Annotated in this window: 49 protein-coding genes and 1 tRNA gene (2 of these 50 cut by a window edge); 34 read left to right on the top strand and 16 right to left on the bottom strand. The window is 61.6% G+C overall.

What is annotated here, in order from left to right; all coding sequences use genetic code 11:
• From AC1DLV_RS14925 to AC1DLV_RS14955, 7 genes are all read left to right on the top strand, one after another.
• On the top strand, positions 1–961 hold the 3' portion of the coding sequence (locus AC1DLV_RS14925; protein WP_476800698.1) for an alpha-D-glucose phosphate-specific phosphoglucomutase. 668 nt of this gene lie to the left of the window's left edge; 961 of the gene's 1,629 nt are visible here — the last part of the coding sequence; the start codon falls outside the window, past its left edge; its stop codon occupies positions 959–961.
• Complete coding sequence (gene glgX, locus AC1DLV_RS14930; RefSeq protein WP_476800699.1) at positions 961–2,970, top strand: glycogen debranching protein GlgX; 2,010 nt, start codon at positions 961–963, stop codon at positions 2,968–2,970. Before AC1DLV_RS14925 ends, glgX begins: the two co-directional genes overlap by 1 nt.
• Positions 2,971–2,988: 18 nt before the next feature.
• Complete coding sequence (bglA, locus tag AC1DLV_RS14935; protein WP_476800700.1) at positions 2,989–4,632, top strand: beta-galactosidase BglA; 1,644 nt, start codon at positions 2,989–2,991, stop codon at positions 4,630–4,632.
• Between the two features lie 189 nt (positions 4,633–4,821).
• Positions 4,822–6,414, top strand: coding sequence for a peptide ABC transporter substrate-binding protein (locus AC1DLV_RS14940; RefSeq protein WP_476800701.1), 1,593 nt, complete (start codon positions 4,822–4,824; stop codon positions 6,412–6,414).
• A 70-nt stretch (positions 6,415–6,484) separates the two neighbouring features.
• Positions 6,485–7,408, top strand: coding sequence for an ABC transporter permease subunit (locus AC1DLV_RS14945; RefSeq protein WP_476800702.1), 924 nt, complete (start codon positions 6,485–6,487; stop codon positions 7,406–7,408).
• A complete protein-coding gene (locus AC1DLV_RS14950) occupies positions 7,401–8,519 on the top strand; it encodes an ABC transporter permease (RefSeq protein WP_476800703.1) in 1,119 nt (372 codons plus the stop codon). Before AC1DLV_RS14945 ends, AC1DLV_RS14950 begins: the two co-directional genes overlap by 8 nt.
• 1 nt (position 8,520) lies before the next feature.
• Entirely contained in the window at positions 8,521–10,137 is a 1,617-nt protein-coding gene (locus AC1DLV_RS14955; protein WP_476800704.1) for an ABC transporter ATP-binding protein, read from the top strand.
• A 142-nt stretch (positions 10,138–10,279) separates the two neighbouring features.
• Here the strand turns inward: AC1DLV_RS14955 and AC1DLV_RS14960 are convergent, their stop codons facing one another.
• The 3 genes from AC1DLV_RS14960 to AC1DLV_RS14970 all read right to left on the bottom strand — a co-directional run bounded on the left by AC1DLV_RS14960 (position 10,280) and on the right by AC1DLV_RS14970 (position 13,586).
• Positions 10,280–11,542 (bottom strand): O-antigen ligase family protein, encoded by a 1,263-nt coding sequence (locus AC1DLV_RS14960; RefSeq protein WP_476836178.1) that lies wholly within the window; start codon positions 11,540–11,542, stop codon positions 10,280–10,282.
• 20 nt (positions 11,543–11,562) lie between these two features.
• Positions 11,563–12,765 (bottom strand): polysaccharide biosynthesis/export family protein, encoded by a 1,203-nt coding sequence (locus tag AC1DLV_RS14965; RefSeq protein WP_476800706.1) that lies wholly within the window; start codon positions 12,763–12,765, stop codon positions 11,563–11,565.
• Positions 12,766–12,911: 146 nt separating this feature from the next.
• The gene (locus AC1DLV_RS14970) at positions 12,912–13,586 is read right to left on the bottom strand and encodes a sugar transferase (RefSeq protein WP_476800707.1); all 675 of its coding nucleotides are present in this window, start codon (positions 13,584–13,586) and stop codon (positions 12,912–12,914) included.
• A 323-nt stretch (positions 13,587–13,909) separates the two neighbouring features.
• On the opposite strand from AC1DLV_RS14970, the gene AC1DLV_RS14975 reads away from it, so the two are divergent.
• The 9 genes from AC1DLV_RS14975 (at position 13,910) to AC1DLV_RS15015 (ending at position 22,321) form a co-directional block, all read left to right on the top strand.
• Positions 13,910–14,104: a hypothetical protein gene (locus AC1DLV_RS14975; RefSeq protein ID WP_476800708.1), complete on the top strand. Its 195-nt coding sequence runs from the start codon at positions 13,910–13,912 to the stop codon at positions 14,102–14,104.
• A gap of 83 nt (positions 14,105–14,187) precedes the next feature.
• The gene (locus AC1DLV_RS14980) at positions 14,188–14,460 is read left to right on the top strand and encodes an exopolysaccharide production repressor protein (protein WP_476800709.1); all 273 of its coding nucleotides are present in this window, start codon (positions 14,188–14,190) and stop codon (positions 14,458–14,460) included.
• Between the two features lie 293 nt (positions 14,461–14,753).
• A complete protein-coding gene (locus AC1DLV_RS14985; protein WP_476800710.1) occupies positions 14,754–15,779 on the top strand; it encodes a glycosyltransferase family 2 protein in 1,026 nt (341 codons plus the stop codon).
• A gap of 35 nt (positions 15,780–15,814) precedes the next feature.
• Complete coding sequence (locus tag AC1DLV_RS14990) at positions 15,815–16,186, top strand: hypothetical protein (RefSeq protein ID WP_476800711.1); 372 nt, start codon at positions 15,815–15,817, stop codon at positions 16,184–16,186.
• 145 nt (positions 16,187–16,331) lie between these two features.
• The gene (gene exoK / locus AC1DLV_RS14995; protein ID WP_476800712.1) at positions 16,332–17,135 is read left to right on the top strand and encodes an endo-1,3-1,4-beta-glycanase ExoK; all 804 of its coding nucleotides are present in this window, start codon (positions 16,332–16,334) and stop codon (positions 17,133–17,135) included.
• 64 nt (positions 17,136–17,199) lie between these two features.
• The gene (locus AC1DLV_RS15000) at positions 17,200–18,567 is read left to right on the top strand and encodes a UDP-glucose dehydrogenase family protein (protein ID WP_476800713.1); all 1,368 of its coding nucleotides are present in this window, start codon (positions 17,200–17,202) and stop codon (positions 18,565–18,567) included.
• On the top strand, positions 18,564–19,643 hold the full coding sequence (locus AC1DLV_RS15005) for a glycosyltransferase (protein WP_476800714.1): 1,080 nt from the start codon (positions 18,564–18,566) through the stop codon (positions 19,641–19,643). Before AC1DLV_RS15000 ends, AC1DLV_RS15005 begins: the two co-directional genes overlap by 4 nt.
• Before the next feature lie 39 nt (positions 19,644–19,682).
• The gene (locus tag AC1DLV_RS15010) at positions 19,683–20,864 is read left to right on the top strand and encodes a glycosyltransferase (protein ID WP_476800715.1); all 1,182 of its coding nucleotides are present in this window, start codon (positions 19,683–19,685) and stop codon (positions 20,862–20,864) included.
• A complete protein-coding gene (locus AC1DLV_RS15015) occupies positions 20,861–22,321 on the top strand; it encodes a lipopolysaccharide biosynthesis protein (protein ID WP_476800716.1) in 1,461 nt (486 codons plus the stop codon). Before AC1DLV_RS15010 ends, AC1DLV_RS15015 begins: the two co-directional genes overlap by 4 nt.
• On the opposite strand, the gene AC1DLV_RS15020 is transcribed toward AC1DLV_RS15015, so the two are convergent.
• Positions 22,223–23,608, bottom strand: a complete 1,386-nt coding sequence (locus AC1DLV_RS15020) for a polysaccharide pyruvyl transferase family protein (protein ID WP_476800717.1) — start codon at positions 23,606–23,608, stop codon at positions 22,223–22,225. The genes AC1DLV_RS15015 and AC1DLV_RS15020 overlap by 99 nt on opposite strands.
• Before the next feature lie 170 nt (positions 23,609–23,778).
• Here AC1DLV_RS15020 and AC1DLV_RS15025 point away from each other — a divergent pair, with 170 nt between their 5' ends.
• The 6 genes from AC1DLV_RS15025 (at position 23,779) to AC1DLV_RS15050 (ending at position 31,341) form a co-directional block, all read left to right on the top strand.
• Complete coding sequence (locus AC1DLV_RS15025; protein ID WP_476800718.1) at positions 23,779–24,939, top strand: glycosyltransferase family protein; 1,161 nt, start codon at positions 23,779–23,781, stop codon at positions 24,937–24,939.
• Positions 24,940–24,964: 25 nt separating this feature from the next.
• The gene (locus AC1DLV_RS15030) at positions 24,965–25,951 is read left to right on the top strand and encodes a glycosyltransferase family 2 protein (RefSeq protein WP_476800719.1); all 987 of its coding nucleotides are present in this window, start codon (positions 24,965–24,967) and stop codon (positions 25,949–25,951) included.
• Positions 25,948–26,877 (top strand): glycosyltransferase family 2 protein, encoded by a 930-nt coding sequence (locus AC1DLV_RS15035; RefSeq protein WP_476800720.1) that lies wholly within the window; start codon positions 25,948–25,950, stop codon positions 26,875–26,877. The genes AC1DLV_RS15030 and AC1DLV_RS15035 overlap by 4 nt, the downstream gene beginning before the upstream one ends.
• Positions 26,867–27,817, top strand: a complete 951-nt coding sequence (locus AC1DLV_RS15040; RefSeq protein WP_476800819.1) for a glycosyltransferase family 2 protein — start codon at positions 26,867–26,869, stop codon at positions 27,815–27,817. Before AC1DLV_RS15035 ends, AC1DLV_RS15040 begins: the two co-directional genes overlap by 11 nt.
• 58 nt (positions 27,818–27,875) lie before the next feature.
• The gene (locus tag AC1DLV_RS15045) at positions 27,876–28,769 is read left to right on the top strand and encodes a UTP--glucose-1-phosphate uridylyltransferase (RefSeq protein ID WP_476800820.1); all 894 of its coding nucleotides are present in this window, start codon (positions 27,876–27,878) and stop codon (positions 28,767–28,769) included.
• Between the two features lie 175 nt (positions 28,770–28,944).
• A complete protein-coding gene (locus tag AC1DLV_RS15050; RefSeq protein WP_476800721.1) occupies positions 28,945–31,341 on the top strand; it encodes a polysaccharide biosynthesis tyrosine autokinase in 2,397 nt (798 codons plus the stop codon).
• Positions 31,342–31,344: 3 nt separating this feature from the next.
• Here AC1DLV_RS15050 and AC1DLV_RS15055 read toward each other — a convergent pair whose 3' ends face one another.
• Positions 31,345–32,109, bottom strand: coding sequence for a metallophosphoesterase family protein (locus AC1DLV_RS15055; protein ID WP_476800722.1), 765 nt, complete (start codon positions 32,107–32,109; stop codon positions 31,345–31,347).
• A 210-nt stretch (positions 32,110–32,319) separates the two neighbouring features.
• A tRNA-Pro gene (locus AC1DLV_RS15060) sits at positions 32,320–32,396 on the bottom strand.
• 172 nt (positions 32,397–32,568) lie between these two features.
• Between AC1DLV_RS15060 and AC1DLV_RS15065 the strand changes: the two genes are divergently transcribed.
• Together AC1DLV_RS15065 and AC1DLV_RS15070 are read left to right on the top strand one after the other, a co-directional pair.
• On the top strand, positions 32,569–34,119 hold the full coding sequence (locus AC1DLV_RS15065; protein ID WP_476800723.1) for a phosphomannomutase/phosphoglucomutase: 1,551 nt from the start codon (positions 32,569–32,571) through the stop codon (positions 34,117–34,119).
• A 9-nt stretch (positions 34,120–34,128) separates the two neighbouring features.
• Positions 34,129–36,369 (top strand): mannose-1-phosphate guanylyltransferase/mannose-6-phosphate isomerase, encoded by a 2,241-nt coding sequence (locus tag AC1DLV_RS15070; RefSeq protein WP_476800724.1) that lies wholly within the window; start codon positions 34,129–34,131, stop codon positions 36,367–36,369.
• Between the two features lie 30 nt (positions 36,370–36,399).
• Here the strand turns inward: AC1DLV_RS15070 and betB are convergent, their stop codons facing one another.
• The 5 genes from betB to betI are packed head-to-tail and all read right to left on the bottom strand — an operon-like array spanning position 36,400 to position 42,683.
• On the bottom strand, positions 36,400–37,863 hold the full coding sequence (gene betB / locus AC1DLV_RS15075) for a betaine-aldehyde dehydrogenase (RefSeq protein WP_476800725.1): 1,464 nt from the start codon (positions 37,861–37,863) through the stop codon (positions 36,400–36,402).
• 57 nt (positions 37,864–37,920) lie between these two features.
• Entirely contained in the window at positions 37,921–39,573 is a 1,653-nt protein-coding gene (gene betA, locus AC1DLV_RS15080) for a choline dehydrogenase (protein WP_476800726.1), read from the bottom strand.
• Positions 39,566–40,567, bottom strand: coding sequence for a threonine/serine dehydratase (locus tag AC1DLV_RS15085; protein ID WP_476800727.1), 1,002 nt, complete (start codon positions 40,565–40,567; stop codon positions 39,566–39,568). Before AC1DLV_RS15085 ends, betA begins: the two co-directional genes overlap by 8 nt.
• Positions 40,567–42,093: a choline-sulfatase gene (gene betC / locus AC1DLV_RS15090; RefSeq protein ID WP_476800728.1), complete on the bottom strand. Its 1,527-nt coding sequence runs from the start codon at positions 42,091–42,093 to the stop codon at positions 40,567–40,569. The genes AC1DLV_RS15085 and betC overlap by 1 nt, the downstream gene beginning before the upstream one ends.
• A complete protein-coding gene (gene betI / locus AC1DLV_RS15095) occupies positions 42,093–42,683 on the bottom strand; it encodes a transcriptional regulator BetI (protein WP_476800729.1) in 591 nt (196 codons plus the stop codon). Before betI ends, betC begins: the two co-directional genes overlap by 1 nt.
• Before the next feature lie 180 nt (positions 42,684–42,863).
• On the opposite strand from betI, the gene AC1DLV_RS15100 reads away from it, so the two are divergent.
• The 4 genes from AC1DLV_RS15100 to AC1DLV_RS15115 all read left to right on the top strand — a co-directional run bounded on the left by AC1DLV_RS15100 (position 42,864) and on the right by AC1DLV_RS15115 (position 46,365).
• Positions 42,864–44,027 carry an acetyl-CoA acetyltransferase gene (locus tag AC1DLV_RS15100; protein ID WP_476800730.1) on the top strand — a complete coding sequence of 388 codons (1,164 nt, stop codon included), beginning with the start codon at positions 42,864–42,866 and terminating at the stop codon, positions 44,025–44,027.
• Complete coding sequence (locus AC1DLV_RS15105) at positions 44,024–44,752, top strand: SDR family NAD(P)-dependent oxidoreductase (RefSeq protein ID WP_476800731.1); 729 nt, start codon at positions 44,024–44,026, stop codon at positions 44,750–44,752. Before AC1DLV_RS15100 ends, AC1DLV_RS15105 begins: the two co-directional genes overlap by 4 nt.
• A 71-nt stretch (positions 44,753–44,823) precedes the next feature.
• Positions 44,824–45,837 carry an asparaginase gene (locus AC1DLV_RS15110; protein ID WP_476800732.1) on the top strand — a complete coding sequence of 338 codons (1,014 nt, stop codon included), beginning with the start codon at positions 44,824–44,826 and terminating at the stop codon, positions 45,835–45,837.
• 57 nt (positions 45,838–45,894) lie between these two features.
• Positions 45,895–46,365, top strand: a complete 471-nt coding sequence (locus tag AC1DLV_RS15115; RefSeq protein WP_476800733.1) for a GreA/GreB family elongation factor — start codon at positions 45,895–45,897, stop codon at positions 46,363–46,365.
• On the opposite strand, the gene AC1DLV_RS15120 is transcribed toward AC1DLV_RS15115, so the two are convergent.
• Both AC1DLV_RS15120 and AC1DLV_RS15125 read right to left on the bottom strand, forming a co-directional pair.
• Complete coding sequence (locus tag AC1DLV_RS15120; RefSeq protein ID WP_476800734.1) at positions 46,362–46,748, bottom strand: type II toxin-antitoxin system death-on-curing family toxin; 387 nt, start codon at positions 46,746–46,748, stop codon at positions 46,362–46,364. The genes AC1DLV_RS15115 and AC1DLV_RS15120 overlap by 4 nt on opposite strands.
• The gene (locus AC1DLV_RS15125; protein ID WP_476800735.1) at positions 46,745–46,975 is read right to left on the bottom strand and encodes an AbrB/MazE/SpoVT family DNA-binding domain-containing protein; all 231 of its coding nucleotides are present in this window, start codon (positions 46,973–46,975) and stop codon (positions 46,745–46,747) included. The genes AC1DLV_RS15120 and AC1DLV_RS15125 overlap by 4 nt, the downstream gene beginning before the upstream one ends.
• A gap of 221 nt (positions 46,976–47,196) precedes the next feature.
• On the opposite strand from AC1DLV_RS15125, the gene AC1DLV_RS15130 reads away from it, so the two are divergent.
• A complete protein-coding gene (locus tag AC1DLV_RS15130) occupies positions 47,197–48,756 on the top strand; it encodes a helicase HerA-like C-terminal domain-containing protein (protein ID WP_476800736.1) in 1,560 nt (519 codons plus the stop codon).
• Positions 48,757–48,826: 70 nt separating this feature from the next.
• Here AC1DLV_RS15130 and AC1DLV_RS15135 read toward each other — a convergent pair whose 3' ends face one another.
• Together AC1DLV_RS15135 and AC1DLV_RS15140 are read right to left on the bottom strand one after the other, a co-directional pair.
• Positions 48,827–49,576: a L,D-transpeptidase gene (locus tag AC1DLV_RS15135; RefSeq protein WP_476800737.1), complete on the bottom strand. Its 750-nt coding sequence runs from the start codon at positions 49,574–49,576 to the stop codon at positions 48,827–48,829.
• Between the two features lie 181 nt (positions 49,577–49,757).
• Positions 49,758–50,420, bottom strand: coding sequence for a haloacid dehalogenase type II (locus AC1DLV_RS15140; protein ID WP_476800738.1), 663 nt, complete (start codon positions 50,418–50,420; stop codon positions 49,758–49,760).
• Between the two features lie 141 nt (positions 50,421–50,561).
• Here AC1DLV_RS15140 and AC1DLV_RS15145 point away from each other — a divergent pair, with 141 nt between their 5' ends.
• The 4 genes from AC1DLV_RS15145 to AC1DLV_RS15160 all read left to right on the top strand — a co-directional run bounded on the left by AC1DLV_RS15145 (position 50,562) and on the right by AC1DLV_RS15160 (position 53,718).
• Positions 50,562–51,440, top strand: a complete 879-nt coding sequence (locus AC1DLV_RS15145; RefSeq protein WP_476800739.1) for a branched-chain amino acid aminotransferase — start codon at positions 50,562–50,564, stop codon at positions 51,438–51,440.
• Positions 51,441–51,549: 109 nt separating this feature from the next.
• Positions 51,550–52,146: a superoxide dismutase gene (locus AC1DLV_RS15150; RefSeq protein ID WP_476782983.1), complete on the top strand. Its 597-nt coding sequence runs from the start codon at positions 51,550–51,552 to the stop codon at positions 52,144–52,146.
• 170 nt (positions 52,147–52,316) lie between these two features.
• Complete coding sequence (locus AC1DLV_RS15155; RefSeq protein ID WP_476800740.1) at positions 52,317–52,754, top strand: c-type cytochrome; 438 nt, start codon at positions 52,317–52,319, stop codon at positions 52,752–52,754.
• A 10-nt stretch (positions 52,755–52,764) separates the two neighbouring features.
• Positions 52,765–53,718: a cytochrome c gene (locus AC1DLV_RS15160; protein ID WP_476800741.1), complete on the top strand. Its 954-nt coding sequence runs from the start codon at positions 52,765–52,767 to the stop codon at positions 53,716–53,718.
• 45 nt (positions 53,719–53,763) lie between these two features.
• On the opposite strand, the gene AC1DLV_RS15165 is transcribed toward AC1DLV_RS15160, so the two are convergent.
• The gene (locus AC1DLV_RS15165) at positions 53,764–55,863 is read right to left on the bottom strand and encodes a S9 family peptidase (protein WP_476836179.1); all 2,100 of its coding nucleotides are present in this window, start codon (positions 55,861–55,863) and stop codon (positions 53,764–53,766) included.
• Between the two features lie 192 nt (positions 55,864–56,055).
• Here AC1DLV_RS15165 and AC1DLV_RS15170 point away from each other — a divergent pair, with 192 nt between their 5' ends.
• Positions 56,056–57,075: the beginning of a putative monovalent cation/H+ antiporter subunit A gene (locus AC1DLV_RS15170; protein WP_476800821.1), read on the top strand. The gene runs 1,311 nt beyond the window's last position; 1,020 of the gene's 2,331 nt are visible here — the first part of the coding sequence; the start codon lies at positions 56,056–56,058; the stop codon falls past the right edge of the window.

The following is a 57,075-nucleotide window of genomic DNA, read 5'->3' on the forward strand; positions in this document are numbered from 1 at the left end:
CCTGGAAAAGCGGCTTGGCGCGGCCAACGGAACCGCGCGCAATTTCGTGCCGCTCGAAGACTTCGGCGGCCATCATCCCGACCCCAATCTGGTGCACGCCAAGCACCTCTATGACGAGATGATGGGGCCGAACGCGCCGGATTTTGGCGCGGCCTCCGATGGTGACGGCGACCGCAACCTGATCATCGGGCGCGGCATCTTCATCACGCCTTCGGACTCGCTGGCGATGCTGGCGGCAAACGCGCATCTCGCGCCGGGCTACAAGTCGGGCCTCAAGGGCATTGCCCGTTCGATGCCGACAAGTGGCGCCGCCGACCGGGTCGCGGAAAAGCTCGGCGTCGGCATGTATGAGACGCCCACCGGCTGGAAGTTCTTCGGCAATCTGCTCGACGCCGGCATGGCGACGATCTGCGGCGAGGAAAGTGCGGGCACCGGTTCAGACCACGTCCGCGAGAAGGACGGGCTCTGGGCGGTGCTGCTGTGGCTCAACATCCTTGCCGTGCGCGGCGAAAGCGCCAAGGACATCGTCGCCAAGCATTGGGCGACCTATGGCCAGAACTACTATTCGCGCCATGACTATGAAGAGGTCGAGACCGATCGCGCCAACGCGCTGGTCGATGAGCTGAGGGCGAAGCTTGGCTCGCTGCCGGGCACCAGCGTTCGCGGCATGAAGATCGCCAGCGCCGACGACTTCGCTTACCACGATCCGGTCGACGGATCGGTGAGCAAGAACCAGGGCATCCGCGTGCTGTTCGAGGGCGGCTCGCGGGTCGTCTTCCGTCTGTCGGGCACAGGCACGTCGGGTGCGACGTTGCGCGTCTATATCGAGCGCTACGAGGCCGATCCCGCACGGCATGGCCTCGACACGCAGGCAGCGCTTGCCGACCTGATCCAGGCGGCCGAGGACATTGCCGGCATCCGCAGCCACACCGGTCGCGACAAGCCGAGTGTCATCACCTGATGCCAATGGACCGGGCGGCTGAATATCGGCCGCGGTTCGGCGCGACCGTTGCCGATAGCGGCATCCGCTTCGCCGCCTGGTCGAGTTCTGCCGAACGCATGTGGGTGTCGGTCTTCGATGCCCAGGGCAAGGCCGAGATCGAGCGGCTGGAATTGCAGCGCGAAGGCGAGGGTGTCTTCGCGCTGTCGGTTGCGGGGCTCGGAGAAGGAAGCCGCTACGGTTTTCGCGCCGATGGACGATATGCGCCAGACGAAGGCCTTTGGTTCGATCCCGACAAGCTGCTGGTCGATCCATATGCTGTCTGCATCGACCGTGCCTATCGCTATGACAGTCGCCTGGCTGCTTCGCGCGGGCAGGGCGGCGACACGGCCCAGTTGATGCCGAAAGCGGTGGCGACCGCTCTTCGAAGCGTGCCGCCAGCGCCGCCGGTCTTCCGGCAAGGTGGACTGATCTACGAGGTTCCGGTGCGAGCCTTTTCGATGGACCATCCGGGTGTTCCGAAAAAACTTCGCGGAACGATCCGTGCGCTCGCCGAGCCTGTTGTCGTCGAGCATCTTTTGAAGCTCGGCGTGTCGGCGGTCGAACTCATGCCGGTGACGGCAACGATGGACGAGCGCCATCTGTCCCGCCTCGGTCTCACCAACGCATGGGGCTATAATCCCGTTACCTTCATGGCGCTTGACCCGCGACTGGCGCCTGAGGGGATCAACGACCTGCGCGAGACCACGGCGGCTCTCCACGCCGCCGGCATTGGCGTCATCCTCGATCTCGTCTTCAACCACACGGCGGAGAGCGACGAACTTGGCCCGACCTTGTCGCTGCGCGGCCTCGACAATCCAGCCTATTATCGCGAAGCGGTGGACGATCCGGGCCGCTATGCCAACGATACCGGAACCGGAAACACGCTCGCCTGCGATCACCCGGCAGCACAGGCGCTGGTCCTCGATAGTCTCAGGCACTTCGTCGTCCATGCCGGCGTCGATGGTTTCCGCTTCGATCTGGCGCCGGTATTGGGCCGGGTCGGTGGCGAATTCACCGCCGATGCCCCGCTGCTTCAGGCGATGCGCAGCGATCCGATCATCGGCGACCGCATCCTGATCGCCGAGCCCTGGGACATCGGCCACAATGGCTATCGGCTTGGCGGGTTTCCGCAGGAATTCCTTGAATGGAACGACCGCTACCGCGACGACGTCAGACGGTTCTGGCGCGGAGACCGTGGAATGGTTGGGGCGCTGGCGACACGGCTGGCTGGGTCATCTGACATTTTCGGCGGTGGCGCGAGGACGCGAACCGTCAACTTCGTGGCTGCTCATGACGGCATGACTGTCGCCGACATCGTTCGCTACGAGCGCAAGCACAACGAGGCCAATGGCGAGCAGAACCACGACGGCCACAATGAGAATTTTTCCTGGAACAACGGTGTCGAGGGCGAAAGCCGCGATCCAGACATTGTGGCCGACCGCGACCGCGATGTACGCGCCATGCTGGCTACGCTGTTTGCCTCGCGTGGCACGATCATGCTGACGGCGGGCGACGAATTCGGCCGTAGCCAGCGCGGCAACAACAACGCCTATGCGCAAGACAACGCGCTGACCTGGTTCGACTGGGCCGACCGCGATACTGCCCTCGAAGGCTTCGTCGCTAGTCTGTCCAAACTCAGGCGCGAGGTTCCGGCCTTGGCGGAACTGGAGTTTTTTAGGGGCACACCCCGCGATGGCTCGATGGTATCAGATGTCGAATGGCTGACCGAAGCTGGCCGACCGATGTCTGATACCAACTGGCATGAGCCCGACCGGCATCGCCTCACGATGCTCGTCGCAAACGGCGACGCTTCAGGCGGGCGGCTGGCGGTGATGATCAACGGCGCACGACGCGACGTGGGCTTCGACTTGCCGTCGCGTACCGGTTTTCTATGGCAGCCGGCAATCGATGGGCCGGAGCCGGCGCATGACCGCTTCGCCGTGCCAGCGCGCAGCGTCTTGTTTGCGGTCGAACGCCCCCGCGAATAACAGCCAAGGAGAGTCGTCATGACGCCGAAAGACGGAGCAACGCCGGCAACCGACTGGTGGCGCGGCTGTGTCATCTACCAAGTCTATCCGCGCTCGTTTCAGGACACGACTGGCGATGGCAGTGGTGACCTTGCCGGGATAACGCAACGCCTGTCGTACATCGCTTCGCTGGGTGTCGATGCCGTCTGGCTGTCGCCTTTCTTCAAGTCGCCGATGGCCGATATGGGCTACGACGTCTCGGATTATTGCGATGTCGATCCGATGTTCGGCACGCTTGCCGACTTCGATGGCCTGATCGCCGAAGCCCATCGTCTCGGGCTCAAGATCATCATCGACCAGGTGCTGTCACATTCTTCCGACAAGCACCCCTGGTTCCTGGAAAGCCGCGCCAGCCGCGACAATCCCAAGGCCGACTGGTATGTCTGGGCGCAGCCAAAACCCGACGGCACCGCCCCCAACAACTGGATGTCTATCTTCGGCGGGCCGGGCTGGGAGTGGGATTCGACACGCCGGCAATATTACCAGCACAACTTCCTCGCCTCGCAGCCCGACCTCAACTTCCACAATCCCGAAGTGCAGGACGCGCTGCTGGAAACGGTACGCTTCTGGCTCGACCGCGGCGTCGACGGTTTTCGGCTCGATACGGTCAATTTCTACGTCCACGACAAGTGGCTGCGCGACAACCCGCCCTTGCCGAAGAGTATTGCCGGCGAAAACGAAGACCCCAATCCTTACGAATATCAGGACCATCTCTTCGACAAGACGCAGCCGGAAAATCTTGAATTTCTCAAGCGCTTCCGCTCGTTGCTCGATGAATATGGAGCGCGCGCTTCGGTAGGCGAAGTAGGCGATGGTGCGTGCTCGCTGCAGACGGTCGCAGCCTACACGTCGGGCGGCGACAAGCTCGATATGTGCTACACATTCGACCTGCTCGGCCCGAAATTCTCGGCCGAACATGTCGGCACATGCATTGCCGATTTCGAGGCGGCGGTGACCGATGGCTGGGTCTGCTGGGCCTTTTCCAACCACGATGTGATCCGCCATGTGACGCGCTGGACGAGGCCCGGCGGCGACCCCGGGGCGGTGGCGAAGTTCTCGATTGCCCTGCTTGCATGCCTGCGCGGCTCGATCTGTATCTATCAAGGCGAAGAGCTTGGTTTTGGCGAAGCCGAGTTGGCCTTTGAGGACTTGCGCGATCCCTACGGCATTCGCTTCTGGCCGGGCTACAAGGGCCGCGACGGCTGCCGCACGCCGATGGTGTGGGAAGCCCAGGCAGAACAGGGCGGCTTCACGGACGGCAAGCCGTGGCTGCCAATTCCATCGGAACATCGTGCCCTCGCGGCCGATCGGCAACAACAAGACGCGGAATCCGTGCTGGCTCGCTACCGTGCCATGCTCGCGATCAGGAAGACGCTTCCGGTACTCATCCATGGCTCGATTGCGCTGCTGGAGGCAAAGGGCGACGTGCTCGCTTTCGTGAGGGAGTCGGAGGATGAGCGGCTGCTCTGCGTTTTCAATTTTGCCGAAAAACCTGCTTCCTGGCCTGTGCCGGAAGGGCTTGGCGGCCTGAGCCCAACGGCGTTTCCTGGAGCGTTACGCGACCTCGAAAAAGACCGTATCACCTTGGCCCCGCTCGATTACTTTATCGGGAGCTTAGTTTGAACTCGCTCAAGTTGACTTTAGGTGAGCACGAGTCGTGTTGAAAATAAAAAAAGTCGTGTCTAGTCTCAGCCACCGCTGGCGGTAGGGAGCTGCCGGCTCGCTCAACGAAACCGGAAAAATCCGGCATTCGGGCGCTAACCAGGCGAGGCCGTGTTTACGGGGAACACGCCTATTTGGGAGAAGGAAAACATGCTGAAGAACATGCTGAAAGCGACAGTGTTCGCAACGACGCTTGCGCTGTCTGCTGGAGCGCTGTCCGCTCCGGCTTTTGCGGAGGTCGTCTTTAATCGCGGCAATTCGGCCGATCCGGAATCGCTGGATCCGCATAAGACCTCGACTGTTTATGAAGCTCACATCCTGCGCGACCTGTTCGAAGGTCTGGTGATGCAGGACAAGAATGCCGAAATCATTCCAGGCGCTGCCGAGAGCTGGACCGTTTCCGACGATGGCACCGTCTACACCTTCAAGCTGCGTCAGGGCGGCACCTGGTCGGATGGCAGCCCGGTTACGGCTGACGATTTCGTCTACTCCTTCCGCCGCCTCGAGGATCCGGCAACGGCCGCAGAATATGCCTCGATGCTCTACGTCGTGAAGAACGCCGAAGAAGTGAACACCGGCAAGGCCAAGCCCGAGGAACTCGGCGTCAAGGCTGTCGACGCGAACACTTTTGAAGTGACGCTCAAGTCGCCCACCCCTTATTTCCTTGAGATGCTGACCCACCAATCCACCTATCCGGTGAACAAGGCAGCAATCGACAAGCTCGGCGCCGACTGGATCAAGCCGGGAAACCTGGTTTCCAACGGCGCATTCACGCTGGCTGAGTTCGTGCCGAACGATCACATCAAGCTCGTCAAGAACCCGAAGTTCCATGACGCCGCCAATGTGAAGCTGGACGCGGTCAACTACTTCCCGACCGAAGATCGCTCGACCGCTATCAAGCGCTTCGAAGCCGGCGAACTGGATTCCAACGACGACATTCCAACCGAACAGATGGCTGATTTGAAAGCCAAGTTCGGCGATCAGCTGCGTATCGGCGCCTATCTCGGCACCTACTATTACGCGATCAAGACGGACAAGGCGCCGTGGGACAATGTCGAGCTGCGCAATGCGGTTTCGATGGCGATCGACCGCGACTTCCTGGCCGAGAAGGTCTGGCAGAATTCTATGCTGCCGGGCTATTCGATGGTGCCTCCTGGCATCGAAGGCTACAAGTCGTCGATCGCCAAGTTCGCCGAGATGTCGCAGATAGACCGTGAAGATGAAGCCAAGAAGGTTCTCGAAAAGCTCGGCTATGGTCCTGACAAGCCGCTGAAGATGGAAATCCGCTACAATACGTCGGAGAACCACAAGAACACGGCAGTCGCCATCCAGGAACAGCTCAAGCCGCTCGGCATTGAAGTGTCGCTTCTCAATACCGACACCAAGACGCACTACGGCCACCTGGAACAGAAGGGTGACTTCGACGTTGCCCGCGCCGGCTGGATCGCAGACTACAAGGATCCGGAAAGCTTCCTCGGCATCTCGCGCAAGGCTTCGGGCAACAACTATTCGAACTACAACAGCCCGAAGTTCGAAGAGGCGATGAACAAGGCAGCCGCCGATGGTGGCAAGCCGGAACTCCGCCTGAAGGACCTTGAAGAGGCAGAGCGCATCCTGATCGACGACGTCGGCCAGATCCCGCTGCTCTATTATAGCTACAAGAACCTCGTCTCGCCCAAGATCAAGGGCTTCGATGAGAACGTCATGGACGTTCATCCTTCGCGCTTCGTCAGCAAGGACTAGTCCCGGCATTTCCGCCGCCTCCTGAGAATGGGGGCGGCGGTCCCGGCTAACCTGCGAAGGCGTGGTAGCTATGTTTATCTATGTATTCCGGCGGCTTTTGACCGCCATACCGACGATGTTTGTCATCGTCACGATGGCCTTTTTCCTGATCCGCGTCGCTCCTGGCGGCCCATTCAATCAGGAGCGTGGTCTCAGCCCCGAGATCAAGGCCAATCTTGAAGCTCAATTCGGTCTCAACGACGCGATCTGGCTTCAGTATTTCAACTATCTCAAGAACCTCCTGCACGGCAATTTCGGCCCCAGCTACAACCTGCCCGATTTCACCGTTACGGAGCTGTTCGCCAACGGCCTGCCGATCTCGATCCAGCTCGGCCTGTCTGCTCTTGTTCTGGCGCTTGCCGTCGGCACCGTGCTCGGTGTCACCGCAGCGCTCAACCAGAACAAGCTCGGCGACTATGCGGTCATTGCAACGGCGACGGCCGGCAGCACGATCCCGACCTTCGTGATCGCCCCGGTGATCCAGCTGCTGTTTGGCCTAACCTGGAAGCTGCTGCCCATCGGCGGCTGGGGAGACGGTGCATTGATCAACAAGATCGGTCCGATCCTGACGCTGTCACTGCCGCAGATCGCGATTGTGGCCCGCCTGATGCGTGGATCGATGATCGAGTCGCTGCGTTCCAATCACATTCGCACGGCCCGCGCACTCGGCCTTTCCGACTGGTCGGTGGTGGTCAAGCATGCGCTCAGGGGCGCTGTCCTGCCCATCGTTTCCTATGCGGGCCCGGCGGCGGCGGCACTTCTGACTGGTTCGATCATCGTCGAGACCATTTTCGCCATTCCAGGCGTCGGTCGCTACTTCGTCGATGCCGCGCTCAACCGCGACTACACGCTGGTGATGGGCACCGTGGTGGTGATCGCCTTGTTTACGATCGCCTTCAATTTGATCGTCGACATCCTCTACGCCTTCTTTGATCCGAGGGTGCGCTATGACTGATACAGCCATCACTGCACCGGTCGTTGGTCGCTCGCTCTGGGGTGACGCTTGGGCGCGCCTCAAGGCCAACAAGGCTGCGATGCTGAGCCTTTTCTACCTCATCGGCATGGCGCTCGTTTGCATTGTCGGCCCGTTCTTCGTGCCGCATCAATATACGACGATCTATCCCGACTACGTCAGGACCCCACCAAGCATTTCGGCCTACCCCAAGCCCGAGATGATCGAAACCGCCATGAACGATGCCGTCAGGCGCATGCGCGTCGACGTCAAGGAATGGCGCCAGGAAGGCGAACGTGTCTTCATCACGGTCACATCGGCAAAGCCGCTCGATGCGCGCAACATCCGCTACCTAGACCGTTCCGACACGTTCGACGATGCAAAGCTCGAGAGCACGGCCGCTGACGGGCTGTCGGCTGTAATGAGCGCCTCGATCAAGCAGCAGTACTTCCTCTTCGGTACCGACAACACCGGCCGCGACCTGCTATCGCGAACGCTGATGGCGGGCCGGATCTCGCTGGCGATCGGCCTGTTGGCCGGTATCGTCGCCGTGGTCATCGGGGTCGTCTATGGAGCCACCGCAGGCTTCATGGGCGGCAAGACCGACGAGGTGATGATGCGCATCGTCGATGTGCTCTATTCACTGCCTTTCATCTTCTTCGTCATCATGCTGGTCGTCTTCTTCGGGCGAAACTTCGTGCTGATGTTTTTAGCTGTGGGAGCGGTGCTGTGGCTCGATATGGCGCGCATCGTGCGCGGCCAGGCATTGTCGATCCGCAGGCAGGAGTATGTCCAGGCGGCTGAAGCGCTTGGCGTCAGGTCGCGCGGCATCGTGCTGCGACACGTCATCCCCAACCTGCTCGGGCCAGTGGTCATCTACATGACGTTGCTGGTACCGCAGGTCATCATCCTGGAGAGCTTCCTGTCGTTCCTGGGGCTCGGCGTGCAGGAACCGATGACCAGCTGGGGCGTGCTCATTTCCGTCGGAGCCAAGAACATCGGTACCGCCAACTGGCTGCTTTTGTTCCCGGCCTTCTTCCTGGTCTCGACGCTGTTTGCGCTGAATTTCATCGGCGACGGACTGCGTGACGCACTCGATCCGAAGGACAGGTGAGATGGCTGGAGAAACAATCCTTTCGGTCAAGGACCTGCGCGTCCGCTTCCGCACGCTCGACGGCGTCGTCGAAGCGGTAAAGGGCATCAACATTCACGTCGATGCCGGCGAGACTGTTGCCGTGGTCGGTGAATCCGGCTCCGGCAAGAGCCAGACGATGATGGCGGCGATGAGCCTGCTTGCCTCCAACGGCGAGGCCACGGGCGTCGTCGACTATCGTGGCAAGAACCTGCTGACGCTCGGCAAGTCGGAACTCAACAAGGTCCGCGGCCGCAAGATCAGCATGATCTTCCAGGAGCCGATGACTTCGCTCGATCCGCTCTACACGATCGGCAACCAGTTGATGGAGCCGATCCGCAGGCATCGTGGGCTGAGCGGTGCGGAGGCCCGCGCCGAAGCACTCAGGCTGCTCGAACTGGTCAAGATTCCCGACCCCGAGCGCCGCCTGAAGTCTTATCCGCACGAAATGTCGGGCGGCCAGCGCCAGCGCGTGATGATCGCCATGGCGCTTGCCAACGACCCGGACATTCTGATCGCCGACGAACCGACGACCGCTCTCGACGTGACGATCCAGGCGCAGATCCTGATGCTGCTGGCCGAACTGCAGCGCAAGCTCGGCATGGCCATCGTCTTCATCACCCATGACCTTGGCATCGTCCGGCGCTTCGCCGACCGGGTCTACGTCATGCGCTACGGCGAGGTGGTGGAAGAGGGCAAAGCAGACGAGCTGTTTGCCAATCCGCATCATGACTACACCAAGATGCTGCTTGCCGCAGAACCGACCGGCCGCAAGGCGCCACCCGCCGACACCGCGCCGATCCTGCTTGAAGGACGCAATGTCGAGGTGGAGTTCAAGATCGGCGGCGGCTTTCTTGCCGGTCCGCCGATGCTGCTCAAGGCGGTCGATCGCATATCGATTTCGCTGAAGCGAGGCCAGACGATCGGCATCGTCGGCGAGTCAGGGTCGGGCAAGTCGACGCTCGGCCGGGCCTTGCTTAAGCTGCTGCCAAGCGAGGGCATGATCCGCTTTGCCGACAAGGATCTGTCAAAAGCCGATCGTGCCGAAATGCGCCCGCTGCGGCGGGAGTTGCAGCTGGTCTTCCAGGATCCGTTCGGTTCGCTCTCTCCACGCATGACGGTGGGGCAGATCATCACCGAAGGGCTGCTCGTGCATGAGCCGTCGCTGTCGTCCAAGGATCGTGACAAGCGGGCGGTAGAAGCGCTGCTCGAGGTCGGGCTCTCGCCTGACACGCGAAACCGCTATCCGCACGAATTCTCGGGCGGCCAGCGCCAGCGCATCGCGATCGCGCGTGCGATGATCCTCAAGCCGAAGGTCGTCGTGCTTGACGAGCCGACATCGGCGCTCGACCGCTCGGTGCAAAAGCAGATCGTCGAGCTGTTGCGCAAGCTCCAGGCCGATCACGACCTTTCCTACCTGTTCATCAGCCACGATCTGGCGGTGGTCAGGGCGATGGCCGACTACATCATCGTGATGAAGCAGGGAAAGATCGTCGAGGAGGGGCCGACCGAGGAAATCTTTGGGGAGCCGCGTGAAACTTACACCAAGACCCTGATGGCAGCGGCGATCGACGAGACGAAATTCCGCTTGTCGGCATGACACCGCTCGCGCGGGATTTTCCGCGCGAGCGCCTCTTTTAGAATGCTAGATCGGCCCGGATGTCACTTCGACGCCCGGGCCGATTGCTTCAGAGATCAGGATTGAGCTGCGCCAGGCTGGTGGTCCTGGTGGCGCAATACCGTCAAATGGCTCGATAAAACTCTGTCGGTGTGGGCGTCTGTGCAACCAAGCGCCTAGGTGCGGGCTCTTTGACGCGAGCCCAGCAGTAATAGAGCAGGAACGAGCCGATCGCGTAGGGCTGCAGGATGTCGACCTCGAAGAAGGAGCGGATGACGAGCAGCGCGAGCAGGCCCGTCTGCAACAGCGGCTCGGTCCAGTCCCTTTCATTGAGAAGCCGCCATATGCAAAGCCTGAGCACGGCAAGCAGCGGCAGGATGATGGCCACGGCGCCGACATAGCCAAGCTCCACCAGCGCCTCGATATAGGTGTTGTGGAAGTGGAAGCCGGTTCGCGAGGCGATGTAGAACTCGTTCCACAGGCGCTCGGCCTCGGAGAAGCCTTGCACCCAATAGGCCTGGTAGCCGACGCCTAGCCAGGGTGCGTAGGATGCCGCGTCCAGCCCTTGCTGCCAGAGATAGGTGCGTCCGGTCAAAGTCGTGTCCTTGCCGAAGGCGCCAAGCACCATGTCGACGGCACCGACATTGAGGGCTGCGAGCACTGTCGCAAAAGCGAGCACTGAGCCTGCGAGAAAGAAGATCTTGCGATGGGTGGGAGAGAATGCTTCGAGACCTGCAATCGCAATCACCAAGACAACAGTTGCGGGTGTCGCCAGCATCGAGGTCGCCGAGTGGGACATAACCAGAAGTGCTGCCGACAGGAGCACGACGCCGAGGGCAAGCAGACGCGCGATGCGGCTGCGGGTGAGGAACAGCCCGAAGTAGCAGCCGAGAAGCACGCCCAGCGATGCGTAGAAGCCAAGCTGGTTTTTCGAGCCGAAGGCGCCGACGAAACTGTAAGTGCCATCGAGCGCATCGTACACCGAGCTGCCGACAAGGATGGAATAGGTGAGCACGACGACGATGCCGGCCATGGCGCCGATGCTCAGCGTGCGGGCGTCGATCACGCGGGCAGCGATGACAGCACAAACGACATGCGACAGATATTGCAGGGCAGCGCGGCTGGTCGCATCAGGCGCGGCGGACCAGAAATAGGAGAGGCACGCGATCAACGCGAAAGCCAGGAGTTGCGGCGAGCGGGCGAGACGCCCGAGCGTGAAGCGATAGTCGACCAGGATCAGCGGCAGCCAGACCGCGTAGTACATCAGGATCGAAACCTGGCCGAGGCGGAACGAATAGGCGAAGACGAAAAACGACACAGCGACCGCGAAGGCGCCGTAGAGCGTGTTTTGGCCGGGATCGACCAGCAGTGCCTTTCTGATCCGCATTTTTTGTCAGCCTGCCGCCGTTACTGGATGAGCGGGCCGCTTGCTCGCTCGACCTTCAGGACGTCGCCGGGCAATACCGGCGTATCCTCGGCCGCCGTGATTTCCTTGGTCTTGCCGTTGCCTTTGCGGACCAGGACATAGGACAATGCCTGCTCGGCACCTCCGGCTGAGGGCGCAACGCCTCCCGCCTCCGAGATCAGGCCCTTTTGCATCCCAAGCTTGAGCGTCACGGCATTGAGTTCAGCCACCACTTTCTGGCGTTGGACGGCAAGTTCGGACTCGTTGTCGTTCTTGAGATCGATTGCTTCCTGCTCGGCCTTGCTGATGTCCTGCTTGGCCCGAAGCATTGCCGTGTCGAGGTCGAGGATCTTGCCCTCCATCTCGGCGATGGCGCGCTCGGTTGAAAGCAGGCGCGTGTTCACCACCAGGCCTTTTTGCGCCAACGTGTCGATGCCGCTGAGTTCCTTCCGGGCAAGCTCGACCTGGCGCTTCTGCGTTTCGGATTTCTGGCCCAGCGATTGGATCTCGCGTTCGAGCAGGCCCTTGAGGTCTTCCAGCGCCTGCAGCCTGAGCGTGATCTTCTTTTGGCGCGACACCATGATGGCGGTCTCGTCGGCGATCATTCCGGGCACCGCAGGCAGGGAGGCGATGTCCTCGGGTGCTTCGACCACGGTTTTGCCGGCAAGCTCGGCCTCGATGCGCGCGCGGGTCACCATCAGGCGGAGCTGTTCGTCGGAGAGGACGGCATGGCTACCTTCGGCGGTGATCAGGTCGCGCTCGGTGCGCGCGCCCTCGGTGCCGCGACGCATGCCTCCGGCGATGCTGATTGCCTTCAGCACGGTGAGGTCGGGAGCGTAGGGATATTGCCCCGGCGTCTTGATATCGCCCGAGATGTAGAACGGGCGGTATTGCGCGACCTCGACCGATGCCTCGGGTCGATCGGAAAGGCCGAATTTCTCCTGCAGCGTCTTGCCGATCGTCTCGGCTATCTCGGCTGTGGTTTTGCCCGATGCCGGCGTTTCACCGACGAAGGGCAGCGACAGCTTGCCAGAAGGCCCGATCGTGTAATCGCCGCTGACCGAGGACCAGTCGCGGAATGCGCCTTCGACCGTCTGCCATTCGACGACGCGGATGGTCAGCTTGTCCTGGGTGCCGAGCTGGTAATCGTCGGCGAACGCCACCGACGCCGAGCAGGCCAGCGTAAGACAAACGATACCGTTCAACAGCAGGCTTGCGCGGCTGCGGGAAAGGTGTGCGAGGTGCAATCTCAAATCTGTCGTCCGTTCCTGTGCCGCAGAAATCCAAGGGCGTCTGCGGGTGAGGGGAGACGCTGCGCTCCCATTCAAGCGCAGCCTCAATTGCGGCAATCTCAGTAGCTGCCGCGCGACATGCAGACGGCCGGAACCGTCTTGAGGATGATGCGGATGTCTCCGACGAGCGACCAGTTCTCGACATAGTGTCGGTCGAACGCCACCCGGCTGTCATAGGAGACGTCGTTGCGTCCGCTGACTTGCCACAGGCCCGTCAGGCCCGGCCGCGACTTGAAGTAGAAGACTACGGCCTTGCCGTAATATTCGAGTTCGTCGCGCACGACGGGGCGTGGACCGACGATGCTCATGTCACCCAGCAGGATGTTGACGATCTGCGGCAGCTCGTCGAGGCTGAGCCTGCGCAGCACGGCACCAACCCGTGTGACGCGTGGGTCGTCCTTGAGTTTCCGTGCTTCCTCCCATTCAGCCTTGGCTTCGGGGTTGTCGCGAAAATGCGCGGCAAGAACCGCATCGCCGTCCCGCACCATGGTTCGGAACTTGAGGCAATGGAAAATCCGGCCGGCGCGGCCGATCCTGCGATGGCCATAGAACACAGACCCGCCATCGGAAACCTTGACCAGCAAGGCGATCATCAGGAACAATGGGCTGAGAACGATGAGCCCGGCGCTGGCGCCAACGACGTCGAAACCGCGCTTGATTGCCCCACCCAGCGGCGGAAATTCCATGGCCGCGTGCGGAAATTCCAAGCTCGTCGACTTGGCAATATCCCTCATGCTGCTACTCCAGTTGGTCAATGACCCGCCCAGGGCAAAGATAGCCAGGGCATGCTGCACTGCAAAACACGATTTCTTGGCGTTTGAAACAATGATGCCAATTCCTGGGTGATTGGCGACCGTAGGTTGCACAAGAAAAAAACAATGTGACAGTTTCGAGGTCATTGCGTTCTGTATTTCAGAAGAAGCGCATATGCCGATACGCGTTGGTCTTGCCTAAGTAAATTCAGTATTTATTGGCACCGCGCCTTGCGTTTCGCGGCAGATGACGCCGATTGTTGAAATGCATGGCCGAATTTGGCCAATGCGCGGAGATAGTTCTATTGCAGGAAGCATGGGGCTGCGCGCCGTTTCGAATTTCCGTGCAGTGCAACATGTACCTGCACCTGCTCGGCAAGCTGCGACAGCGTGCTCGGCTTGCTGACTTCCAGGCCGACCAATATAATGGCACGACGTTCCTCGGATTGACCGGCCATCAATACGTCTGTGCCAAGGTAGATGTGGGAAATGGGCGCTAGCGGAAGCTTGCGAGGGCTAGGGGCATGGCAAGTAAACTCACGACGAATCTGACGCCGCTGCTCCCGGCAGGCGGTCAACTGCAATGACCTTACCCAAATTTATCCTCGGTCTGGCGATTGTGATCGTGATCGTTGCGCTGTGGTCTTATCTGGATGCTGCCAGCTGGAGCATGATCTTCCTGCGCATCGTCATCTGCGCCGTGATTCTGCAGGTCGGATACTTCCTGGCGATCCTTGCCATGGTGCTTCGCGGCGCGCCTAAACCTGTCGAAGGCCGGGATGGCGCGAAGGCTCCCGCAGATGCCGGCACGGTCGTGCCTGCTGACGATCTGACGCCCAAGGGCAGTGCTCACTGACCGCATTGGACCTTGGCGGAATCACGCGCCACCTACTCCACGACCATCGCTGTTAGCCGATCCTTGCCCGAGCTGACGCGGCGCTTTGCATTGCGCTTGTTTACGAAAATCGGGGCACCGGGATGTGATCGCCGGGATTTGGCTGCACGCCTTGGTGAGCTGGGGGTGACCTGACCCCCGGCGTTCTTCCGCGAGCCGGGACGTGAAACGCCGTAACAAAAGTTGGGGTTCCCATGTTCGCAGGTGCAATATAGCTCTGGCCGGGGCGGGACTATGGCGGAAAGGCAACCGACGTGAGCGGAACCGACGTCTGTGTCATCATTGCCGCGCACAACGCGGCGGAGACGATTGCGACTTCTATTGCCTCGGCGCTGCGTGAGCCCGAAGTGGCTGAGGTCGTGGTCGTGGACGATGCTTCAACCGATGCAACCGAAGCGGTGGCGCGCGCCGCCGAGGATGGCAGCAGGCGGCTCTTGGTGCTGCGGCTCGACGTCAACCGCGGCCCTTCATCCGCACGCAATCTGGCCATAAGGCAGTCGAAGGCGCCGTTGATAAGCATCCTCGACGCCGACGATTTTTTCCTGCCGGGCAGGTTCAACAAGCTGTTGCGCGGATCTGACTGGGACATGATCGCCGACAACATCGTCTTTGTTCAAACAGGCTCGGCCCGAGACGTTCTCTCGGGCAAGGTGCCGAGCTTCGTATCTGCTCCAGAGTTCCTGGACCCGGTGCAGTTCATCAAGGGCAACATCTCTCGGCGCGGCGCCCAGCGCGGCGAACTCGGCTTCCTCAAGCCGGTGATCCGGCGCGCGGCGCTTGAGGCGCATGGCCTCAGCTATGATGAATCGCTGCGCTTGGGCGAAGACTACGCGCTCTATGCCAGGGCGATGCTGTATGGCGCGCGCTTCAAGTTGATCCGGTCCTGTGGCTACGGCGCGGTCGTGCGGCCGGAATCGCTCAGCGGCCGGCATCGCACTGAAGATTTGCGACGGCTCGCCGACACGGATCTTTCGCTTCTGGGCAATCCAGAAATCGCGGCTGAGTTCAAACCGGCGCTGCGTAAGCATGAGCGCCATGTCAGGGACAAGTATCGCCTGCGTCGCTTCCTCGACATCAAGGCGGCCAGCGGGCTCGCTGACGCAGCAACGTTTGCTCTGCGCTCTCCGGCGAATTTTGCCGGTGTCGTGGGTGGTGTGGTCATGGACAAGATCGAACCGCTGCGCCGGGCGTTGTCCTCAGCACCTTCAGCAGGCGATGCGCGCTACCACTATTTGATGCCTGGCACTGCGGTTGTCGGCGAGCATGCTGGCGCTAGCTGAAATGACGTTCGATTCCCAAACGCGGAGTAGCATGCATGACATCGATCTTGGCATTCCGCACCCGTACCCCTGGCCGCGATCAGGGGACGGATCGCGTTCGTTTCGAACAGCTCGCGCGCTCGCTTGATCAACTCGCTTCCGAGATCGAGGCGGAGAGAACTGGCATCAGGAGCCGCTATGAGGCGGTCTCGGCCAATGCGGCTTTCCTGGTCGAAGCCATGGACAATGACGCGGTGTCGTCGCGGCGGGCGGCTGAAATGGACCAACTGACCGAAGCGCTCAAGAACTGCCTTCGTCGCATCGAGGAGCTGGGCAGGCAGACTGAGTTCGTCGCCGGGCTTCGTCATTCGGTCGACATGTTTGCTGCCGAAGGTCGCGAGACTGGGGGAGCCGACAGCGCAGGCTGACGCGGGAGCGATCTTGCCCCGGCGACCGTCGGCAACGGATTCAGGGAGGATGGAGAAACAAGTTTGCCGGCCAGGCGCAACCCTGGCCGGGTGTTGGGATGTGGTTCCCGGGCGGGAGGCATGCAGGCACAAGGATGACTTGGCTATGAACTTGAACAAAAATGTCGCCGGACGCTTCGGCGCCTTGCAACTGTCGGTCGCGCTCGTCGGTCTGCTTGGTGCAACAGGTGGTGCGCTCGCACAGGATGCAACCGGAAAGTCATTCGTCGACAATTTCGACAGCCTCAGCAGTTCGCGCTGGTTCGTCTCCGATGGATGGGACAACGGCAAGCATCAGAACTGCACCTGGTCGAAAAGCCAGCTCAAGCTCGCCGACGGCAAGCTGATACTGAGCTTCGAAAAGAAGCAGTTCAAAAACCGCGATTATTCCTGCGCCGAAGTGCAGACCAAGGCGCGCTTCGGCTACGGCACCTATGAGGCGCGCATGAAGACCGGCACCGGCTCCGGGCTCAACGCGGCCTTCTTCACCTATATCGGCCCGGTGCACAAACAGCCGCATGACGAGATCGATTTCGAGGTGCTGACCAAGGACCCCTCGAAGGTGCAGGTCAATGCCTATGTCGGCGGCAAGTCGAACGACGAAAAACTGGTAGGCGTCACAGGCGGCGCCGACAAGGGATTCAACGACTACGCCTTCGTTTGGGAGAAGCAGCGGCTGCGCTGGTACGTCAATGGCAAGCTCGTGCATGAGGTGACCGATGCCTCGCAACTGCCCAGCCATCCCCAGAAGATCTTCTTCAGCCTGTGGGGCACCGATACGCTGAAGGAGTGGATGGGACCGTTTACCGATCCTGGCAAGCCGGTGACGATGGCCGTCGACCGCGTGGCGTTCACGGCAATCGGCGAGCCTTGCCAGTTCAAGGAATCGGTCGCCTGCAAGCTGCAGTGACCCGCCAAACGACGAGCAGTCCGACGACGGACCTGCATCATCATAAACAACAGGATTTGACCGGATGAACTTGACGGTATTTGGAATTGGCTATGTCGGGCTTGTGCAGGCGGCGGTGCTGGCCGAGGTCGGCCATGATGTGGTCTGCGTCGATGTCGACGTGACCAAGGTCGAACGGCTGAACCAGGGGTTCATCCCGATCTTCGAGCCAGGGCTGGAAGCGCTGGTGCGCGACAACCATGCCGCCGGCCGCATCGTCTTCACCACCGATGCGGCGATGGCCGTCAAGCATGGCGAGATCCAGATGATCGCCGTCGGCACGCCGCAGGGCGAGGACGGCTCGGCCGATCTCAAATATGTGCTTTCGGTTGCCGAAGCGATCGGCCGTGAGATGGCCGGCCCCAAGATCGTCGTCACCAAGTCGACAGTGCCGGTCGGCACCGCCGACAAGGTCCGCCAGAAGATCGCCGAGGTGCTCAAGCAACGGGGTCGCCAGGATCTCACCTTCGACGTCGTCTCCAATCCGGAGTTTTTGAAAGAAGGCTCGGCGGTCGCCGACTGCATGAAGCCCGACCGCATCATCATCGGCACCGGCGACGAGAATTCCGAGATGGTGATGCGCGAGCTCTACGCGCCATTCAACCGCAACCACGAAAAGATGATCGTGATGGATGTGCGCTCCGCCGAGTTCACCAAATATGCCGCCAATTGCATGCTGGCGACCAAGATCAGCTTCATGAACGAGATGGCCAACCTCGCCGAGCTGCTCGGCGCCGACATCGAGGAGGTGCGCAAGGGCATCGGCTCGGACCCGCGCATCGGCTATCACTTCATCTATCCGGGGCTGGGTTATGGCGGCTCGTGTTTTCCCAAGGACGTGCGTGCGCTGATCCGCACCGCCGACGGCATCGGTTTCGAGGCAACGCTGTTGAAGTCGGTCGAAGAGCGCAACAATGCGCAAAAGGCGGTGCTGTTCGACAAGCTGTCGAGCTATTTCAACGGCGAACTCAAGGGAAAAACCTTCGCTTTGTGGGGGCTCGCCTTCAAGCCCAACACCGACGACATGCGCGAGGCACCCGCACGCGTGCTGATGGAGGCGCTTTGGGCCGCCGGGGCCAAGGTCCAGGCCTACGATCCCGAAGCGATGCAGGAGGCGCAAACCATCTACGGCCAGCGCGACGATCTGCTGCTGTGCGGCACCAAGGAGGCGGCCCTGCGCGGCGCCGATGCACTGTTGATCGCCACCGAGTGGAAGAATTTCCGCGCGCCGTCCTTCGAGGTGATCAAGCAGGCGCTGGCAACGCCTGTCATCTTCGATGGCCGCAACCTCTACGACCCACGCGTGCTCGCCCGCCACGGCATCGACTATATCTCCATCGGCCGGAAGGCTGGTGAGCGGGATGCGCGAGCGACAAAGGAGCTGGCCGCATGAGGGTCCTTTTTGCCGGTGGCAATGGCTATACGCCCGAATTCAGTGGTGGGGTGCAGTCGAGCACGCATCATCTGGTCGAGCAGCTGCGCGCCCATGGCCACGAGGCCTCCGTGCTTGCGGCCCTGTTTGGCGACGGCATGTTCGGCTTCAAGGCACGAGCCAAGATGAAGCTGCTCAGGCAGCCCGCCGTCATCGACACCTTTCCCGGCTATCCGGTGGTTCGCGCCTGGTTCCCGTGGGAGGCTGCCGACTTTGCCGTGCACAGACTGAAACCGGACGTCGCGGTGGTGCAGTGTCACAAGTCGGTGCCGATCGGAAAGGCGCTCGAGGCTCAGGGCATACCCCTGGTCGTCTATCTCAGGAACGTCGAGTTCCACGAGTTGGGCGGTGATCTCAGCGAGCTGCGGTCGGCGCAATACATCGCCAATTCGGAGTTCACCGCACACTCCTATGGGCAGCGGTTCGGCATTGAATCGACGGTCATTCCGCCAACGATCAACCCGGCGCACTACAACACGCCCACGACAGGCGAATTCGTTACGCTGATCAATCCCTATGAGGAAAAGGGTTTCGAACTCGCCGTGCGCATCGCCGGGCGCTGCCCCGACATTCCATTCCTGTTTGTCGAAAGCTGGAAACTTGCCGACGACCATCGCGCGCGCATCGAAGAGATCATCGCACCGCTTGGCAATGTCAGGCTCGAAAGCCGAACCAACGACATGAAGACGGTCTATGGCCGCACCAAGATCCTGCTCGCGCCAAGCAAATGGGAAGAAGCCTGGGGCCGTGTCGCTTCCGAGGCCCATTGCAGCGGCATCCCCGTCGTCGGTTCGCGCCGCGGCGGACTGCCCGAAGCGATCGGCAAGGGTGGCGTCGTCCTCGACTATGATGCCCCGCTCGACGTCTGGGTCGGCGCGGTACGCTGCCTTTGGGACGACAAGGCCGAATACAAGCGCTTGTCAGAGGCCGCGCGGACGTTTTCGGAACGGCCCCAGCTCGACCCCGACGCCCAGTTCGCCACCTTCATGGGCGTGCTCGACCGGGCGGCCGCAAGCAGTCTGCATCAGGCGGCCTGACTTGGTTTTACGCCTGCGGAGTTCCAGGAGCGTGGATCGATGAAAGTCTGTTTTGTCGTCGACAAGTTCCCCTCGCTTTCCGAGACCTTCGTTCTCGACCAGATCGCTGGATGTCTCGAACGTGGCATCGAGGTCGGGGTCGTCTGCAATCAGACGACTTTCGGCAAGGAACACAACATCGACGATCCGCGCTGGCGCAACCTGCCCGGCGGTGTCGAACAGTGGTGGGGGGCGCTTGGTGTGCTGCGCCCATCGCTGCGCAAATGGTCGGGCCGGCTGTGGGACAAGTCGTCGACGGCGCTCGACATCGCCTTTGCCGGCAAGCTCGAGAAATACGACGTCATCGTCGCCCATTTTGGCAACAACGGCCTGCGCGTCGCAAGAGCGATGAAGCGTCGGCAGATCGCGGCACCTTTGGTGACCATCTTCCATGGCCATGATGTCGGCGCGCCGATGCATGATGGTACGCTATCGCGCTATGAAGTCGTTTTCCGGCAAGGCGCCTTGCAGTTGCCGGTCAACGGCTTCTTCCGCGATGCGTTGATAGGGGCAGGTGCCGCACCCGGCAGCGTTGCCGTGCACCATATGGGCGTCAACACCGACGAGATCGACTTTCACGCAGGCAGGCAGGACAACACCTCGTTGGCGCTGATCTCGGTCTGCCGATTGACTGAGAAGAAGGGTATTGAATTCGCCTTGCGCGCGCTCGCCGAAGTGCGAGCCGTGCGCCCTGACATTGACTGGTCCTACACCGTCATCGGCGGCGGCGAATTGCTCGACGAGATGAAGCAATTTTCTGCATGGCTGGGCATATCCGAACGTGTCGCTTTCCTTGGGCCGCGCCCGCACAGCGAGGTCAAGCAGCGCTTGAGCCAGGCGGATGTCTTCGTGCTGCCCAGCGTCAAGGCCAGCGATGGCGACCTTGAGGGCATTCCTGTCGCGTTGATGGAAGCCATGGCTGCCGGCCTGACCGTGGTCAGTACCTATCATTCCGGCATCCCCGAACTGATCGAGGATGGCAGGACCGGGCTGCTCGCGCCCGAGAGGGATGCGGCTACGCTGGCACAGAAACTCATTTGGATCGCCGAAAACCCCGGCCCCTGCGAGACGCTCGCCAAAGCCGCGCGGCGCAAGGTCGAGGACGATTTCGATTCGACCAGGCTCAACGACGCTTTCGCTGACACGCTGTTCCGCTTGGCTGCGACAAGGGCCACAGCATGACGGCTCAAGCCCAGCAATTGGGCCGCATCGCGCTCAGGGGCGGAGCGCTGACCGCTGCGGCTCAGGCGATCAAGATTGCCATCCAGTTCGTCTCGGTGGTGGTCCTGGCGCGGATGCTCGCGCCCGAGGACTTTGGCCTTGTCGCTTCCGTCGGGCCGATCATCGCGTTTGTCGGGCTGTTCCAGAATCTTGGCCTGCAGCAGGCAGTGATCCAGCGGCAGGAGATCGACCAGTCGCAACTCAACCAGGTGTTCTGGATCAGCACGCTTGCCGGCCTATGCTGCACGGTGATCATTGCTGGGCTTTCGCCGGCAGTGTCGGCCTTCTACGGCGACGCCAGGATGACGGGCATCACGCTTGCCGCAGCGATGCCGCTGTTGTTTGGCAGCCTTGCCGCGCTGCCGCTGGCGCTGATGAACCGCAACCTGCAATTCGGCCAGCTCGCGATCAACGATGTGATGACAGCCTTGGCGGGTCTGGTGGCGGCGATCGCCGCCGCCTATGCCGGTCTCGGTTATTGGGCGCTGGTGATCGGACCGGCCGTAGGTGCAATCGTGACGCTGCTTGGCGCATGGCTCGCGACGCGCTGGAAGCCGGGCCGGCCGAACCTCAGGGTCGAGCGCGAGATCCTGTCTTTCGGCGCCAATCTCACCGGCTTCAACCTCGTCAATTTCTTCTCGCGCAACCTCGACAACATCCTGATCGGCAAGTTTTCGGGTGCGATCGAGCTCGGCTTCTACGACCGCGCCTACAAGCTGCTGTTGTTTCCGCTTCAAAACATCAACCAGCCGCTTTCGCGCCTGATGGTGCCGCTGCTCAGCCGCATTCAGGACGACAAGCCACGCTTCCGCGAGCTTTATCTTCGCACCAACTGGCTGCTTGCCTTCATCACCGTACCTGGCATCGCGGCATTGACCATCGCTGCCGAGCCGGTCGTTACGATCCTGTTTGGCGAGCGCTGGCTGGCGGTGGCGCCTATTTTCGCCTGGCTCGGAATTGCCGGGCTAATGCAGCCGGTGTCGAGCACGACAGGCTGGATCTTCATCTGCCAGGGCAAGACAGGAACGATGTTGCGGTGGGGCGTCTATTCGGCGCTGACCACGGTGCTGTCTTTCGTTGTCGGGCTGAAATGGGGCGCGGTCGGCGTCGCAGCGGCCTATGCCATCAGCGGCTATGCGCTGCGTCTGCCAGTGCTGGCGGTGATGCTGGGCCGGACAGGACCGGTCTCGGCTCTCGACTTCCTCTTGGTCCAGGGTCTGCTGATCGTGGCGGCAGCCGTCGCCTGGCTTGGCTACGGCTACCTGCCGGAATCGCTGACCGCACAGTCCAATATCGTCGCCGCAGCGACGGCAGCAGCCCTAAGCTACGCGGTGGCGCTCGCTTTCATGATCGCCGTTCCGCAGTCGCGCCGCGCCCTTGTCGAGGCCTGGAAAACCATCGCCCGCAACATCCGTTGAGGTGTCTTCGAGCAGAGGTCGGATCAACTCTGCCGCCGACATCGCCGAGGCATGTTCTTCGAGCACTGCAGCAAGCGTCGTTGCCCTCACACGGTTGAGATCACCCACGAAACGCGCCAGCTTCTGGCCTGCCTCTTCGGGCGTCACCGTATCGATGTCGAGCAGCAGGTCGGCGAGCCCGACGCGCTTGGCAAGTTCCCTGGTCTTGAACTCATAGGCGATGGGCAGCACCGGCACACCGACGCAGAGCGACATGATCATCATGTGCATGCGGGTGGCGACGACGAAATCGAAGCCCTTGACCAGTTCCATCAGCTGTTCGGGCGTGTGGAAATCGGCATCGACGCTGACTTGTGCGGCGATGTCAGGCGCCAGTTCGGCAACGATGGCGCGCGCGGTCTTGGAATCGTCATGGGCATATTCCGGCACGCCCTGGCAGGTCGACACGAACGTCACCTGCTTGCCGTGGTCGCGCACAAGCGAGGTGGCGATGTCGCGGATCGAATCCATGTAGCGGCGCATGCCGTTGGCGCCCTCGCTGACATAGTTCCAGTGTCGCACCGAAATGCCGACGCGTCCGGTTGGTTGCGGCGGCTGCTTTGCGGCGAGAGCCGACTCGATGCGTCCCTTGTCGGCCAGCGCGAACACCGAATCGGCCACGACATGGCACTTGGCGGGATTGTCGACGAGGCCGGCGAGATGGCCGCGCGAGCGTTCGTCGCGCAGCAGCATCAGCGGGCTACGGTCGAAGACCGGCTTCAGTTCGCGGCGATTGTAATCCTTGTCGAACGGTCCGAGCGACTGGGTGAAAAAGACCGGGTCCTTGCCGAAGATGGCGTCGATGCGGAACTGGTTGAGGCGCCGTTCGAGATTATAGTTTTCGACGAGGTAGGTGCCGCCGGTCGTGATGACGAGATCTGCCTGTCGGTACATGTCGAGGCTGCGACGGTCCTCTGTGCCGAACATCGTCTCGTCCAGTGCTGCGCTCTTGCCGTAGTGGCGCAGCGCGCTTAGCGCCAGGCGGTTGTAGATCGGCTTGGCAAGGTTTTTCAGCCGGTTGTCGTCATAGGGGTACTTGAAGATCGACTCGGCCAAAAGCTTGCGGATCTCGATGTCTGGATAGGCCTGTCTTGGATAGAGACGCGACGCGACCCCGGGCTGGCTGTCGAAGACCTGAAACTGGATATCGCCGGCATAGGCCGATTTGAGGATGTGTCGGATCGCCAGGAGGATCGCAGCGTCGCCGGTGTTCAGGCAGACGGTGTTTTCGACAATGACATTCTTCATGGAACCGCGTCTCCGTGCGCATAGGCCCGCCCACGCGCATCAATACAGATCAAACGGGCTATTTTGCGACGCAACAAAAGTTGAGGCCGAATGGGTCAGTAATTGTTGCGACGCAGCAAATGCTTCCCTAGCATTGTGGAGCGGTGGGCCAAAACAGCGAGAGTAATCTCATGCTGCATGTGCTGTACCTTGTGCATGACGTATCCGATCCAGCAGTTCGCCGGCGGGTCATCATGCTCAAGGCCGGTGGTGCACGTCTTGTGTTGGCCGGATTCCGGCGAACTGATGAGCCGGTAAAAGACATTGAGGGCCTTGAGCCAATCGACCTCGGCTACACGCGCGACGGTCGGTTCGCGCAACGAATCGGGGCGGTGGCGAAGGCTGCGGCGAGCATATCGGGCTCGCTCGGCACCTTGCCTGCGCCCGATCTGATCATTGCGCGCAATCTTGAAATGCTGGCGTTGGCGCAGCGGGCGCGTAGCGCGTTCGCGGGGTCGGTACCGATCGTCTATGAATGCCTCGACATCCACCGGCTGGTGCTGCGGGATGATCTCCTGGGCAAGGGCATGCGTGGTGCCGAACGGCTGCTTGGGCGCAACGTCAAGCTGCTGCTGACTAGCTCTCCGGCTTTCGTCAGGCACTATTTCGACAGATACGGCCAGATCGACGCGCCCATAGAACTGGTCGAAAACAAGCTGCTTGAATTGGCATCTAACCTGCCGCCGGCTTCATTGAAGGCGGCCGTTGGGCCACCCTGGAAGATTGGCTGGTTCGGGGCGCTGCGCTGCCGCAAGTCGCTCGAATTGCTGGCCGACTTCACCCGCAAAATGGAGGGGCAGTTCGAGGTCGTCATGCGCGGCCGGCCTGCACTGACCGAGTTCCCGGATTTCCACGGTTTAGTCACCGCCGAGCCCCATTTGACCTTTGAGGGTGCCTATCGAAACCCCGAGGACATGGCCGATATCTACCGGGAGGTCCATTTCTCCTGGGCGATCGACTTCTTCGAGGAAGGCCAGAATTCGAAGTGGCTGTTGCCCAACCGGCTCTATGAAGGATGCCGCTTCGGCACTGTGCCGATCGCCATGGCCGACACCGAAACCGCCAGGTTTCTGCAAAAGCAGCGGGTCGGACTGGAGTTATGCGAACCGTCGGTGGACGCATTGATGAAGACGCTCTCGCCCATGACGGCTGAGCGTTTTGAGATCCTGCATCGGGGCGTGCTTGCCCGCGATCCCAGGACCTGGAGCTGCGACAGCTCGGATTGTCGCGCGCTGGTGGCAAAGCTCCAGCGCATCGCAGGCAGCGCCGACATCGGCGCAATCGCCGCCTGACAGCATACAAACAACAAGTAGAGCAATGCCTGAAAACCCTTCCTGCATCATCGTCATTCCGTGCCTCAACGAAGAGCGCCATATCGGCGCCTTGCTTGCCCAGCTTCGGCCGGCAGCAAAGCGGCTTTCCGCGCGGATCATCGTCGCCGATGGCGGCAGTCGCGACGCCACCCGCACCATTGCCGCCAAGGCGGCGGCGCAAGACGTCAATGTCCTGCTGCTCGACAACCCGAAGCGCATCCAAAGTGCCGCGATCAACCTCGCGGTCGAGCGCTTCGGCGACGGCGTCGACTATGTGATCCGCATCGACGCACATGGCGGCTATCCCGATGATTTTTGTGACCGGCTGCTGGAAGAGGCGCGTGAAACCGGCGCCGACTCGGTTGTCGTTTCCATGCTCACCAAGGGTGCCGGGCTTGTGCAGCAGGCTGTCGCCACTGCCCAGAACTCGAAGCTTGGCACCGGCGGCTCGAAACACAGGCACCGCTCCAGCGGCGAGTGGGTCGACCACGGTCACCATGCGCTGATGCGGGTGAGCGTGTTCCGCAGGCTCGGCGGCTACGACGAAAGCTTCAGCCACAACGAGGATGCCGAACTGGATCACCGCCTGCGCGATGCCGGTCATCGCATCTGGATGAGTGGCCGCACGCGCATGACCTACTATCCACGCAACTCGCTTTCCTGCCTCTACCGCCAGTATCTCGGCTATGGCCGGGGCAGGGCGAAGAACGTGCTCAAGCATAGGATCATCCCCAAGCTCAGGCAGATGGTGCCGCTGATGGTCGTGCCGGCGGCGCTGCTTACCGTGCTTTCCCCGCTGCATTGGGTTTTTGCGGTGCCATTTGGCCAATGGGCCGCTGTCTGCCTTGGCTACGGCTTGTTTCTCGGGCTGCGCGCGGGCGCGCCAAAACGTGCGCTTGCTGGCGTCTCAGCCATGGTCATGCATTTCGCTTGGTCGCTCGGTTTCTGGCTGCAGCTGATCGATGCAGGAACAAAGGGACGCACCGCATGAGTGCTGAAAACAGCATCGATATTTGCGTCTGTACTTTCAGGCGCAGGGAACTCGCCGACACGCTGCGCTCGCTGGCGGCAATGGACCTGCCCAAGAGATATCGCATCGGGATCATCGTTGCCGACAATGACGAGGTGCCGAGCGCATCGCAATTGGTGGCCGATCTCGCGCAGGAACTGCCGCTGCCAATTCGCTATGTGCATTGCCCGGCACACAACATCTCGATTGCCCGCAACGCCTGCCTCGACGCAAGTAGCGCAGACTTCGTCGCCTTCATCGACGATGATGAGAAAGCGACCGGTTCGTGGCTGAAAAGGCTTGTCGAGACGGCGCAGGCGACAAGTGCCGACGTGGTGCTCGGCCCAGTCAAAGCGCGTTACGGGGCAGGGGCGCCCGGCTGGATGCAGGTTGGCGATTTTCATTCGACCTATCCGGTTTTCGTCGAGGGCGAAATCCGCACCGGCTACACCTGCAATGCCTTGCTCAGGATGGAGGCGCCGAGCATTGCGGGACGTCGGTTCAGCCTGGCGCGCGGGCAGTCAGGTGGCGAAGATACCGAGTTCTTCGACCAGGTTTTCATGGCCGGTGGCCGCATAGCCTATGCATCCGAGGCCTGGGTGGAGGAGCCGGTACCTCAGGCGCGCGCCTCGTTCGGCTGGCTCACCAGGCGGCGTTTCCGCGTTGGCCAGACCCATGGCCGGCTGCTCAGCTTGAAGCGGCCCGGCATAGGGCTGGTAGGCGAACTGGGCCGGGCCTCGGCCAAGGCCAGCTATTGTTTCGCCGCCGCTGGGCTCGCCTTGTTCCAGCCGGTCAGCCGCAACCGAAGCCTGCTCAGGGGCGTCATGCACATGGGTGTGCTGAGCGGGCTGGTCGGTGTTCGCGAGCTGCGCCTTTATGGCAGCGAAGGCGGCCAAGATGCAGCCTGACGTCAGCTTCGTCATCGCCGCCTACAACGCCGAAGCAACGCTCGGTCGCGCGATCGAAAGCGCGCTGGCGCAACATGGTGTCACTGTCGAGGTGATCGTCGTCGACGATTGCTCGTCAGATGCTACGCTTGCCCTTGCACGATCCTATGCCGACCGGCGCGTCCGCGTACTGGCCTTGGAGGCCAATCGTGGCCCTGGCGGCGCGCGCAATGCCGGTCTCGATGCAGCACGGGGCCGCTGGGTGGCGGTGCTCGATTCCGACGATGCGGTGATGCCCGGCAGGTTGGCGGCAATGATTTCCCGCGCCGAGCGAAGTGGCGCGCAGATAGCCGTCGACAACATCGAAGTGATTCGAGAAGACGGCGCGCAACCGGAGGTGATGTTCCCTCGGGAATATCTCGCAAATCTCGCGGAGCTATCGCTGGCCGACTTCATTGGCGGCAATGTTGTCTTCGAAACGACGTTCAATTTTGGTTACATGAAGCCGATATTCGTCGCGAGCTATCTCCGTGAACACGGTCTTCGCTACGACGAGGAGCTGCGCATCGGCGAGGACTACATCCTGCTTGCCAGCGCGCTTGCCAAGGGTGGGCGCTGCGCCGTCGAACCCGCTGTAGGCTATGGCTATCATGTCCGCAGCGGCTCGATCTCAAGGGTCCTGGAGCATCATCACGTCGAGGCGATGCAGCGCGCCGATGCCGCCTTCGAGGCGTCCAATCTGCTCGATCACGAGGCGCGAAAAGCGTTCACGCGCCGCGCCCGCAGCCTCAGGCAGGCTGCCACATTCCTGTCATTGGTCGAGCACATCAAACAGCGGTCGCCGTTCAAGGCGATGAGAACCGCCTTGGGGGACCCGGCGGCGGTTCGCCACTTGCGGATGCCGATAGCGGTCCGGTTGCGCCGGGTCGCGCGGCAGTTCGCATACCGGCCAGGCAAATGAGGCTGCTGCCTCGCCCGGCCGATACGAGGAAACTGAAATGACTGAGAGGATTGGCACGATGAAGAAAGTCAGGAAAGCGGTGATACCCGTGGCGGGTCTCGGCACGCGGTTCTTGCCCGCGACCAAATCCATGCCCAAGGAAATGCTGCCGGTGGTCGACAGGCCCGTGGTGCAATACGCCGTTGACGAAGCACTTGAAGCCGGCATCGAGCACATCGTTTTCGTGACGGGTCGTAACAAGGCGGTCATCGAGGACTATTTCGACCTTCACCCCGAGCTGATCGGCACGCTCGAACAGGCCGGCAAGGTCGATCAGATCAGGTCGCTGGAGAACCTGCTTCCGGTTCCCGGCGCCACGAGCTTTACCCGGCAACAGGCACCGCATGGGCTCGGCCACGCCGTGTGGTGCGCTCGCGACATCATCGGCGACGAACCGTTCGCGCTGTTGCTGCCCGACATGGTGTCGTTCGGCAGGCGCGGCTGCCTTGCCGAAATCATGGAGCTGCACGCGGAGACAAGCGGCAACGTCATTGCCGTCGAGCAGTGCGACCCCAACGAAACCAACAAATACGGCATCGTTGCCAAGGGTGCTGAAATCGGCACAGGCTTCGAGGTGACCGGGATGGTGGAGAAGCCGGCACCGGCGAAAGCGCCATCCAACTTCTACATCAACGGCCGCTACATCCTGCAGCCCGAGATCTTCAACCTGCTCGGCACTCAAAAGCGCGGTGCAGGCGACGAAATCCAGTTGACCGACGCGATGGTGCGCCTTGCCGCAAGCCAGGCCTTCTTCGCCCGGCCTTTCAGCGGCCGCATGTTCGACTGCGGCTCGAAGGAGGGCTTTATCCAGGCCAATGTCGCGTTTGCGCTGAAGCGGGCTGACATCCGCGGCTCCGTGCTCGATGCCATCCGCGAGATGGTCGCCGAGCATGATCACGTCGCTGCCGCCTGAACGAGAATGGATCGCTGTTGGAGGCAAGCGAACCGCTTGCCTCCAACAACTTTTCGGCAGTGCCTATCCATGATGCGTGCCCTTGCGGGCGCGCCAGTTGCGTAGCTGAAATTGGCTTCGCGCCAGAGCCCTTCGAGCGGCGGCATTCGCCGTTCAAGAAAGAACTGGAACGCAGATGAACTACGCCAGCTTTCCTTTCAACAACCGCATTCCTGTGCCTCGGGAAGAAGCGCGGGAAGGTACCGACTTCATTGACCTGGAGCGCCTGCTGGCCATGGCCAAGCGCCAGGCAAAGGTTGTGGGCGTCGGCGCTGTTGTCGGCCTGCTGCTCGGGTTGGTCTATCTGCAGACCACCCCACCGACCTTCACCGCCAGCACCAGTGCGCTGATCGATGAAGGCATGAACAAGATGGTCGACGAGGTTTCGGCGACACCTGTCAACATGCAGACCGATGCGGCGATCCTCTCCCAGATCGAGATCATCAAATCGGCGCGGCTTGCCGCAGTGGTCGTCGACAAGCAGAAGCTCGACCAGAATCCAGATTTCATGCAGCCGCCGAAGTCGCTTTTGTCGACATTGGTCGGCTATGCCAGGGGTTTCCTGCAGATATTCCGCTCCAGCCCGGAAATTGCCGCCGGCAGTGGCGATCTGACCGAGGCGCAGCGCAAGGCCATGGCCGATACGGCTCGCAAGCAGCAGGCGGTGGCGATGCTGCAGGTCAACATCATGGCCGAGCGCTCCGGCCGCAGTTATGTCATCTCCATGGGCTACCGTTCGCACGACCCGCAACTGGCGGCCGATATCACCAAGGCGTATGCTGATGCCTTTGTCGCCGATCAGCTGGATGCCAGTTTCGACGCCACCGAAAAGGCCGCCGTCTGGCTCCAGGGCCGGCTCGGGGAACTGCGCACAAGCTCGCAGAAGGCAGCACTCGAGGTCGAAAAGTTCCGCGCCGAAAACGGTCTGGCTGCGGCACGCGGCGAAACCATCGCCGAACAGCAACTTTCCGATCTCAACGCCCAATTGATCCTCGCCCAGGCCGATACGGCGAAGGCGCGGGCGCGCTATGAACAATATCGCACCATCGTCGAAAGCGGCCCCGAGGCTGCGGTCAGCAATTCTACCCTGTCGGCCGACGAGGCCGGCAATCCGCTGATTTCGGAACTCAAGAAGCGCTATTCCAGCGTGTCGAAGCGCGAGCAGGAGATTTCGGCTGGCTTTGGTCCCAATCACCCACAGGCTGTTGCCCTGCGCAAGGAACAGGGCGACCTGTCCAACCAGATCCTGCGTGAACTCAGCCAGCTCTCGGAGACCTATCGCAACGCATATGAGGTGGCGCAGTCGCGCGAGACCGCACTGCGCAGCAGCGTCTCGGAAGCCACCGGCCAGAATTCCAGCGCCAATCAGGCGCAGGTGCGCCTGCGCGAATTGCAGCAGCAGGCAACCGCGCTGAGCACGCTCTACCAGACATTCCTGTCGCGCTACGAGGAGGCCTCGCAGCAGAGTTCGTTCCCTATCGCCAAGGTGCGGGTGATTTCGGAAGCGACGACGCCGCGTAGTCCATCGAGCCCGCGAACCTCGATGGTGTTCGGGTTGGCGCTCGTGCTTGGTATCGTCATGGGCGCAGCCTTGGGCGCGCTCAACGAATTCAATGAGCGTTTTTTCCGCACAGCCGAAGACGTGCGCGAACGGCTCGGTGTCAAGTTCCTCGGCTATCTGCCGCTGCTCGGGTCGAACGACGACAAGAAGGACACTGCCAAGACCAAGATAGCCCAGAATGGCGCGCCTCCTCCGCAGCCACAGACACGAGCATCCGAGGCAGCGAAACGACGAGCGAAGATGCGTATCGCGGTCGATGCTCCGGCCTCGATGTTCGCCGAGACGCTGCGCAGCACGAAGATCGCCAGTGACGTCGTGCTTCAGGATCTCGGCTGCAAGGTGATTGGCGTCATCTCCATGCTGCCGGGCGAGGGCAAGTCGACGGTTGCCGCCAATCTCGCCGGTTTGCTCGCCAGCAACGGCGCCAAGACGCTTTTGATCGACGCCGATCTGCGCAATCCTGGCCTCAGCCGCAGTCTGGGCATCGATGCCGATCAGGGGCTGGTCGAAGCCGTGGTCAACGACAAGGGCTGGCAGTCGGTGGTCAAGGTCGACCGCCAGACCAAGATGGCGATCGTGCCGGCCGTGGTGCGTGGCCGCTTCTCGCACACCAGCGAGCTGCTTTCGTCGGCTGGCATGCGGCGCTTCATCGAGGATGCCAAGGCGACGTTCGAATACATCATCGTCGATCTGCCGCCACTCGGCCCGGTTGTCGATGCCAAGGCGTTCGCGCCGCTCGCCGACGGCTTCGTTCTTGTGGCGGAGTGGGGTGCGACGCCGCGCCCTCTGGTCCGTTCGGCACTCAATGCCGAACCCCAGATCGCCAACAAGATCCTTGGGCTGGTGCTTAACAAGGTCGACCTGAAGAAGCTGCCGCGTTACGGCGCCTATGGCAGCTCGGAGCAGTTCCTCGACAGATATTCGACCTACTATGTCGACAAGAGCGAGGCGAAAGTGAAGGTCGTTTCCTGAGGCTCAGGAAAACAGCAGCCGTCCTTGTTTGCCCGCAATCCGCACCGCTGTCAGGCGCCCGCTTTTGAAGGCGCCTGTGTCGATGCCAAGCCTGCGACCGTCGATGCGTGGGTGGTCGACCGGCGTATGGCCATGTACCACCCAGCGGTCGAGCCGCCGCGAGGCCTCGAAAAACGCCTCGCGGATATAGAGCAGGTCGTGATCCTCCTGTTCGAGCAGTGGCACGCCGGGCCGGATGCCGGCATGAACGAACACGAACCGCTCCGAATAGGCCATGATCGGCAGACCACGCAGGAACTGGATGTGCTCTGGCGGGATGGTGGCGCGGATGTAGTCGTCGAGTCTGTCGCCGCTGCCGTAGAGATCGGCCAGGTGTTCGGCATCGATGTCATAGGAAAACAAGGTGGATCGCGCGCCCGTTGCCAGCCAGCGTTCGAGCGACAGCCTGCCGTCGAGATAATCGAGCATCTGCGTCTCGTGATTGCCGGCAAGGCAGATGCGCTCGAAGCCAAGTGGGAGCGTGGCCTGAAGATGGTCGAGCACTTTGGCCGAATCCGGGCCGCGGTCGATGTAGTCGCCCAGCATGACGATCAGTTTTCGTCCGGGCAAACCAGTGGCATCGGCGACGATCTTGTCTTCGAGCGAGCGCAATAGCTTGAAGCAGCCATGCACGTCGCCAATCGCGTAAACGACGGTATCGGTGAGGTCGATCTCAACGCGCTGGCGCCTTGCCTTCCGGTCCTGCGAGCGAAAATTCAGGAAGCTCACCAGACTATCCCTTCAGGTGCCAATTGAGTGTGGTCCTGGCCTAAGCCCAACTATATCTTTGGATGGCTGCAAGGAATGGCCGTACTCTTTTGGCACGACTTCTACGAAAAGCACTCGATGTCGAGCCGTCAGGAGCCTCAACGCGCCAGTTGTTGGCGTGCACGTTAATCCAGGAGGAAGACTTTCGGGAAAACAAGTCGTTGTTTTTACTGGTCGGAGTGGCAGGATTTGAACCTGCGACCCCATCGTCCCGAACGATGTGCGCTACCAGGCTGCGCTACACTCCGTGACCAGTCGGCGGGCTTATAGCTGCCGCTTTTGCTTCCTGCAAGCGGCAAAGGATTAGCTGGTGCGATTTTTCGCAAGTGAGTTATCTTGTTGAGCTTTTACGCCTTTGTGCTGTGGCGGCGGGAGGGGACAGCGTCGCAATCTTGCGGTATTCGGTCTCGAAGAGAATCTATGCGCAGATTTGCGCGCTGGAGTGCAGTCGTGAACATCAAGCCCGTTGCTCAAGCAACTCCCAACACCTTCGAGTTCGAGACGCTTGCGCTGGTCAAGCCGACCGGTTTTCGCGAATATGATGCGCGTTGGTGGTTCGGCCATCCGAACTCGACCAAGGAGCCGGAACTCAACCTGATTGGTGTCCAGGCGCTCGGCATGGGCATTGGCACCTTGATTCGACGCCTCGGCGCCGGGCCGGACATCGTCGTCGGCCACGATTTCCGCTCCTATTCGATGTCGATCAAGCTGGCTCTGGTGTCGGGCCTGATGGCCGCCGGAGCTCGGGTAAAGGATATCGGGCTTGCGCTGTCGCCGATGGCCTATTTCGCGCAGTTCGCGCTCGACACGGCTTCGGTGGCGATGGTCACCGCCTCGCATAACGAAAATGGCTGGACCGGCGTGAAGATGGGCGCGGCGCGCCCGCTGACCTTTGGGCCCGAGGAGATGTCGGCGCTGCGGGACATCGTGCTCAATGGCGACTTTGAATTGATCGGCAACGGTTCTTATGAATTCGTGCCGGATTTCCGCAAGGTCTATCTCGACGATCTGGTGGCCGGCAAGCGTATCGGCCGCAAGCTGAAGGTGGTCGCCGCCTGCGGCAACGGCACGGCAGGCGCGTTTGCGCCCGAAGCACTTGAGCGCATCGGCTGCGAGGTCATCCCGCTTGATGTCGAGCTCGATCATAGCTTCCCGCGCTACAATCCGAACCCCGAAGACATGCAGATGCTGCATGCCATCCGTGACAAGGTTCTGGAGACGGGTGCCGATGTCGGCCTCGGTTTTGACGGTGACGGTGACCGTTGCGGCGTCGTCGACAATGAAGGCAACGAGATCTTCGCCGACAAGGTCGGCGTGATGCTCGCGCGCGATATCTCAGCGCTGTATCCGAACTCGACCTTCGTCGTCGATGTGAAGTCGACGGGCCTGTTCAACACCGACACGTTGCTTGCCGCAAACGGCGCCAAGACCGACTACTGGAAGACGGGGCACTCCTACCTCAAGCGCCGGGTCGCCGAACTCGGCGCAATCGCGGGCTTTGAGAAGTCAGGGCATTTCTTCTTCAATCCGCCTATCGGGCGTGGTTACGATGACGGTATCGTCACGGCGATCGCTGTTTGCCAGATGCTCGACCGCAATCCTGGCAAGTCGATGGCCGATCTCTACCGGGCGCTGCCGCTGACCTATGGCACGCCGACCATGTCGCCGCATTGCGACGACGAACTCAAATATGGCGTCGTCGACAAGGTGGTCGCCGACTTCGAGGCAATGAAGCGCAACGGCGAGACCTTCGCCGGCCAGAAGATCGTCGATCTGATCACCGTCAACGGTGTGCGCGTGGTAGCGGAAGACGGTACCTGGGGGCTGGTGCGCGCATCCTCCAACAAGCCGGAACTGGTGGTGGTGGTCGAAAGCCCGGTTTCATCGGAGCGGCGACGCGAGATGTTCGAAGGCGTCGATGCGGTACTGAGGCGCAATCCGTCGGTCGGCGCCTACAACCAGACATTTTGAGGGGCTGAAATGGCTGAGAGGATCGTCAGTTTTGTCATGAGCGGCGGCGTCGGTTCGCGGCTCTGGCCGCTGTCGCGCGAGGATAATCCCAAGCAGTTCCATGATCTTTCCGGCGACGGCTCGATGCTGGTCAAGACGCTGAAGCGTCTGGCGGCTCGCGACGAGGGCGAAACGCCGATCTATCTGATCGCCTCCGAACGCCATGCGGCGCGTGTTCGTGCCGATCTGGCAGCAATCGACTTGGCCGGCGGTGGCGCGATTTTCGAGCCGACCGGTCGTAACACTGCGGCGGCGGTGGCAATTGCCGCGTTGCAGACGATCTCGACCTATGGCGACGGCATCGTGCTGGTCGTGCCTTCGGACCATGAGATTTCGACCCAGCGCCAGTTCTGGGACACTGTCGAGCGCGGCGTGCCCGCAGCCAGTGCGGGGCGCCTTGTCGTGTTCGGCATCAAGCCGGCGACGCCCGAGACCGGCTACGGCTATATCGAGGTTGGCCGCGAAAGCGACGGCGTTTCAGATGTCACCCGCTTCGTCGAAAAGCCGGACCTGGCCACAGCCGAGGGGTATGTTGCGGCAGGCAATTTCTTTTGGAACGCTGGCATCTTCCTGTTCAAGGCGAGCGCGATGCGCGATGCCTTCCTCAAGCATCAGCCGGAAATCTGGCACAAGGCAGAAGCGGCATTCAAGGCGGCGACAAGCGATCTCTCCGGCATCTACATGCCACTGGAACTCTATGCCGGGATTCCTTCGATCTCGATTGACTATGCGATCATGGAGCGGACCAGCGACATCGCCATGGTGCCGGCGAGCTTCCGCTGGAACGATCTCGGTTCGTGGCAATCGCTGCTCGACGTCAGCCCCTCCGACAAGGACGGCAACGTCATCGTCGGAGACGTCGTCGCCATCGACTGCGAGAATTCGTATCTCCGCGGCGAAGGGCGGCTGCTGTCGGCGATCGGCCTCAAGGACGTGGCGATCGTTTCAACATCGGACGCGACATTCGTTGCCCCGGTCAGCCATAGCCAGAACGTCAAGAAGATCGTCGAGCAGCTCGAAAAGAGCGGGCGGCTGGAGACCAAGTTCACCCCCGCGCATGGCCGCGTGCTGGCGAATGGCGCTTGGCGCCGCCGTGTCCAGCATTGGCTTTTGGAGGAAACGCTGCCGCTATGGTCGACCGCAGGCGTCGATGACCATTTCGGAGGTTTCCACGAGGCGCTCGGCTTCGACGGACGGCCGCTCGCCAAGCCCAAGCGCATGCGCACCATGGCGCGGCAGGTCTATGCGTTCTCGGTCGCCAAGCAGCGCGGCTGGGACGGTCGAGCCGATGCGCTGATCGATCACGGCATCCGCTTCATGGCCGACAAGGGCCGCACCGAGCGCGGCGGCTGGGTGCGCACGCTGAACCCGGATGGCAGTGTCGCCGATCCGGTTGAGGACGCCTACGACCACGCCTGCGTGCTATTGGCGCTGGCACATGCCCATCGCTCCGGCAACAAGGAGGCATTCGGCCTCGCCGCCGAGACGTTCGCCTTCCTCGATCAGCATCTGGAAGACGAGAGACTGACCGGGTTCCTCGAAAGCCCGGATGGCGAAGGCGTGCGGCGGTCGAACCCGCATATGCATCTTCTCGAAGCATTCCTGGCCTGGCATGCGGTAACCGGCGACCGCGTCTATCTGCGTCGCGCCGCCCGCATCATCGACCTGTTCCGCAGCCATTTCTTCGAGGTCGATAGCTGGACGCTGGGCGAGTTCTTCGACCGCGACTGGCATCCGGCGCCGGGCGAGAAGGGCCAGTGGACCGAACCGGGGCACCACTTCGAATGGGCCTCGCTTCTGGTCGATTTTGCCGACAAGAGCGGCCAGAAGGACCTAGTCGCTTATGGGCGCAAGCTCTATGCCTCGGCAATCGCCAACGGCCTCAACCGGGCGACGGGGCTAGCCTATGGCGCGGTGTCGCGGCAGGGCCTGCCGCTCGACAATATCTCGCGCAGCTGGCCGCAGACAGAAGCGATTAAGGCAGCTGTGGCGCTTGACGGCACCGGTGGTCCTGACTTGAAGCCGGAGATCGAGGCGCGTGTCGGCCGCCTGTTTCGCTGGCATATCGACCCAGCACCTCAGGGGCTGTGGATCGACCAGATCGACGAGCGCGGCCGCTCGCTCGCCAAGGAAGTTCCTGCCAGCATCTTCTACCATCTGGTGACGGCGCTGACGCAGTATCTCGACAAGACCGAAGAGTTTGCCAGCTAAGCCAGTCGCCGACTGGCTTAGCTGTGGCGCTCAGTACGGGCTCGCCACATCGCCGGTCTCGACATAGACCGACTTGAGTTGAGAGTAATGCTGAAGCGCGGCGAGCGAGTTTTCGCGGCCGATGCCCGACTGCTTGAAGCCGCCGAAGGGGATTTCCACCGGCGTCAGATTGTAGGTGTTGATCCAGCAGGTGCCGGCCTGAAGCTCGGCAATGACGCGATGGGCGCGCGGCAGATCCTTGGTGAAGACACCGGCGGCAAGGCCGAATTCGGTGTCGTTGGCGCGCTGAATGACCTCGTCCTCGCTGTCGAAAGACAAAACGCTCATCACCGGCCCGAATATCTCTTCGCGGGCGATGCGCATATTGTCGGTGACGCCGGTGAAGACGGTCGGCTCGACGAAGAAGCCGCCCTCAAAACCCTGCAGCGAAGGCACGCCGCCACCAGTCTGCAGTGTAGCACCCTCTGTTTTTCCGACGGCGATGTAGCCGGTGACCTTGTCGTGCTGCGACTTGTTGACGAGCGGACCCATCTGCGTATCGGGGTCGAGTGGGTCACCGATGCGAATGGTCTTGGTGCGCTCGACAAGCCGCTCGACGAAGCGGTCGTGGAGGCCCTTCTGGACGAAGACGCGGGTTCCGTTGGAACAGACCTGGCCGCTTGAATAGAAATTGCCGAGCATGGCGCCGCCAATGGCGTTTTCGAGGTCGGCGTCGTCGAAGACGATGATCGGCGACTTGCCGCCCAGCTCCATCGTCGCATGCTTCATATGCGAGCCGGCTAGTGCCAGGACCTTCTTGCCTGTCGGCACCGAGCCGGTGAGCGAGATCTTGTCGACCGCTTCGTGCGAGGCGAGTGCCGCGCCGACATCGCCGTAACCCTGGACGACATTGAACAGCCCATCGGGCAGGCCTGCTTCCGAGTAGACCTCGGCGAGCGCCAATGCCGAGAGCGGCGTGTTCTCGGACGGCTTGAAAACCATCGCATTGCCCATGGCAAGCGCGGGCGCCGACTTCCAGCCGGCAACCTGGATCGGATAGTTCCACGCGCCGATGCCGACGCAGACGCCCAGTGCCTGGCGCTTGGTGTAGGCGAAGGGTCCGCCAAGATCGACATATTCGCCGTTGAAGGCAGCGATCGCGCCAGCGAAATATTCGAGGCAGTCGGCGGCGGATGCGGCGTCCGCCACCAGCGTTTCTTGTATCGGCTTGCCCGTGTCGAGCGTTTCCAGCCGCGACAGCTCGGCATTGCGGGAGCGCAGGATATCGGCGGCCCGGCGCAGGATCCGCCCGCGCTCGACCGGCTTCAGCCGCGCCCAGGCGGGTTGGGCGGCGCGCGCCGCCTCGACGGCGAGCTCAACGATGTTGGCGGTGGCCGAGTGCAGCGAGGCGATGGTTTCACCGGTCGCTGGGTAGATGATAGGGATCGCCGTGCCGCGCTCATCGTCGACGAAGCGGCCGTTTATATAGTGCGAGGCTTTTGGTTGGGCGCGCATCGTGTGCTCCAGTTTTTTATGTCGTGGCGGTCATATCCGGTCGGGCCGGATGATGCTCTATCTGTCTGAGACCTGCCAGCGTGGATTGATCCAGGGTTCCTGGTTGGACGGGGCGAGCGGCGTGCGGCCGAGGATATGGTCGGCCGCCTTTTCGCCGGTCATGATCGAGGGACCGTTAAGGTTGCCATTGGTCACTCGCGGGAAAATCGAGGAATCGGCGACCCTGAGACCATCGACGCCGATGACCCGGCATTCGGGATCGACGACGCTTGTCGGGTCATCAGCGCGGCCCATGCGGCAAGTGCCGCAAGGATGATAGGCGCTTTCCGAATGCTCGCGGATGAAGGTGTCGAGCTGCTCGTCGGTGTCAACGTGCTTGCCCGGCGAGATCTCTTGCCCACGGAACGGATCGAAGGCCGACTGGCCGAAGATTTCGCGGGTGAGCCGGATGCAGTGGCGGAAGTCAGCCCAGTCATCGGGGTGAGACATGTAGTTGAAGCGGATCTCCGGCTTGGCCCATGGATCGTTCGACCGCAACGTGATCGCGCCGCGCGACTTGGAGCGCATCGGCCCGACATGGGCCTGGAAGCCGTGCGACTTGGCAGCCGCCTTGCCGTCATAGCGAACGGCTGCCGGCAGGAAGTGGAACTGGATGTCGGGATAGTCGACACCGGCTTTCGAGCGCACGAAGGCCGCCGCCTCGAAATGGTTGGTGGCGCCAAGCCCGGTCTTGAACAGCAGCCATTCAGCGCCGATCAGCGCCTTGGAGAATGGGTTGAAGACCGAGTGCAAGGTGATCGGCTGGGTCGCCTCCTGCTGGATGTAGAGCTCCATATGGTCCTGGAGGTTCTGGCCGACGCCGCGCCGGTCGGCGACGACGTCGATGCCATGCTCCCTAAGATGCGCCGCAGGGCCGATGCCGGAGAGCATGAGCAGCTTGGGTGAATTGATCGAGGAGGCAGCGACGATCACTTCACGTCGTGCCTTAACGACCTGAATCTTTTTGCGAACTTCGATCTCGACGCCGACGGCGCGTTGATTCTCGATCACCACACGCCGGGCGAAGCCATTGATGATACGAACATTTCCGCGTTTCAGCGCCGGCCTGAGATAGGCATTGGCAACCGACCAGCGCCGGCCATGGTGAATTGTCTGCTCCATGGCGCCGAAGCCTTCCTGCTTCGAGCCATTGTAGTCTTCGGTCATCTCGAAACCGGCCTGCTGTCCGGCCTCGACGAAGGCTTGGTAGAGCGGGTTCTTGCGTGGGCCGCGCTGGATGTGCAGCGGCCCCTTGGTGCCGCGCCAGCCGTCCTCGCCGCCCTTGGCATGTTCCATCCGCTTGAAGTAGGGCAGCACGTCGGCATAGCCCCAGCCGCTCGCACCTTGCTCGGCCCAATGATCAAAATCGTGGGCGTGGCCGCGAACATAGACCATGCCGTTGATCGAGGACGAGCCGCCGAGCACTTTTCCGCGCGGCGTGGCAAGCACGCGCCCTGCAAGGTGCGGCTCCGGTTCGCTGGAATAACCCCAGTCGTAGCGGCTCATGTTGAGCGGGTACGACAGTGCCGACGGCATCTGGATCAGCGGGCCGAAGTCTGTGCCGCCATACTCGATGACGATCACCGAGTGCTTGCCGTCCTCGGAAAGGCGATAGGCCATGGCCGCTCCGGCGGAACCGGAGCCGATGATGACGAAATCTGCTTCAAGCATTGTTCACATGGACCATGAAGTCGGCGAGCGAAACGTTGCCGCCAGTTGCTACGAGAAGGACGGTCTTGCCCGATACATCGACCTTCTTCTCCAGGAGGGCGGCGAGCGACGAAGCGCCTGAAGGCTCGAGCACCAGCTTGAGGTGTTCGAAGGCGACCTTCATGGCGCGCCCCACCGCGGCATCGTCGATGGTCAGCCCACGCACGCCAGCTGTTGTCACCGCTTCGTATGGAGCATCGCCGGGCCGGCGCGCCATCAAGCCGTCGCAGATGGATTTCGGGCCAAGCGGCATGGTCTCCTGGGCACCGTGTGCCAGCGAAGTGCCCATGCCGTTGAAACCTTCCGGCTCGACGGCGAACACCTGGGTTTTGGGCGACAGATAGTGGAAGGCGAGCGAGACGCCGCCAATCAGTCCGCCGCCGCCGACCGGGCAAAGCACGATGTCGGCGCTGACACCTTTGGCGGCCAATTGATCGAGTGCTTCAAGGCCTGCACCGGCCTGGCCGGCGACGATCTCAGGATCATCGAAGGGGTGGAGCAACACCAGGCCCTCGGTCTCCGAGATTTCGCGTGCCTTGGCAGAGGCGACCTCCTCGCGGGCGCGGTCGCCATGGTCGGTGAGCACGACACGGGCGCCATAACCTTTCGTCGCCTCACGCTTGGCGGCTGGCGCGTCGATCGGCATGACGATGGTCACGGGGATACCGAGCGCTTGGCCAGCTGCGGCGAGCCCTTGGGCGAAGTTGCCGGAGGAGTAGGCGACCACGCCGCAACGAGCTTCGTCGGCAGAGAGCTTCTTCAGTCGCCAGTAGGCACCGCGCGCCTTGAACGAACCGGCCCATTGCAGCGACTCTGCCTTGACGAAGACACGCGCGGCTCCGGTTTCGCCGGCGAGTGCCGTCGACTCCAGCAGCGGCGTCAGCTGCGTCGCCTGGGAGGTTTCAGCGTATGCCCGCCTGAGGTGGTCGAGTGTGGGAACTGTCGTTTCTGTCATCATTCGCCTCGCGGAAACCGCTTGCTGTCTTCGAGTACGTTGAGATCCATATGGTTGCGCATGTAGCGCTCCGACGCCTTTTGCTGCGGCTGGAATTCCCAAGGGGTGTAGGTGCCGTTGCGCAGCGCGGGATAGATGACCCAGCGCCGGGCCTGGCTCTCGCGAACGGCCGCGTCGAAGGCCGCCATGTCCCAGCGAGCCCGAACCTTCGCCATGAAGGCGGCGACAATATCGGCATGGGCTGGGTCGGTAGCGAGGTTGGTGAGTTCGAGCGGATCCGATTCCAGATCAAACAGTTGCGGCGGATCGATCTCGCAATGGACGAACTTGAAGCGGCCTTCGCGGATCGCCACCAGCGGGGCATAAGAACCCTCGGCGGCATATTCCATCAGCACTGGATCGGTACGTTGCTCGCCGTGCATCAGGGGGGCGAGCGACTGGCCGTCGGTCCAGGACATGATAGCGCTGAGGTCGATGCCGGCGAGGTCGCACAGCGTCGGCAGCACGTCGAGATTGGATGTCGGTGCTTCGATCAGCTGTGCTGGAATGCCCTTGCCGGCGACCATCAGCGGCACGCGTGCGGCGCCCTCGTAGAAGCACATCTTGAACCACAGGCCGCGCTCGCCGAGCATGTCGCCATGATCGGAGCAGAACAGGATGATCGTGTCGTCGAGCATCCTCGTGCGTTCCAGCACGGAGACGAGTTCACCGATCTTGTCGTCGAGATAAGAGATGTTGGCGAAATAGCCGCGCCTGGAGCGGCGCACCTGCTCTGGCGTGATGTCGAAGCTGGCATAGTCGCTGGCGTGGTAGAGACGCTGCGAATGAGGGTCCTGCTGCTCGGTCGCGATGAAGCCGACCTCGGGGTCAAGGGCAGGGCAATTCTCGTAGAGGTCCCAGTATTGCCGCCGCGCGACATAGGGGTCGTGCGGATGCGTGAAGGAGACAGTCAGGCACCATGGCCGCCGATCAGCCTGGTCCGAGACGCGGGCGAAGTCGTAAAGCTTCTGCGTTGCGTGGAAGGCGACCTCGTCGTCATACTCCATCTGGTTGGTCGTCTCGGCGACACCGGCGCCGCTGAGCGAACCGAGATTGTGATACCACCAGTCGATGCGTTCGCCCGGCTTGCGGTAGTCAGGCGTCCAGCCAAAGTCGGCAGGGTAGATGTCGGTGGTCAGCCGTTCCTCGAAGCCGTGCAACTGGTCCGTCCCGACAAAGTGCATCTTGCCCGACAGGCAGGTGTGATAGCCGGCGGCGCGCAGATGATGGGCGTAGGTCGGGATGGACGAGGCAAATTCGGCGGCGTTGTCGTAGACTTGGGTGCGCGACGGCAACTGCCCCGTCATGAAGCTGGCGCGGCCGGGTGCGCAAAGCGGCGATGCCGTGTAGTTGTTGCGGAAGCGCGCCGAGCGCGCGGCCAGCGCCTTGAGGTGCGGAGCATGCAGGAAGTCGGCCGGCCCATCGGGAAAGAAAGTCCCGGCCAGCTGGTCGACCATGATGATCAGGATGTTGGGCCGCTCCGTCATCAGCTCGCCTTTGCGTCCGCGAGTTTCGTTTCGAGATAGTCCTCGATCAGTGCGGCAGCCGTGGTGGCGTCCGGCACGCCGTCCTTGAGTGCCCGGCGTATGTAGAGCCCGTCGATCAGCGCGGCTGTGGTTTCAGCGACCCGCTCGGCCTCCGAACGCGGCAGAAGGGCTGAAAGCCCGCTCATCAGATTGGAATGCAGGCGTCGCGCGTAGACCTTGAGGAGGCGCCGCAAGGCGGGTGACTTCTGCGCCTCGACATAGAAGGCGAGCCAGGCGGCAATGGTCTCTGGCTGGAATTGTTTTTCGGAGAAGTTGACCGAGATGACAGCGGAAACCCGGGCGCGGGGCGCCGCACTTGCCTTGAGCGCCGAACGGCAGTCGGCGTTCAGTTCTGACAGCAGATAGCGCATTGTCGCCTGCAGCAGGTCTTCCTTGGCGCCGAAATAGTGATGCGCCAGTGCGGCGGATACGCCGGCACGCCCGGCGATCTCGGACATCGTCACGTCAAGTGTGCCGCGTTCGCCGATCGCCGAGATCGTGGCGTCGATCAGCGCCTTGCGGCGCAATGGCTCCATTCCGACCTTGGGCATTCAAACTCCTCCATCGCCAAGCCTATTTTTAATTGAGCCATCAATCAATAAAAACTCCGCCGCCCAATGCCCTATTTCCGACGTTGAAAGTGAGGGAAATCTGTTCAATATTGAACTTAATAGGGGCGTTGGATTTGCCCCTGAATTGGCGCAACATGCGCCCTGTGATTGGAGGCAGAAATGACCGCGTGCATCGTTGGCTGGGCGCATTCGCGTTTCGGCAAGCTTGAGGGCGAGACGCTCGAAAGCCTCATCACCAAGGTCGCCGGCGAAGCGCTCGAGCACGCAGGTATCGGGCCAGATGATGTCGACGAGATTGTGCTTGGCCATTTCAACGCCGGTTTTTCTGCCCAGGATTTCACAGCAAGCCTCGTGCTGCAGGCCGACGACCGACTGCGTTTCAAGCCGGCGACACGGGTGGAAAACGCGTGCGCCACGGGTTCGGCAGCGGTTCGCCAGGGCATTCGCGCGGTGAACGCTGGTTCCCGCATCGTGCTCGTGGTTGGCGCCGAGCAGATGACGACGACGCCAGGCCCCGAGATCGGCAAGAACCTGCTCAAGGCATCCTATCTGCCCGAGGACGGCGACACGCCCGCCGGTTTCGCTGGCGTGTTCGGCAACATCGCCCAGGCCTATTTCCAGCGCTACGGCGACCAGTCGGATGCGTTGGCGATGATCGCCGCCAAGAATCACAAGAACGGGGTCGACAATCCGTACGCCCAGATGCGCAAGGATTTCGGCTACGAGTTCTGCCGGCAGGAGAGCGAAAAGAACCCCTTTGTCGCCGGTCCGTTGAAGCGCACCGACTGCTCGCTCGTCTCGGATGGGGCGGCGGCGCTCGTCTTGACCGATAGCACGACGGCATTGCGCATGCGCCGCGCCGTTGCCTTCCGCGCCAACGAGCATGTCCAGGATTTCCTGCCGATGTCGAAGCGTGACATCCTTTTGTTCGAGGGCTGCGAAGTGGCTTGGGCAAAGGCTCTGAAATCGGCGGGCGTGACGCTCGATGACCTGTCCTTCGTCGAAACGCATGACTGTTTCACCATTGCCGAGCTGATCGAGTACGAGGCAATGGGGCTCGCACCGTGTGGCGAAGGCGCCCGGATCGCGATGGAAGGGATCACAGCCAAGGACGGTCGCCTGCCGGTCAACCCCTCGGGTGGCCTGAAGGCAAAGGGCCATCCCATCGGCGCGACCGGCGTGTCGATGCATGTGCTGACCTCGATGCAGCTTACTGGCGAGGCCGGCGGCATCCAGGTCAAGGACGCCAAGCTTGGCGGTATCTTCAACATGGGGGGTGCTGCGGTCGCCAATTACGTCTCGATCCTGGATCGTATCAGATGAGGCAATCCGCCGTGGTCATCGGTGGTGCCTCGGGCGTAGGCCTCGCAGTGGCCGAGCGCCTGATTGCTGACGGGTGGCCAGTGGCGATGATCGATGGCGATGGGGCAGCACTTGCGGCTGCAGAGGACGCCATCGGCAATGACGATGTTGTTTTCATCGAGACCGATCCGACCGACGAAGACAATGTCGCCGAGGCTTTCGACCAAGTGGTGGATAGTCTCGGTCTCATAGGCGGGCTGGTGAGCGTCGCGGGGTTTGCACGACAGGCCAGTGCCGAAGACACCAGTGCCGAAATGCTGCGCGAAGCGCTCGACGTGAACCTGGTCGGCCCCTTCATCGCCGCAAAAGCTGCGCTTGAGCGGATGGGCGCTTCGCTGTCCATCGTCAATGTAGGCACGGTTGCCGGCTTGCGTGCTCATCGCGGCCAACTCGCCGTCGCGGCATCGCAAGCGGGCCTCAAGCTTATGGCCGAAGTGTTGGCGCTGGAGTTTGGCAATCGCGGCGTTCGCGTCAACGCAATCGCTGCCGGCCCAACTGCTGTGGACGCCGCCGGCAATGGCGGGATCGACCGGCGTCACATGCCGCCGGGGCGGCTGGCCGAGCCCGAAGAAATTGCCGCCGCAATCGCCTTCCTGCTCTCTCCTGAAGCAAGCTACGTCAACGGCCACACGCTCACCGTGGATGGCGGATTTATCGCAGCCGGGCTATCGGGAGATGGGGCATGATGCCGGACTGGTTTCGATGGTCGCGGACACAGCCCGAAATTTGACCGCACGTGCATGAAGGCTCGCAAACAATGACAAATCCGGTTCTGGTCGAGGTGCTGCGCGGCACACTCGTTGAAAGCGTGCACCGTGGCGCGATCGTCGTCGTCGACGGCGACGGCAAGCAGGTTTTCGCTATGGGCGATACGCAGCAGGCGGTATTTCCGCGCTCGGCCGTCAAGGCGATCCAGGCGCTACCCTTCGTCGAAACCGGCGCGGCTGACGCATATGGCTTCGGCGATCGCGAGCTGGCGCTTGCCTGTTCCTCGCATTCCGGCGAGATGGGCCATACCGAACTCGCTAACGCCATGCTCACCAAGGCCGGCCTTGGCGCGGATGCCTTGGAATGCGGCGCACACTGGCCCTCGAACCAGGCTGCCATGATAGCACTCGCGCGCAGCGGAGCGTCGCCAAGCGCGCTGCACAACAATTGCTCGGGCAAGCATTCCGCTTTCGTTTGCACCTGCCGCCATCTCGGTATCTCCCATCAAGGCTATGTCAGGCCAGAACATCGTTTCCAGGAGATGATCCGCGAGACTATGGAAGCTGTAACAGGCGCTCCCCACAACGAAGACAACCGGGGCACCGACGGCTGTTCGATTCCGGTCTTTGCCGTGCCGCTGCACAATCTCGCACTGGGTTTTGCACGGATGGTCACGGGCAATGGCGTTGGTGCGGTACGGGCCAATGCGGCGCGGCGGCTGATGTCGGCCTGCATGGCCGAGCCTTTTCTGGTCGCTGGAACCGACAGGGCGGATACGGAGTTGATGCAGGCTGCACCCGGACGGATCTTCGTCAAGGTCGGCGCCGAGGGCGTTTTTTGCGCGGCTGTGCCGGAGCTTGGGCTCGGTATCGCGCTGAAATGCGACGACGGCGCGGGTAGGGCTGCCGAGGTGATGATCGCGGCAGTCCTCGCCAGGCTTTTGGCGGATGACAGGGCGCTGGCAGGCAGCTTGGACAAGGCGGCCAGGCCGGTGCTGAAGAACTGGAACGGCATCGAAGTTGCGTCGCTTCGGCCTACCTCCGTACTTGGTCTAAAAGCGTAAGCAGTCGGCCAGATTGATTGGCTTGTTATCGGAGCAACGAACACCTAGGTTCAGGACATGAGCAGAGCTTTCACCCGTGAAGACGACAGTGAAAATGTGATTGCCGACATCGGCGAGCGGCCGGTCAGTGCGTCGCGAAACCTCGTGACCGAGCAGGGCCTGGCCCATATCGAGGCCCAGCTTGCGAGCTTGCGCGAAGATCTGGCCAAGGCCGAGAACGATGCCGACCGCGAACGCATCGCCACTGTCTCACGCGACCTGCGTTATTGGCAGTCCCGCCGGGAGACAGCCGAAGTTTCTGTTCCCGAGCCCGACAGCACAGTCGTCCGGTTTGGCATGAAGGTCGTGGTCGAGGATGACAACGGCAAGCGCAACGTCTGGAAGATCGTCGGGGAAGACGAGGCTGACGCAGCCAGCGGCCGTATCTCCCATGCCTCGCCAATGGCGATCGCGTTGTTCGGCAAGACCGTCGGTGAGGTTGCGTCTGTCAACGGACACGAATGGGAAATCGTCGAACTGGGCAACTAGACTTCGATGGGGACCGTGTGGTCGCGGAAGAAAGCGACCGCGCCTGCCTCATCGATCTCGCCAGCTGCGACCATAAGCACGAACTGGATGACGTCCTGTTGCGATGCTTCGACGCTTAGCCCGTTGAAATAGAGAAACAAGTCGGCTGCGGCAAAAGCCGTGCGCTTGTTGCCGTCGACGAACGGGTGATTCTTGGCGATGCCAAAAAGATAGGCTGCCGCAAGTTCGCATCGGTCGGGTGTGCCGTAGGCAACTTTTTGCAAGGGCCGCGCCAGTGCCGTCTCGAGCATGTCCTCGGAACGAACCCCTGCCGCTCCGCCATGAAGCCGCAACTGTTCAGCGTGCAAAGCCTCGACGAACTGACGCGAGTGGAACTCTGTCATTTCGCAAGAGCGCGATAGGCGACCTCGTATTTTTTCATCCGTTCGCGGGCGACCTTCATCTTGCGCTCGAACTCTTCAGGATCGTCCTCTGCGGGACGGAGACGCAATTCGTTGCCGTCTTCAGTGAGTACCAGCGTGTCGCCAGCCCTCAGATTATGCCTTTCGAGCACTTCCTTCGGCAGGATCACACCCTCCGAATTGCCAATCTTGCGAACGGTCACGTTCATGGCGGCGTCTCCGTGTTATAACTTGCGTATAACATATGAGGCGCGGCGATCCAAGACAAGCTTGCCATGGCAGGTCGGGTGGGTTCGCTTTCGATTGGCATGTCAGCCCGCGCGGCTCATTTTGGCCGCGCGCCATTGTCGCACCGCAGCGCCGCCACTATACCTTTCATCTGATCGCCGATGCGGTCGAAAGAGCATTGCCGTTGCCGGAGAGACAGCCCATGGCGCAGGACGAAAGCATTTTCATTGGGGCCAGCCGCAAGCCGGACGACAGCTATCAGCGGCCGGAAGAGTTGCTGCTGAAGTACGGCAATCGCCATGGCCTCGTGACAGGCGCGACGGGTACCGGCAAGACGGTAACGTTGCAGGTTCTCGCCGAGGGCTTTTCCAATGCGGGTGTTCCGGTGTTCTGCGCCGACATCAAGGGCGACCTGTCGGGTATCGCCATGATGGGCGAAGCCAAGGACTTCCTCACCGCCCGCGCGCAGGCGATCAAGCTCGACCCATATGAGTTCCAGGAATTCCCTGTCATCTTCTGGGATCTGTTCGGTGAGCAGGGGCACCCGATCCGCGCAACGGTCTCGGAGATGGGGCCGCTGCTTCTTTCGCGGCTGATGAACCTCACCGATGCGCAAGAAGGCGTGCTCAATATCGCTTTCCGTATTGCCGACGAAGAAGGGCTGTTGCTCCTCGACATGAAGGATCTGCAGGCGTTGCTCGCCAATGTCGCCGAGCGTGCCGAAGAAATCGGCGCGCGCTACGGCAATGTCACGCGGCCATCCGTCGGCGCGATCCAACGTTCGCTACTCGTGCTGGAAACGCAAGGCGGCAACCATTTCTTCGGCGAGCCGGCGTTGAGGATTTCGGACATCATGCGCACCACGCGCGACGGACGCGGCGCGATCAACGTGCTCGCCGCCGACAAGCTGATGATGAACCCGCGGCTTTACGCGACCTTCCTGCTCTGGCTGCTGTCCGAACTTTTCGAAGTGCTGCCGGAAATCGGCGACCCCGACAAGCCAAAGCTGGTGTTCTTCTTCGATGAAGCGCACTTGCTGTTTGACGAAGCGCCCAAGATCGTCGTCGACCGGGTCGAGCAGGTCGTGCGCCTGATCCGCTCGAAGGGCGTCGGCGTCTATTTCGTCACCCAGAACCCGCTCGACGTTCCCGAAACCGTGCTGGCGCAGCTTGGCAACCGCGTACAGCATGCGCTGCGCGCCTATACGCCGCGCGAGCAGAAGGCGGTCAAGACGGCGGCGGACACCTTCCGTCCGAACCCGGATTTCGATTGCGCCAAGGCGATCACCCAACTGGCCACGGGCGAGGCGCTGGTCTCGACGCTCGAGGCAAAGGGCGTTCCGTCGATGGTGCAGCGGACGCTGATCCGTCCGCCGGCGTCGCGGCTTGGGCCGATCACGCCGCAGGAGCGCCAGAAGCTGATCAACGAGAGCCCTGTCGCCGGGCAATATGATCAGGCTGTCGACCGCGAGTCGGCATTCGAAATGTTGCAGAAGAAAGCGCTCGATGCGCAAAAGGCGCAGGAGCAAGCACAGCAGGCGAATACGGGTGGTGGCGGATGGACCATTCCCGGCTTCGGCAATGACAGTGGCGGCACGACGACATCGGGTGGTCGCACGACGGGCAACGCGCCAAGGCCGCGTACGTCCAACCGCCAGTCCGTGACCGAAGCAGCCATGAAGTCGGTGGTGCGCTCGGTCGGCTCGTCGGTTGGTCGCGCGCTGGTTCGCGGAATTCTTGGAAGTCTGAAAAAGGGCTTCTGACGCGAGAGGCTCCAAAGCAAAACGGCGCGTCAATGACGCGCCGTTTCGGTTCGTAAAGGGACCTACAAGGTCAAGCCATACCGAGGCCGTTGGTGACCAGGATCGGTGTCTTGGAAGGCACACGATCGTAGAGATCGATGATGTCCTGGTTCATCAGGCGCACGCAGCCCGACGACACCGACTTGCCGATCGTCCACCATTCTGGCGAACCGTGGACACGGTAGAGCGTATCTTCGTTGTTCTGGAAGATGTAGAGCGCACGCGCGCCGAGCGGGTTGTCCAGGCCCGGTGCCATGCCGCCGTTGCGGACGCTGTACTTCTCGAGTTCCGGCCGACGGCCGATCATGTCGTCCGGCGGTGTCCACTTTGGCCACTTGCGCTTCCACTGGATGACGGCGCGGCCCGACCAGGCAAAGCCGGCGCGGCCGAGGCCGACGCCGTAGCGGATCGCTTCGCCGTTCTCGCGGACGAGGTAAAGGTAGTGCGTCGAGGTGTCGACGACGAGCGTGCCCGGGCGCTCGCCGGTCGGATCGGCGACGATCTGGCGCAGGAACTGGGGCTTCACCTTCTTGATCGGAATGCCCGGAACTTCATAGCCCTCGTCACTGACGGGGCCATACATGCTGACATAATCGCCGAAGGCGGGGTTAATGGCGGGTGATGTTGGGGGGGGCGGTGCTATCACCGGGGCGCCGACGATTGTGCTGCCTCCGGTGACGGTCGAGCAGGCGGAAAGCGCTGCTGTGGCAGCGCCTGCGGCTGCCAAGTTTAGAAAGCCGCGCCGGCTGAGCGGGCGGGATGAATCAATGAATGTGGGCATGGCTGCGATCTAGGATTCCAGTTCGAAAGAAATGGTGAATTTAAAGGAAACTGACTGCGTCCCCCTTAACGCTCGCGGTGATAGGCGGGTCAAAATCTGACCTGAGGGTGGACAAAGCATGGCGAAGCTGTGACAGGCCAATCACTGTTGCGTTATGGCAACAATATTGACCTATGGGTAGCTAACCAATTGTAACTAAACCTTCCAGCGACGGCAGGATCAGCGAGGGCGGGAAGTCCCGATACTCGTCCGGCTGGTCGGAGCGATTGATCCAGACGGTCCGGCAACCGAACTTCGCGGCGCCTGCAATGTCCCAGCGATTGGACGACTGAAACGATATCGCTTGCGGGTAGAGGCGCCAGTTGCTGGCGACGATATCGTAGACGGACTGGTCCGGCTTGAAGCGCCGCACGCTGTCGACGGAGAATATCTCGTCCAGGATCAGGTCGAGCCCGGCCGAACGTACCGCAGCCTCCAGCATGGCGGGCGAGCCGTTGGAGAGAATGGCAAGCCGTGCCCCATTTTCCTTCAGGCTGCGCAGAACCGAAGGAACCTCGGGATAGCAATCGAGGCGCCAGTAGGCGTCAAGCAGCTTGCTGCGCAACGCCGGGTCGACCGAGGGCACTTTCCGGAAGGCGAAGTCGAGTGCCTGCTCGGTGAGCTGCCAGAAGTCGAGATAAGCGCCCATCAGCGTACGGACCCAGGAATATTCGAGCTGCTTGGCCCGCCAGATCTCGGACAGAAGCTGGCCTTCGGGACCGATGTCGGCGGCATGGCGACGAACGGCCGCATGCACGTCAAACAGCGTGCCATAGGCATCGAATATGTAGGCAGCGTGGCGCATGCCGTGGTTTTCCAACGGCTTGGCACCGAGCGCAAGCGCAACTATCGGCTGGCTCCAACATTTCAGCTTCTTGCTGGTTGACGAGGGGTGCCAAAGCCTTTTCCATGCCGACGATCAACAAGATGCGACGGGAAACTGACCATGACGCTCGCGGCGGCTGCACAATCAACGACCTGGACCTTCGTCGACGGTGACTGGCATGAGGGCAATGTCGCCATCATTGGCCCGCGCAGCCATGCCATGTGGCTCGGTTCCAGTGTGTTCGACGGCGGTCGCTGGTTCGAGGGCGTGGCGCCCGACCTTGAAGCGCATTCGCGCCGCGTCAATTCCTCGGCCATTGCACTCGGATTGAAGCCGACCATGAGCCCTGAGCAGATCGTCGGGCTGACCTGGGATGGGCTCAAGAAATTCGACGGCAGGACGGCGGTCTATATCAGGCCGATGTATTGGGCCGAGCATGGCGGCTACATGGGTGTGCCGGCGGACCCTGCCTCGACGCGGTTTTGCCTGTGCCTGTACGAATCACCGATGCTCCCTCCCACGGGATTTTCGATTGGCCTGTCGCCCTTCCGCCGTCCGAGCATGGAAACCATGCCGACAAACGCCAAGGCGGGCTGTCTTTATCCGAACAACGGCCGGGCGATCCTCGAGGCCAAGATGCGCGGTTTCGACAATGCGCTGGTGCTCGACATGCTGGGCAATGTCGCTGAGACAGGCTCGTCCAATATTTTCCTGGTCAAGAACGGCCAGGTGTTTACGCCAGCGCCGAACGGAACTTTTCTTTCCGGAATAACGCGCAGCCGCACGATGTCGCTTCTTGCCGAGCAGGGCGTTTCGGTCGTCGAAAGGACCCTGTCGGTGCGCGAATTCCTTGAAGCCGATGAAATCTTCTCCACCGGCAACCATTCCAAGGTCGTTCCGGTCACGCGCATCGAAGATCGAATTCTGCAGCCGGGACCGGTAGCAAAAAAATCGCGCGAGCTATATTGGGAGTGGGCGCACGCGACAGCTAAGGCCTGAGTGTAGCAAAGAAAAAACAGCGCCTCTCATCCGTTGTCACAAGACGATGACGACCTATCTGTAGACGGCATAGTCATGCCGCTAAATTGCCAGCAAGGGAGTATGATCCATGGCTTTTGAATTGCCCGAATTGCCCTACGACTACGAGGCGCTGCAGCCCTTCATGTCGAAGGAGACGCTCGAGTATCACCACGACAAGCACCACAAGGCCTATGTCGACAACGGCAACAAGCTGGCTGCGGAAGCAGGCATGGACAAGCTGTCGCTGGAAGAGGTGGTGAAGCAGTCGTTCGGCAAGAACGCCGGCCTGTTCAACAATGCTGCCCAGCATTACAACCACGTCCACTTCTGGAAGTGGATGAAGAAGGGCGGCGGCGGCACCAAGCTGCCCGGCGCGCTGCAGAAGGCGATCGATGCCGATCTCGGCGGCTACGACAAGTTCAAGGCGGATCTCATCGCCGCTGGTACGACCCAGTTCGGTTCGGGCTGGGCCTGGCTGTCGGTCAAGGATGGCAAGCTTGCCATCTCCAAGACCCCGAACGGCGAGAACCCGCTCGTCCACGGCGCGACCCCGATCCTCGGCGTCGACGTCTGGGAGCATTCCTATTACATCGATTATCGCAACGCCCGCCCGAAATACCTCGAGGCGTTCGTCGACAGCCTGATCAACTGGGACTACGTGCTCGAGCTGTACGAAAAGGCCTGAGCCCCATCATTGAACGAGGAAAGCCCCGGCAAGTCCGGGGCTTTTTTCGTTTGTTGAGGTGCTGCGAAATTAACTGTCGAGATCACGGAAGCGTGAGGAGAATATCGGGACGAATTCGGCCAGTTTCGCCGTTGGCCCTAGGCAGCATATCGCAACCCGGAGAGGACCTAATGAGAAAGCTCGTATTTGCCGTTGCAGCGCTTGCGCTTGCTACTACTGCGGCATTCGCTGACGTGATTGCCGATCGCCAAGCGGTCATGAAGGAAAATGCCAGGGATGTCGGCATACTCGTGAAGATGGTGAAGGGTGAAACCCCATTCGATGCGGCCGCGGTTCTGGCGGCTTTGACGGCGCTCAATACCAATGTTCAAAAGATCGACGTTGCCGCGTCATTCCCAGTCGGAAGCGACAAGGGCGACACGACAGCCTCCCCGAAAATCTGGGAGGACCCGGCTGGCTTCCAGGCGCAGGTCGACAAGTTCAAGGCGGTCACTGCCGCAGCGGTGGCAAATCCAGCTCAGGATCTCGACGCGCTGAAATCGCAGGTCGGCGCGATTGGCCAGACCTGCGGCACCTGCCACGAAGCTTTCCGCGTGAAGAAGGGCTGACCCCTAGCGGATGGCTGTTTTCAAGAAACTCGCAATTGCGGCTCTGGCGCTTGGCGGCGCCGGAGCCGCGGTTTTCTGGTGGCTGACGGTTCCCGAGAAATTGGGACCGGAGACCTTGGCAGCAATTGGGACCGGCGATGCGACCCGGGGCCAGCGCATTTTCGATGCAGGTGGCTGCGCGTCCTGTCATGCCAAGCCGAAATCGGAGGGCGATGCACGCCTGCAACTGGTGGGTGGCGTCGAACTCAAGACTCAATTCGGCACCTTTGTTGCGCCGAACATTTCTCCCGATCCCAACGACGGCATCGGCGCGTGGTCACTCGAGGACTTCGCCAACGCGATGCTCAAGGGCGTTGCGCGGGATGGACAGCACCTTTACCCGGCATTTCCGTATACTTCTTACGCCCGCATGAAGCCGACCGATGTCGCCGACCTCTATGCCTTCATGAAGACGCTGCCGCCCGTAGCCGGCAAGGCGCCTGGCCATAGCCTCGCTTTCCCGTTCAATGTTCGTCGCGGGTTGGGGCTCTGGAAGATGCTCTACCTCAGCGATGAGCCGGTGGTCGCATTTGCCGACGGTACGGCCGACCAGCTCCTACATGGGCGCGATCTGGTGGAAGGGGCGGGACATTGCGGCGAATGCCACACGCCGCGCAGCTTTGCCGGCGGCACTGAGAAAACCCAATGGCTGGCAGGCGCAAAAGCCGCCGAAGGTGATGGTGTCGTGCCCAACATCACGCCCGAAGGGCGCGGCATAAGCGGCTGGTCGGAAAGCGATATCGCCAGCTATCTCGAAACCGGCTTCACGCCGGAATTCGATTCGGTCGGCGGCACGATGGTCGAAGTGCAAAAGAACATGGCCAGGCTGACCGCTGAGGACCGCGCGGCGATCGCGGCCTATCTCAAGGCAATTCCAGGACATTCCAACGGCTACCCGGCGCAGCCGCCGAAGCCGGCCGGTTGATCGAGGGCCGGCGGTTATTGCAACCGCCGGTCCGCTTCGCAGTCGTCAGGCGCGCCCGGCCACCTTCAAGGCGAAGGCGTAGTTGAAGGCGACTTCTTCCAGACGCGAGAAGCGCCCTGAGGCGCCAGCGTGGCCGGAATCCATGTTGATCTTGAACAGCACCGGACTGTTGCCCGACTTGCGCTCACGAAGGCGCGCCGCCCATTTGGCTGGCTCCCAATAGGTAACGCGCGGATCGGTCAGGCCCGCGACCGCTAGGATCGGCGGATAGTCGAGCGCGGCGACGTTGTCGTAAGGCGAATAGGCGGCGATTGTCTTGTAGTCCGCTTCCGAGGCGATCGGATTGCCCCATTCGGGCCATTCCGGCGGCGTCAGCGGCAAGGTGTCGTCGAGCATCGTGGTCAGCACATCAACGAAGGGCACTTCGGCGATGATGCCCGCAAAGGCTTCCGGCGCCATGTTGGCGATAGCCCCCATCAGCATGCCGCCGGCCGAGCCACCTTGCGCGACAATTCGGTCATGCGAGGTATAGCGCTCTGCGACCAGGTGATGGGCTGTGGCGATGAAGTCGGTGAAGGTGTTGGCCTTGGTCTCGCGCTTGCCATCGTCGTACCAGGCATAACCCTTGTCCTTGCCGCCGCGAACATGGGCGATGGCATAAACGAAGCCACGGTCGACCAGCGACAGGCAGTTGGTGTTGAATGCCGCAGGAATGGTGATGCCGTAGGAGCCATAACCATAGAGCAGGCAAGGTGCCGTGCCATCGAGCGGTGTGTCGCGATGGTGGATCAGCGAGATCGGCACGAGTTCGCCATCGGGAGCAGGGGCCATCAGGCGCCGCGTGACATAGTCCTCGGCATTGTGGCCGGAAGGCACTTCCTGGGTCTTGAGAAGCACCCGTTCGCGCGTACGCATGTTGTAGTCGAACAACTGCGTTGGCGTTGTCATCGACGAATAGGAAAAACGCATCGTGTCGGTGTCGTATTCATAAGAGCCGGACAGTCCAAGCGAAAATGCCTCTTCGGGGAAAGAAATGTGGTGCTCGGCGCCGGTGGCGCGCTCATGCACGACAATGCGCGGCAAGCCTTCCTTTCGCTCGAGGCGGATCATGAAATCCTTGAACCCGATGATTGAGAGGATGAGGCGGCCCGGCTCGTGGGCGACCAGTTCCTTCCAGTTGGCGCGGACCGGATCGTTGGCCGGCGCGGTCATGATCTTGAAGTCCTTGGCGCCGTCGGCATTGGTCAGCACGAAGAAGATGTCGCCGCCTTCTTCGAGATCGTATTGCAGTCCGATTTCGCGGGCCGCCACCAGCTTCGGCGCGGCGAGGGGATCGGCGGCCGGGAACAGGCTGTATTCCGATGTCTCATGATCGCTGATCGAGATCATGATCCATTCGTTGGAGCGCGTGCCGCCGACATTCATGAAGAAGCCGGGATCGGTTTCTTCATAGACCAGCCGATCTGAAGCGGCATCGCTGCCAAGCGCATGGTACAGGACCTTGGACGGCCGGTGGTTGGCATCAAGGCGGGTATAGAAGAAGCCGGCATTGGCGGCATCCCATACGCCCGAGCCGCCGGTGTCGCCAACGATGTCGCCGAGGTCTTTGCCGGTCGACAGGTCGCGAACACGCAAGGTGTAGAACTCCGACCCCTTGTCGTCGAACGCCCAGATCAGGCGCTTGTGGTCGGAGGAGTGATCGAGCCCGCCGAGACGGAAATAGGGGTGGCCGTCGGCTTCCTTGTCGCCGTCGAGAATGATCTCCTCGGGGCCGCCCTCGCTTGGAACGCGGAAATAGCGCGGCTGCTCGCCGCCCTTCTTGTAGGACGAGCCATAGGCGAAGGGGCCGTCCCTCATCGGTACCGAGGAATCGTCTTCCTTGATGCGGCCTTTCATTTCCTCGAAAAGCTTCTTCCTGAGCTCGGTGGTATCAGCCATCAGTTCGGACTGGTAGCCGTTCTCCGCTTCGAGATGGCTGCGGATCGCCGGATCGAGCAAGCTCGGGTCGCGGAACACTTCCTGCCAATTGTCCGCACGCAGCCAGGCATATTCGTCGACGCGCGTGATGCCGTGATGCGTGTCGGAAACGGGCCGTTGCTCCGTCGAGGGAGCGGCGATATCGGCGAAAATGGCGGGTCTGGTCATTGCGTCTCGCAAAAAGATGAATCTCGAATGGCGACTGAACACGCCGATCAGGGCGGGTTCAAGAGCTGAGTTGCATTGTTCATCAACTCGACGGCACTTGTCGTTGACAAGATCGGTTGAGGCTTGCCCCCACGTGGCTGGGCGTCTATGCCCCTAGCGGTAATGACGTGAGATGCAAAAGAGGGCCGCCCGCTGACCTTCCTTATCCTCATGCTGCCATTTGTCGGCGCGCTGCTCGCTCCGCTTCTGACCCGCGTGATGAAACACAATGCCGGCTGGCTGCTTGCTGCGGTTCCATTGCTTGTATTCGTGCATTTCGCCGGGATGCTCGGAACGGTGAGTTCCGGATTTGCTGTTTCAAACGGGTTTGACTGGGCGCCCAGCCTCGGCTTGAGATTTTCCTGGTACCTTGACGGCTTGTCTTTGACCTTCGCGCTGCTGATCTCGGGCATCGGCACGCTGATCGTCATTTATTCCGGCGGCTATCTCAAAGGGCACCCGCAACAGGGACGGTTTTTCTCGTTCATCCTGCTGTTCATGGGCGCGATGCTGGGGCTTGTGGTCTCGGATTCGTTCCTGATGCTCTTCGTTTATTGGGAACTGACGTCGATTACCTCGTTCCTCTTGATCGGTTTCGATCATGCGCGCGAAGCCTCGCGGCGTGCGGCGTTGCAAGCGCTGCTGGTGACCGGGCTCGGTGGGCTTTCGCTGCTCGCCGGCCTGCTTGTGATCGCGCAAGCGACTGATGTGAATGAGCTTTCAGCGCTGCTTGGCTCCGGCGACGTGTTGCGCAACAGCCCGCTTTATCTCGCCGCACTGGTTTTGGTGCTCGGCGGCGCTTTCACCAAGTCGGCGCAGTTTCCGTTCCACTTCTGGCTGCCCAACGCCATGGAGGCGCCGACGCCGGTTTCGGCCTATTTGCATTCGGCGACCATGGTGAAGGCCGGCGTCTATCTTTTGATGCGTCTCAACCCCGTCATGGGCGATACGTCGGCCTGGGAAACGATCCTGCCGCTGTTTGGCGGAACGACACTTGCTGTCGGAACGCTGCTCGCTGTCAGGCAGACCGATCTCAAGCTGATGCTTGCCTACACCACCGTAGCCTCGCTCGGCCTGCTGGTGATGTTGACCGGCCTTGGGTCGGACAAGGCGGTCGAGGCGGCAGCGCTCTATCTGATCGCGCATTCGATGTTCAAGGGCGCGCTCTTTATG

The organism is Aminobacter sp. 01T433 (assembly GCF_056398585.1).

Excerpts from the sequence above, each read along its gene's own strand:
- glgX (WP_476800699.1), top strand. The coding sequence starts at position 961 with ATGCCAATGGACCGGGCGGCTGAATATCGGCCGCGGTTCGGCGCGACC.
- bglA (WP_476800700.1), top strand. The coding sequence starts at position 2,989 with ATGACGCCGAAAGACGGAGCAACGCCGGCAACCGACTGGTGGCGCGGC.
- AC1DLV_RS14940 (WP_476800701.1), top strand. The coding sequence starts at position 4,822 with ATGCTGAAGAACATGCTGAAAGCGACAGTGTTCGCAACGACGCTTGCG.
- AC1DLV_RS14945 (WP_476800702.1), top strand. The coding sequence starts at position 6,485 with ATGTTTATCTATGTATTCCGGCGGCTTTTGACCGCCATACCGACGATG.
- AC1DLV_RS14950 (WP_476800703.1), top strand. The coding sequence starts at position 7,401 with ATGACTGATACAGCCATCACTGCACCGGTCGTTGGTCGCTCGCTCTGG.
- AC1DLV_RS14955 (WP_476800704.1), top strand. The coding sequence starts at position 8,521 with ATGGCTGGAGAAACAATCCTTTCGGTCAAGGACCTGCGCGTCCGCTTC.
- AC1DLV_RS14960 (WP_476836178.1), bottom strand. The coding sequence starts at position 11,542 with ATGCGGATCAGAAAGGCACTGCTGGTCGATCCCGGCCAAAACACGCTC.
- AC1DLV_RS14970 (WP_476800707.1), bottom strand. The coding sequence starts at position 13,586 with ATGAGGGATATTGCCAAGTCGACGAGCTTGGAATTTCCGCACGCGGCC.
- AC1DLV_RS14980 (WP_476800709.1), top strand. The coding sequence starts at position 14,188 with ATGACCTTACCCAAATTTATCCTCGGTCTGGCGATTGTGATCGTGATC.
- AC1DLV_RS14990 (WP_476800711.1), top strand. The coding sequence starts at position 15,815 with ATGACATCGATCTTGGCATTCCGCACCCGTACCCCTGGCCGCGATCAG.
- exoK (WP_476800712.1), top strand. The coding sequence starts at position 16,332 with ATGAACTTGAACAAAAATGTCGCCGGACGCTTCGGCGCCTTGCAACTG.
- AC1DLV_RS15000 (WP_476800713.1), top strand. The coding sequence starts at position 17,200 with ATGAACTTGACGGTATTTGGAATTGGCTATGTCGGGCTTGTGCAGGCG.
- AC1DLV_RS15005 (WP_476800714.1), top strand. The coding sequence starts at position 18,564 with ATGAGGGTCCTTTTTGCCGGTGGCAATGGCTATACGCCCGAATTCAGT.
- AC1DLV_RS15010 (WP_476800715.1), top strand. The coding sequence starts at position 19,683 with ATGAAAGTCTGTTTTGTCGTCGACAAGTTCCCCTCGCTTTCCGAGACC.
- AC1DLV_RS15015 (WP_476800716.1), top strand. The coding sequence starts at position 20,861 with ATGACGGCTCAAGCCCAGCAATTGGGCCGCATCGCGCTCAGGGGCGGA.
- AC1DLV_RS15020 (WP_476800717.1), bottom strand. The coding sequence starts at position 23,608 with ATGAAGAATGTCATTGTCGAAAACACCGTCTGCCTGAACACCGGCGAC.
- AC1DLV_RS15025 (WP_476800718.1), top strand. The coding sequence starts at position 23,779 with ATGCTGCATGTGCTGTACCTTGTGCATGACGTATCCGATCCAGCAGTT.
- AC1DLV_RS15030 (WP_476800719.1), top strand. The coding sequence starts at position 24,965 with ATGCCTGAAAACCCTTCCTGCATCATCGTCATTCCGTGCCTCAACGAA.
- AC1DLV_RS15035 (WP_476800720.1), top strand. The coding sequence starts at position 25,948 with ATGAGTGCTGAAAACAGCATCGATATTTGCGTCTGTACTTTCAGGCGC.
- AC1DLV_RS15040 (WP_476800819.1), top strand. The coding sequence starts at position 26,867 with ATGCAGCCTGACGTCAGCTTCGTCATCGCCGCCTACAACGCCGAAGCA.
- AC1DLV_RS15045 (WP_476800820.1), top strand. The coding sequence starts at position 27,876 with ATGAAGAAAGTCAGGAAAGCGGTGATACCCGTGGCGGGTCTCGGCACG.
- AC1DLV_RS15050 (WP_476800721.1), top strand. The coding sequence starts at position 28,945 with ATGAACTACGCCAGCTTTCCTTTCAACAACCGCATTCCTGTGCCTCGG.
- AC1DLV_RS15065 (WP_476800723.1), top strand. The coding sequence starts at position 32,569 with ATGCGCAGATTTGCGCGCTGGAGTGCAGTCGTGAACATCAAGCCCGTT.
- AC1DLV_RS15070 (WP_476800724.1), top strand. The coding sequence starts at position 34,129 with ATGGCTGAGAGGATCGTCAGTTTTGTCATGAGCGGCGGCGTCGGTTCG.
- betB (WP_476800725.1), bottom strand. The coding sequence starts at position 37,863 with ATGCGCGCCCAACCAAAAGCCTCGCACTATATAAACGGCCGCTTCGTC.
- betA (WP_476800726.1), bottom strand. The coding sequence starts at position 39,573 with ATGCTTGAAGCAGATTTCGTCATCATCGGCTCCGGTTCCGCCGGAGCG.
- AC1DLV_RS15085 (WP_476800727.1), bottom strand. The coding sequence starts at position 40,567 with ATGACAGAAACGACAGTTCCCACACTCGACCACCTCAGGCGGGCATAC.
- betC (WP_476800728.1), bottom strand. The coding sequence starts at position 42,093 with ATGACGGAGCGGCCCAACATCCTGATCATCATGGTCGACCAGCTGGCC.
- betI (WP_476800729.1), bottom strand. The coding sequence starts at position 42,683 with ATGCCCAAGGTCGGAATGGAGCCATTGCGCCGCAAGGCGCTGATCGAC.
- AC1DLV_RS15100 (WP_476800730.1), top strand. The coding sequence starts at position 42,864 with ATGACCGCGTGCATCGTTGGCTGGGCGCATTCGCGTTTCGGCAAGCTT.
- AC1DLV_RS15105 (WP_476800731.1), top strand. The coding sequence starts at position 44,024 with ATGAGGCAATCCGCCGTGGTCATCGGTGGTGCCTCGGGCGTAGGCCTC.
- AC1DLV_RS15110 (WP_476800732.1), top strand. The coding sequence starts at position 44,824 with ATGACAAATCCGGTTCTGGTCGAGGTGCTGCGCGGCACACTCGTTGAA.
- AC1DLV_RS15115 (WP_476800733.1), top strand. The coding sequence starts at position 45,895 with ATGAGCAGAGCTTTCACCCGTGAAGACGACAGTGAAAATGTGATTGCC.
- AC1DLV_RS15120 (WP_476800734.1), bottom strand. The coding sequence starts at position 46,748 with ATGACAGAGTTCCACTCGCGTCAGTTCGTCGAGGCTTTGCACGCTGAA.
- AC1DLV_RS15125 (WP_476800735.1), bottom strand. The coding sequence starts at position 46,975 with ATGAACGTGACCGTTCGCAAGATTGGCAATTCGGAGGGTGTGATCCTG.
- AC1DLV_RS15130 (WP_476800736.1), top strand. The coding sequence starts at position 47,197 with ATGGCGCAGGACGAAAGCATTTTCATTGGGGCCAGCCGCAAGCCGGAC.
- AC1DLV_RS15135 (WP_476800737.1), bottom strand. The coding sequence starts at position 49,576 with ATGCCCACATTCATTGATTCATCCCGCCCGCTCAGCCGGCGCGGCTTT.
- AC1DLV_RS15140 (WP_476800738.1), bottom strand. The coding sequence starts at position 50,420 with ATGCGCCACGCTGCCTACATATTCGATGCCTATGGCACGCTGTTTGAC.
- AC1DLV_RS15145 (WP_476800739.1), top strand. The coding sequence starts at position 50,562 with ATGACGCTCGCGGCGGCTGCACAATCAACGACCTGGACCTTCGTCGAC.
- AC1DLV_RS15150 (WP_476782983.1), top strand. The coding sequence starts at position 51,550 with ATGGCTTTTGAATTGCCCGAATTGCCCTACGACTACGAGGCGCTGCAG.
- AC1DLV_RS15155 (WP_476800740.1), top strand. The coding sequence starts at position 52,317 with ATGAGAAAGCTCGTATTTGCCGTTGCAGCGCTTGCGCTTGCTACTACT.
- AC1DLV_RS15160 (WP_476800741.1), top strand. The coding sequence starts at position 52,765 with ATGGCTGTTTTCAAGAAACTCGCAATTGCGGCTCTGGCGCTTGGCGGC.
- AC1DLV_RS15165 (WP_476836179.1), bottom strand. The coding sequence starts at position 55,863 with ATGACCAGACCCGCCATTTTCGCCGATATCGCCGCTCCCTCGACGGAG.